The sequence below is a fragment of the Microbulbifer rhizosphaerae genome (genome assembly GCF_014191725.1).
In the GTDB taxonomy this organism is placed as follows: Bacteria; Pseudomonadota; Gammaproteobacteria; order Pseudomonadales; family Cellvibrionaceae; genus Microbulbifer; species Microbulbifer rhizosphaerae.
On the sequence record NZ_JACHWZ010000014.1, the window covers coordinates 1 to 57347 of the forward strand.

53 protein-coding genes (1 of these 53 running past the window's edge) are annotated in these 57347 nt (G+C 63.7%); 29 read left to right on the forward strand and 24 right to left on the reverse strand.

Annotated elements, in window-relative coordinates:
* Window positions 1–276 precede the first annotated feature (276 nt).
* A complete protein-coding gene (gene tyrS / locus FHS09_RS14605) occupies window positions 277–1581 on the reverse strand; it encodes a tyrosine--tRNA ligase (protein ID WP_183461202.1) in 1305 nt (434 codons plus the stop codon).
* A gap of 269 nt (window positions 1582–1850) precedes the next feature.
* On the opposite strand from tyrS, the gene FHS09_RS14610 reads away from it, so the two are divergent.
* Both FHS09_RS14610 and FHS09_RS14615 read left to right on the forward strand, forming a co-directional pair.
* Entirely contained in the window at window positions 1851–3218 is a 1368-nt protein-coding gene (locus FHS09_RS14610) for a peptidoglycan DD-metalloendopeptidase family protein (RefSeq protein ID WP_183461204.1), read from the forward strand.
* A 182-nt stretch (window positions 3219–3400) separates the two neighbouring features.
* A complete protein-coding gene (locus FHS09_RS14615) occupies window positions 3401–4510 on the forward strand; it encodes an anhydro-N-acetylmuramic acid kinase (protein ID WP_183461205.1) in 1110 nt (369 codons plus the stop codon).
* Window positions 4511–4730: 220 nt separating this feature from the next.
* On the opposite strand, the gene erpA is transcribed toward FHS09_RS14615, so the two are convergent.
* The 4 genes from erpA to argC form a co-directional block, all read right to left on the reverse strand.
* Window positions 4731–5084 carry an iron-sulfur cluster insertion protein ErpA gene (gene erpA, locus FHS09_RS14620; protein ID WP_183461206.1) on the reverse strand — a complete coding sequence of 118 codons (354 nt, stop codon included), beginning with the start codon at window positions 5082–5084 and terminating at the stop codon, window positions 4731–4733.
* A 124-nt stretch (window positions 5085–5208) separates the two neighbouring features.
* Window positions 5209–5619, reverse strand: a complete 411-nt coding sequence (locus FHS09_RS14625) for a bactofilin family protein (RefSeq protein WP_183461207.1) — start codon at window positions 5617–5619, stop codon at window positions 5209–5211.
* 75 nt (window positions 5620–5694) lie between these two features.
* Window positions 5695–6441 carry a DUF6776 family protein gene (locus FHS09_RS14630; RefSeq protein WP_183461208.1) on the reverse strand — a complete coding sequence of 249 codons (747 nt, stop codon included), beginning with the start codon at window positions 6439–6441 and terminating at the stop codon, window positions 5695–5697.
* A 50-nt stretch (window positions 6442–6491) separates the two neighbouring features.
* The gene (gene argC, locus FHS09_RS14635; protein WP_183461209.1) at window positions 6492–7538 is read right to left on the reverse strand and encodes an N-acetyl-gamma-glutamyl-phosphate reductase; all 1047 of its coding nucleotides are present in this window, start codon (window positions 7536–7538) and stop codon (window positions 6492–6494) included.
* Between the two features lie 82 nt (window positions 7539–7620).
* Here argC and FHS09_RS14640 point away from each other — a divergent pair, with 82 nt between their 5' ends.
* The 7 genes from FHS09_RS14640 (at window position 7621) to hemB (ending at window position 15153) form a co-directional block, all read left to right on the forward strand.
* Window positions 7621–9426 (forward strand): chloride channel protein, encoded by a 1806-nt coding sequence (locus FHS09_RS14640; RefSeq protein WP_343057493.1) that lies wholly within the window; start codon window positions 7621–7623, stop codon window positions 9424–9426.
* Between the two features lie 18 nt (window positions 9427–9444).
* On the forward strand, window positions 9445–9867 hold the full coding sequence (gene hemJ / locus FHS09_RS14645; protein ID WP_183461210.1) for a protoporphyrinogen oxidase HemJ: 423 nt from the start codon (window positions 9445–9447) through the stop codon (window positions 9865–9867).
* Window positions 9868–9967: 100 nt separating this feature from the next.
* Window positions 9968–10756, forward strand: coding sequence for a bifunctional hydroxymethylpyrimidine kinase/phosphomethylpyrimidine kinase (thiD, locus tag FHS09_RS14650; RefSeq protein WP_183461212.1), 789 nt, complete (start codon window positions 9968–9970; stop codon window positions 10754–10756).
* A 136-nt stretch (window positions 10757–10892) separates the two neighbouring features.
* Window positions 10893–12179, forward strand: coding sequence for a glutamate-1-semialdehyde 2,1-aminomutase (gene hemL, locus FHS09_RS14655; RefSeq protein WP_183461213.1), 1287 nt, complete (start codon window positions 10893–10895; stop codon window positions 12177–12179).
* A gap of 120 nt (window positions 12180–12299) precedes the next feature.
* Window positions 12300–13472, forward strand: a complete 1173-nt coding sequence (locus tag FHS09_RS14660) for a benzoate/H(+) symporter BenE family transporter (protein ID WP_183461215.1) — start codon at window positions 12300–12302, stop codon at window positions 13470–13472.
* Window positions 13473–14087, forward strand: coding sequence for an FCD domain-containing protein (locus FHS09_RS23275; RefSeq protein ID WP_183461216.1), 615 nt, complete (start codon window positions 13473–13475; stop codon window positions 14085–14087).
* A 55-nt stretch (window positions 14088–14142) separates the two neighbouring features.
* A complete protein-coding gene (gene hemB / locus FHS09_RS14670; protein WP_183461218.1) occupies window positions 14143–15153 on the forward strand; it encodes a porphobilinogen synthase in 1011 nt (336 codons plus the stop codon).
* On the opposite strand, the gene FHS09_RS14675 is transcribed toward hemB, so the two are convergent.
* Together FHS09_RS14675 and mrcB are read right to left on the reverse strand one after the other, a co-directional pair.
* A complete protein-coding gene (locus tag FHS09_RS14675; RefSeq protein ID WP_183461220.1) occupies window positions 15150–15491 on the reverse strand; it encodes a rhomboid family intramembrane serine protease in 342 nt (113 codons plus the stop codon). The genes hemB and FHS09_RS14675 overlap by 4 nt on opposite strands.
* Window positions 15492–15522: 31 nt before the next feature.
* Entirely contained in the window at window positions 15523–18231 is a 2709-nt protein-coding gene (gene mrcB, locus FHS09_RS14680; protein ID WP_183461222.1) for a penicillin-binding protein 1B, read from the reverse strand.
* Between the two features lie 162 nt (window positions 18232–18393).
* Here mrcB and FHS09_RS14685 point away from each other — a divergent pair, with 162 nt between their 5' ends.
* Window positions 18394–19413: an adenosine kinase gene (locus FHS09_RS14685; RefSeq protein ID WP_183461224.1), complete on the forward strand. Its 1020-nt coding sequence runs from the start codon at window positions 18394–18396 to the stop codon at window positions 19411–19413.
* A gap of 106 nt (window positions 19414–19519) precedes the next feature.
* Here the strand turns inward: FHS09_RS14685 and FHS09_RS14690 are convergent, their stop codons facing one another.
* From FHS09_RS14690 to FHS09_RS14705, 4 genes are all read right to left on the reverse strand, one after another.
* The gene (locus tag FHS09_RS14690) at window positions 19520–21283 is read right to left on the reverse strand and encodes an EAL domain-containing protein (RefSeq protein ID WP_183461226.1); all 1764 of its coding nucleotides are present in this window, start codon (window positions 21281–21283) and stop codon (window positions 19520–19522) included.
* A 146-nt stretch (window positions 21284–21429) separates the two neighbouring features.
* Window positions 21430–22002 (reverse strand): YajG family lipoprotein, encoded by a 573-nt coding sequence (locus tag FHS09_RS14695; protein ID WP_183461228.1) that lies wholly within the window; start codon window positions 22000–22002, stop codon window positions 21430–21432.
* Window positions 22003–22022: 20 nt separating this feature from the next.
* Window positions 22023–22493 carry a copper chaperone PCu(A)C gene (locus tag FHS09_RS14700; protein ID WP_343057494.1) on the reverse strand — a complete coding sequence of 157 codons (471 nt, stop codon included), beginning with the start codon at window positions 22491–22493 and terminating at the stop codon, window positions 22023–22025.
* A complete protein-coding gene (locus FHS09_RS14705) occupies window positions 22490–23227 on the reverse strand; it encodes an N-acetylglucosaminyltransferase (RefSeq protein WP_183461231.1) in 738 nt (245 codons plus the stop codon). Before FHS09_RS14705 ends, FHS09_RS14700 begins: the two co-directional genes overlap by 4 nt.
* Before the next feature lie 135 nt (window positions 23228–23362).
* Here FHS09_RS14705 and FHS09_RS14710 point away from each other — a divergent pair, with 135 nt between their 5' ends.
* From FHS09_RS14710 to coq7, 11 genes are all read left to right on the forward strand, one after another.
* On the forward strand, window positions 23363–25153 hold the full coding sequence (locus tag FHS09_RS14710) for a protein-disulfide reductase DsbD family protein (RefSeq protein WP_183461233.1): 1791 nt from the start codon (window positions 23363–23365) through the stop codon (window positions 25151–25153).
* Window positions 25154–25442: 289 nt separating this feature from the next.
* Window positions 25443–25886, forward strand: a complete 444-nt coding sequence (gene aroQ, locus FHS09_RS14715) for a type II 3-dehydroquinate dehydratase (RefSeq protein WP_183461234.1) — start codon at window positions 25443–25445, stop codon at window positions 25884–25886.
* Between the two features lie 34 nt (window positions 25887–25920).
* The gene (gene accB, locus FHS09_RS14720; RefSeq protein ID WP_183461236.1) at window positions 25921–26370 is read left to right on the forward strand and encodes an acetyl-CoA carboxylase biotin carboxyl carrier protein; all 450 of its coding nucleotides are present in this window, start codon (window positions 25921–25923) and stop codon (window positions 26368–26370) included.
* A 15-nt stretch (window positions 26371–26385) separates the two neighbouring features.
* Entirely contained in the window at window positions 26386–27726 is a 1341-nt protein-coding gene (gene accC / locus FHS09_RS14725; protein WP_183461238.1) for an acetyl-CoA carboxylase biotin carboxylase subunit, read from the forward strand.
* 301 nt (window positions 27727–28027) lie between these two features.
* Complete coding sequence (gene prmA / locus FHS09_RS14730) at window positions 28028–28909, forward strand: 50S ribosomal protein L11 methyltransferase (protein WP_183461240.1); 882 nt, start codon at window positions 28028–28030, stop codon at window positions 28907–28909.
* 87 nt (window positions 28910–28996) lie between these two features.
* A complete protein-coding gene (locus tag FHS09_RS14735) occupies window positions 28997–30136 on the forward strand; it encodes a DUF3426 domain-containing protein (protein ID WP_183461241.1) in 1140 nt (379 codons plus the stop codon).
* A gap of 246 nt (window positions 30137–30382) precedes the next feature.
* Entirely contained in the window at window positions 30383–31381 is a 999-nt protein-coding gene (dusB, locus tag FHS09_RS14740) for a tRNA dihydrouridine synthase DusB (protein WP_281383155.1), read from the forward strand.
* Window positions 31378–31686, forward strand: coding sequence for a DNA-binding transcriptional regulator Fis (gene fis / locus FHS09_RS14745; protein ID WP_183461245.1), 309 nt, complete (start codon window positions 31378–31380; stop codon window positions 31684–31686). Before dusB ends, fis begins: the two co-directional genes overlap by 4 nt.
* Window positions 31687–31818: 132 nt before the next feature.
* Window positions 31819–33423: a bifunctional phosphoribosylaminoimidazolecarboxamide formyltransferase/IMP cyclohydrolase gene (purH, locus tag FHS09_RS14750; protein ID WP_183461247.1), complete on the forward strand. Its 1605-nt coding sequence runs from the start codon at window positions 31819–31821 to the stop codon at window positions 33421–33423.
* 197 nt (window positions 33424–33620) lie between these two features.
* Window positions 33621–34922 (forward strand): phosphoribosylamine--glycine ligase, encoded by a 1302-nt coding sequence (gene purD, locus FHS09_RS14755; protein WP_183461249.1) that lies wholly within the window; start codon window positions 33621–33623, stop codon window positions 34920–34922.
* A 129-nt stretch (window positions 34923–35051) separates the two neighbouring features.
* A complete protein-coding gene (coq7, locus tag FHS09_RS14760; protein ID WP_183461251.1) occupies window positions 35052–35696 on the forward strand; it encodes a 2-polyprenyl-3-methyl-6-methoxy-1,4-benzoquinone monooxygenase in 645 nt (214 codons plus the stop codon).
* 39 nt (window positions 35697–35735) lie between these two features.
* Here the strand turns inward: coq7 and FHS09_RS14765 are convergent, their stop codons facing one another.
* Window positions 35736–36146, reverse strand: coding sequence for an OsmC family protein (locus FHS09_RS14765; protein WP_183461253.1), 411 nt, complete (start codon window positions 36144–36146; stop codon window positions 35736–35738).
* A gap of 292 nt (window positions 36147–36438) precedes the next feature.
* On the opposite strand from FHS09_RS14765, the gene crp reads away from it, so the two are divergent.
* Window positions 36439–37074 carry a cAMP-activated global transcriptional regulator CRP gene (crp, locus tag FHS09_RS14770; RefSeq protein WP_183461255.1) on the forward strand — a complete coding sequence of 212 codons (636 nt, stop codon included), beginning with the start codon at window positions 36439–36441 and terminating at the stop codon, window positions 37072–37074.
* A 57-nt stretch (window positions 37075–37131) separates the two neighbouring features.
* Here crp and trpC read toward each other — a convergent pair whose 3' ends face one another.
* The 8 genes from trpC to FHS09_RS14810 form a co-directional block, all read right to left on the reverse strand.
* Window positions 37132–37926 (reverse strand): indole-3-glycerol phosphate synthase TrpC, encoded by a 795-nt coding sequence (trpC, locus tag FHS09_RS14775; RefSeq protein ID WP_183461258.1) that lies wholly within the window; start codon window positions 37924–37926, stop codon window positions 37132–37134.
* 37 nt (window positions 37927–37963) lie between these two features.
* Window positions 37964–39013 carry an anthranilate phosphoribosyltransferase gene (gene trpD, locus FHS09_RS14780; protein WP_183461260.1) on the reverse strand — a complete coding sequence of 350 codons (1050 nt, stop codon included), beginning with the start codon at window positions 39011–39013 and terminating at the stop codon, window positions 37964–37966.
* Between the two features lie 185 nt (window positions 39014–39198).
* Window positions 39199–39777, reverse strand: a complete 579-nt coding sequence (locus FHS09_RS14785; protein ID WP_183461262.1) for an anthranilate synthase component II — start codon at window positions 39775–39777, stop codon at window positions 39199–39201.
* Complete coding sequence (locus FHS09_RS14790) at window positions 39774–40622, reverse strand: ion transporter (protein ID WP_183461264.1); 849 nt, start codon at window positions 40620–40622, stop codon at window positions 39774–39776. The genes FHS09_RS14785 and FHS09_RS14790 overlap by 4 nt, the downstream gene beginning before the upstream one ends.
* On the reverse strand, window positions 40609–42120 hold the full coding sequence (gene trpE / locus FHS09_RS14795; RefSeq protein WP_183461266.1) for an anthranilate synthase component I: 1512 nt from the start codon (window positions 42118–42120) through the stop codon (window positions 40609–40611). The genes FHS09_RS14790 and trpE overlap by 14 nt, the downstream gene beginning before the upstream one ends.
* A gap of 781 nt (window positions 42121–42901) precedes the next feature.
* On the reverse strand, window positions 42902–43567 hold the full coding sequence (gene rpe, locus FHS09_RS14800; RefSeq protein WP_183461268.1) for a ribulose-phosphate 3-epimerase: 666 nt from the start codon (window positions 43565–43567) through the stop codon (window positions 42902–42904).
* Window positions 43568–43588: 21 nt separating this feature from the next.
* Complete coding sequence (murU, locus tag FHS09_RS14805; protein ID WP_246395056.1) at window positions 43589–44320, reverse strand: N-acetylmuramate alpha-1-phosphate uridylyltransferase MurU; 732 nt, start codon at window positions 44318–44320, stop codon at window positions 43589–43591.
* Window positions 44317–45414: an aminoglycoside phosphotransferase family protein gene (locus FHS09_RS14810; protein ID WP_183461270.1), complete on the reverse strand. Its 1098-nt coding sequence runs from the start codon at window positions 45412–45414 to the stop codon at window positions 44317–44319. The genes murU and FHS09_RS14810 overlap by 4 nt, the downstream gene beginning before the upstream one ends.
* Window positions 45415–45620: 206 nt before the next feature.
* Between FHS09_RS14810 and FHS09_RS14815 the strand changes: the two genes are divergently transcribed.
* The 6 genes from FHS09_RS14815 to FHS09_RS14840 all read left to right on the forward strand — a co-directional run bounded on the left by FHS09_RS14815 (window position 45621) and on the right by FHS09_RS14840 (window position 53681).
* Window positions 45621–48203, forward strand: a complete 2583-nt coding sequence (locus FHS09_RS14815; protein WP_183461272.1) for an LPS-assembly protein LptD — start codon at window positions 45621–45623, stop codon at window positions 48201–48203.
* The gene (locus FHS09_RS14820) at window positions 48203–49546 is read left to right on the forward strand and encodes a peptidylprolyl isomerase (RefSeq protein ID WP_183461274.1); all 1344 of its coding nucleotides are present in this window, start codon (window positions 48203–48205) and stop codon (window positions 49544–49546) included. The genes FHS09_RS14815 and FHS09_RS14820 overlap by 1 nt, the downstream gene beginning before the upstream one ends.
* An 87-nt stretch (window positions 49547–49633) precedes the next feature.
* On the forward strand, window positions 49634–50620 hold the full coding sequence (pdxA, locus tag FHS09_RS14825) for a 4-hydroxythreonine-4-phosphate dehydrogenase PdxA (protein ID WP_183461276.1): 987 nt from the start codon (window positions 49634–49636) through the stop codon (window positions 50618–50620).
* A gap of 15 nt (window positions 50621–50635) precedes the next feature.
* A complete protein-coding gene (gene rsmA / locus FHS09_RS14830; RefSeq protein WP_183461278.1) occupies window positions 50636–51457 on the forward strand; it encodes a 16S rRNA (adenine(1518)-N(6)/adenine(1519)-N(6))-dimethyltransferase RsmA in 822 nt (273 codons plus the stop codon).
* 2 nt (window positions 51458–51459) lie between these two features.
* Window positions 51460–52272 carry a symmetrical bis(5'-nucleosyl)-tetraphosphatase gene (locus FHS09_RS14835; protein ID WP_183461280.1) on the forward strand — a complete coding sequence of 271 codons (813 nt, stop codon included), beginning with the start codon at window positions 51460–51462 and terminating at the stop codon, window positions 52270–52272.
* A gap of 284 nt (window positions 52273–52556) precedes the next feature.
* Window positions 52557–53681, forward strand: a complete 1125-nt coding sequence (locus FHS09_RS14840) for a CapA family protein (protein ID WP_183461282.1) — start codon at window positions 52557–52559, stop codon at window positions 53679–53681.
* Between the two features lies 1 nt (window position 53682).
* Here the strand turns inward: FHS09_RS14840 and FHS09_RS14845 are convergent, their stop codons facing one another.
* Entirely contained in the window at window positions 53683–54441 is a 759-nt protein-coding gene (locus tag FHS09_RS14845; RefSeq protein WP_183461284.1) for an anti-sigma factor family protein, read from the reverse strand.
* On the reverse strand, window positions 54438–54953 hold the full coding sequence (locus FHS09_RS14850) for a sigma-70 family RNA polymerase sigma factor (RefSeq protein WP_183461286.1): 516 nt from the start codon (window positions 54951–54953) through the stop codon (window positions 54438–54440). The genes FHS09_RS14845 and FHS09_RS14850 overlap by 4 nt, the downstream gene beginning before the upstream one ends.
* A gap of 196 nt (window positions 54954–55149) precedes the next feature.
* On the opposite strand from FHS09_RS14850, the gene FHS09_RS14855 reads away from it, so the two are divergent.
* Window positions 55150–55551, forward strand: coding sequence for a DUF4168 domain-containing protein (locus FHS09_RS14855; protein ID WP_183461288.1), 402 nt, complete (start codon window positions 55150–55152; stop codon window positions 55549–55551).
* Here FHS09_RS14855 and FHS09_RS14860 read toward each other — a convergent pair.
* Both FHS09_RS14860 and galE read right to left on the reverse strand, forming a co-directional pair.
* Window positions 55545–56969, reverse strand: a complete 1425-nt coding sequence (locus tag FHS09_RS14860) for a nucleotide sugar dehydrogenase (protein WP_183461290.1) — start codon at window positions 56967–56969, stop codon at window positions 55545–55547. The genes FHS09_RS14855 and FHS09_RS14860 overlap by 7 nt on opposite strands.
* A 263-nt stretch (window positions 56970–57232) precedes the next feature.
* Window positions 57233–57347: the end of a UDP-glucose 4-epimerase GalE gene (gene galE, locus FHS09_RS14865; RefSeq protein ID WP_183461292.1), read on the reverse strand. It continues 914 nt past the right edge of the window; the window shows 115 of its 1029 coding nt (coding positions 915–1029); the start codon falls outside the window, past its right edge; the stop codon is at window positions 57233–57235.

The following is a 57347-nucleotide window of genomic DNA, read 5'->3' on the forward strand; positions in this document are numbered from 1 at the left end:
CTTGAGGGAAGTCGAACTCGGTAACTGACCCGCTTCGCTTTCCCTGGACTGCCGTCTCCGGCAACCCCTGAGGTGGCGCGCATTATAGCCGCCTCCCTCTCCTTGGCAAGCGCTTTTTGAAACAATTTTCTTAAGAAAATCAATCACTTGGCGCTTGCTCCGCGCCGCTTACTCAGCGGCGAGGGCGCGAACTATACGGGCTCGGATGGGGCCGTGCAAGGTTTTTCCCGCAAACAGTGGAAAATAATTCCAGGACGCGGGGATTGCCCTGCGAAATCAGCCCGCGAGCTCAAACAGGTGGTACTTCTTCTTGCCCAGGCGCACGAGAAAGAAGCGGTCGGCCAACGCCCTGGCCGGCGCGAACACCGACTGCGGCTCGGCGTTGCTCTCCAACCCCACTGTCTCACCATTTACCAGGACCGCTTTGCGGCCCAGCGCGTCTTTCACCGGCTTGCCGGACGGGGCCATTCCCGCCTCCACCAGCAGATTGATCAGGCTCTGCCCGCCGAACCCCGCCGGCAGGCTGGAACTGGGCAGGCCGTCCAGGCGCAGTTGTTCCAGATCACCCGCCGACAGCTCGGCAATTTCCCCGGAAAAGAGCGCCCGGGAAATCCGCTCCGCGGCCGCCAGCCCCTCCTCACCGTGTACCAGGCGGGTCACTTCCCGGGCCAGGATACTCTGGGCTTCGGGCCTGCCGGCACGCTCGCGGTCAACGCCCTCTATGGCCTCGATTTCGTCCACGCTGAGGAAGGTGAAGTACCGCAGGAACTTGTATACGTCCGCATCGGCAGTGTTCAGCCAGAACTGATAGAAGGCGTAGGGGGAAGTGCGGCTGGCATCGAGCCAGATGGTGCCACTCTCGGTTTTGCCGAACTTGCTGCCGTCAGCCTTGGTCACCAGCGGCAGGGTCATGCCGTACACCTTGCCGCGGTGCTGGCGCCGGGTCAGGTCCACGCCACCGGTGATATTGCCCCACTGGTCCGAACCGCCAATCTGCAGAGTGCAGTTGTGGCGCCGGTACAACTCGGAGAAGTCCATGGACTGCAGCAGGATATAGGCGAATTCGGTGAAGGAAATACCCTCGCCCTCGCGCTGGAGCCGTTGTTTGACGGATTCCTTGTTCACCATATTGTTGACGGAGAAATGTTTTCCTACATCGCGCAGGAAGTCGAGCACGCTGAGATCTTTGGTCCAGTCCAGGTTGTTGACCACCAGTGCGCTGTTTTCTCCACGGTCGAAATCGATGAACTGCGACACCTGGCGCTTAAGCTTCTCCACCCAGCCGGTGACCACTTCCGGGCTGTTGAGGCTGCGCTCCTGCGCTTTGAAGGATGGGTCGCCAATCAGGCCGGTTGCGCCGCCAACCAGGGCGATCGGTTTGTGTCCTGCCGCCTGAAACCTCTTCAACGTGAGAAGTGGTACTAAACTACCAATATGCAGGGAATCCGCAGTGGGGTCGAAACCGCAATAGAGGGTGCGGCACTCCGCCAAATGCTGTGTCAGCTCGCCGTCACCGGTGGCCTGATTGATCAGCCCGCGGCGGTCCAAGTCTTTAAGCAGTGTCGTGTCGACCCCGGCCATCGTTTCCCCTTTCAAGTGCGAATCTGTTAATCAATGCCGCCGAACGGCGGCGAAACGGGCTGCAACATTACCGGATATTGCGCCAAATACAAGCGCCCGCACCACTGCCCAGGGAACAGAGCAGAGGAACTCAAACATGGACGGACAGGTCAATTATCCCGTGAACGGCGACAGAATTTTTGTTATAAAGCCGCCTCAGTGTTCGTTTTTTAGGCATTGGACGCCGCGAGCCCGGATAACAATCACAAATAGCGCCACCTGTTAAGACCATGCAGAACCATCGCAAATCGCCGCCGCGTCTGTTCGGCGCCCTACGCCAGCACTTTCCGCGCACCCACGCCCTGGCTGCCGGCGCCGCCAGCTTTGCCCTGGCGCTGACCCTGTTTGTCTCCACCCCGGAAGTGGAGGCGAAGAGGCACTCCCTGCCGGTAACCCTGTCCTCCATCGACAGCGATGCCGCCAGAGCAGATTTCGTCGACAACGGGCCCGCCGGCCGGGAACTGCGCAGCCAGAACCTGAAAGTGCAGAACGGCGACACCCTGTCCGACCTCTTCCAGCGCGCCGGCGTCAGCAGCGCGGAGATGTACCAGTTGCTGGCCAGCAGCGACGAGGCCCGCCAGTTGGCCAAACTGGCCCCCGGGGAAGAGCTGACTTTCCGCATGGACAGCGAAGGCGCACTGCAGAGTCTGGAGCTGTACCGCGACCGGCTCAACCGGATCGAGTTCAAGCGCGGCGAATCCGACGACTTCCAGTACACCCTGCACCAGCGCCAGGCGGACAGCTACACCGCCTACCGCCAGGGGGAGATCGAGAGCTCCCTGTTCGTGGCCGGCAGCGACGCAGGCCTGAGCCACAACCTGATCATGGCCATGGCGGACGTGTTCAGCTCCGATATCGACTTCGCCCTGGACATCCGCAAAGGCGACCATTTCAGCGTGATTTTCGATGAAGAGTTCCTGGACGGGGAAAAGATCGGCGACGGCCCCATCCAGGCGGTGACCTTCACCAACCAGGGCAAGGCCTTCAGCGCCGTGCGCTACACCGACGTCAACGGCGACACCAACTACTACACACCGGACGGCAAGAGCATGCGCAAGGCGTTTATCCGCACCCCGGTGGATATCGGCCGCATCAGCTCCCACTACAACCCCCGCCGCCTGCATCCCATCTTCAAGACCCGGCGCCCGCACAACGGCACCGACTACGCGGCGCCCACCGGCACCCCGGTGTACGCCGCCGGCGACGGCCGCGTGACCCGGGCCGGCTACAGCAAGTCCAACGGCAACTATGTGTTTATCCAGCACGGCGAGCGCTACGTGACCCGCTACCTGCACCTGAGCAAGCGCCTGGTAAAACGCGGACAGCGCGTGAAACAGCGCCAGGTGATCGGCAAGGTCGGCTCCACCGGCTACGCCACCGGCCCGCACCTGCATTACGAATTCCTGGTCGACGGCCGCCACCGCAATCCCGCCACCATCGTGCGCAAACTGCCCAAGGCCAAATCAATCCCCTCCGCGGAAATGGCCCGCTTCAAGACCCAGACCCAGCCGCTGCTGGCGCAGCTGGAGCGCTTTAAGCAGCCGGCCCTGGCCCAGCACCGCGAAGAAGAGGACAGCGACAAGCAAAGCGTTAACTAGTGCCCCGTCTCGTACTAGGGCCTGTTAACGCAGCTCGCAGGGAGCGGCCATTCCATTTTCAACCCGGGTCATCTCGTTGACTTGCTTGACGTAGAATAACTACGCTGGCGTAAATGCGCCTCGCATCTGGCCGGCCAGTGGGCCCGCTTTTCATTATTTAGCACGAGACAGGACGCTCCCAGATGCCCGATCTATATATCGGCCTGATGTCCGGCACCAGTGTCGACTCCATCGACGCGGTACTGGTCGACTTCGGCAGCGGTGACACCCTCAATCCACAGATCATCACCGCCCTCGGCCATCCTATTGACCCACCGCTTCGGGAAGCTATTCTCGCTCTCTGCGCCCCCGGCCCCTCCGAGTTGGACCGCGCTGGTCAACTGGATCGACAGATCGGCCAGGCGTTTGCCGATGCCACCAACACCCTGCTGGCGCGAGCCGGCGTCGAAGCCGGCGATATCACCGCCATTGGCAGCCACGGACAGACGGTGCGCCACCGCCCGCCGGGTACGGTTACCGCGCCCTTCAGTCTGCAGCTGGGCGATCCCAACACCATTGCCGCCCTCACCGGAATCACGACGGTGGCGGACTTCCGCCGCCGCGACATGGCCCTAGGGGGACACGGCGCGCCGCTGATGCCGGCCTTCCACCGCGCCGCCTTCGCCACCGACCGCAACCGCGCGGTAGTCAATATCGGCGGCATGGCCAATATCACCGAACTGGCCGCGGATGGAGCCGTCTACGGCTACGACACCGGTCCCGGCAACGTCCTGCTCGACTACTGGATATCCCTGCACCAAGGACAGCCGTTCGACCGCGACGGCGCCTGGGCCGCCAGTGGTCGGGTGCAGACGGAGCTGCTCAACCGGTTGATGGCAGACCCCTATTTCTCCGCCAAGCCCCCCAAGAGCACCGGCCGTGAAATTTTCAACGCCAGTTGGCTTGAGCAGGCCGGCGCCGGGTTGGAGTTGGCGCCGGCAGACGTACAGGCCACGCTGGCGGAGGTGACCGCGGCCAGTATTGCCGAGGCGGTGCACCAGTTCGCCGATGGCGGTGAGCTGCTGGTGTGTGGCGGCGGGGCCAGAAACAAGGATCTGCTGGCGCGTCTGCGCCGGCACCTGCCCACCTGGTCCATCGCCTGCACCGGCAGCTACGGCATAGACGCCGACTGGCTGGAAGCGGTGGGTTTCGCCTGGCTGGCGCGACAGACGCTGCGCGGGCTGCCAGGCAACTGCCCGAGTGTGACCGGCGCGCGAGAAGAGACGGTGCTAGGGGGGGTTTATCCGGCTTGATTGACGGGGCTCAAGGCGGGGCTCGAAAAGAACATTGGAGTTAAATGCGAAGGCCCTGATGCCGGTGGCTTTTTGCGGGACCTTATGAGGCAGGGATGCCGATTAGAGCTTACAAGGATGTATTCACAGCGTGTCCCGCAAAAAGCCACCGGTAGCAGGGCCGCTACAGGCCCAGCTACAGAACCCACCTACGGCCGCTCCTACAGGGAGTGCGGGGAATTTAGATGGAGAAAGAGGAACCGCAGCCGCAGGTGGAGGAGGCGTTGGGGTTCTGCACCACAAAGCGGGAACCGGACAGCCCCTCCTCATAGTCGACGCTGGCGCCCACCAGGTAGGGATAGCTCATGGCGTCCACCAGCACCTGGATGCCGTCTTTCTCGACCACGGCGTCATCCTCGGCTACCAGTTCGTCGAAGGTAAATCCGTACTGGAAACCGGAGCAGCCACCGCCGGTCACGAAAACCCGCAATTTGAGTTCCGGGTTGCCCTCGTCTTCCAGCAGGCTTTTGACCTTGGCTACCGCCTGGTCGGTCACCACAACCGGCTCGGGAGAAAAGGAAACAGCTTCTGACATAGGTTTCTCTCGACACCAATAAGAGGTCGCACCGAACAAAAAGTATACAGTGCGAATTGGAGGCCATTATCCTTAAATCCCAGCAATACAGTCAAGTATTGCCGGGGTGCGCTGGTAAACGAGCTTAGTCTACATCCACTATCGTTTCTTCCGAATATTCCAGCATGCGCGGCTCGCCGGCAGAATCCATCTCTACATTGGAGACCAGGGAACCGTTCACCTGGGCGCCCTTGACCATCTCGATCAGCTTGTAGTGCACATTGCCCTCCACCATCGCCTTGGAGGATAGCTCCAGGTGACGCGTGGCGTGTACATCGCCCTTCACGTTGCCGTTGATCACCACGTGGGGCACGCGGATCTCACCCTCGACGATACCGCCCTCGACGATCTGCAGGCGCGCATCGCTGTCGCTGTGCGCGTTGACATTGCCTCGCACCTTGCCCTCGATCACCAGATTGCCGCGGAAGTGCAGGTCGCCCGCCACCTCGGTGTGCCGCGCGATCAGGGTTGTGTTGTTACCACCGGAGCTCGCCATAACTGCCTTCTCTTTTTTTCTCAACATAAGTCAAATGAAACCTCTCATTTCACGGAGTCTGGTTTACTCCGCTATCTATGTTTTCTGCACCAGCCAGCCGTAGCGCCGCTCGATGTTGAAGCCTTTGCGCGCGCTGGATTTGAGCGTCAACTCCACCCCTTCCGGTTCAAAGTCCGGGGGCAGATGCAGCTCTCCCTCGATATTCTGGAAATACTTGAAACGCAGTGGTATCGACTCACTGTCCACCTGTTGCGACAACGTGCTCAGCGGATAGCGTTTGGGCTGCCCCGCCTCGGTACCGACAACAGTGAAAGTGGCGCTGCCGGTCACCACATTGTGGCGGGCCGCCGACTGCTGTACCAGCAGCTTGTATTGGTAGCGGCGCGCATCGCCGGTCTGGGAAATACTGAAGCGGCCGATGGAGACACCCTCGCTGCCGTCGGCGGGGGCCATGATGCCGCGGTAGAAAGAGATTTCCTGGCGCAGTTCGGCGATGAGGCTTTCCTTCTCCACCAACTCCGCGCGCACTTTCTCATTGGCCTGCTCGCCAATGGCCACCGACTGCTCCGCGGTCGCCACGCGCATGCGAAGCTCCTCGTTCTCTCTGCGCAACTTGTCCAGATGGCTCTCGGCCGCCTCGTGCGCCTGGGTTTTCCGGTCCAGACCGAGCCGCATCTTGTGCTGGCCGGCGAAGTAGGCGGCAGCCGATGTAGCGAGCACCAGCAGCGCCACCCCCAACACGGAAAAGACTCCGAAAAAGGGCCGGTGAGGCACCACCTTCATGCGGTACTGCTTGCTGCCTTTGACTTTTTTCCGCGCCATTGGAATCCGCTGTGTTGTTATCGTTTATCGCCCGTCGGAGTCTGCCGATTCTAAGGCAGCAACGCCGGGCTCTCCAGCCCCAGCGCCTCATTCAGGCCAAACATGATGTTCATATTCTGCATCGCCTGCGCCGAAGCGCCCTTGGCCAGGTTGTCGATCACCGAGAGCACCACCAGGGTATCCCGCCCCTGGGGCCGATGAAGGGAAATCCGGCACATGTTGCTGCCGCGCACACTGCGGGTCTGGGGATGACTGCCGGCGGGCATCACATCCACAAAGGGCTCGTCGGCATAGCGCTGCTCGAACAGCTGTTGCAGCTCTTCCAACTCCCGGCCGCCCCGCAGGGTGGAGTAGAGGGTTGCGTGAATGCCGCGAATCATGGGCAGCAGGTGCGGCACGAAGGTCACCCGCGCCTCCGCACTGCCAGCCGGTTGCGCCCGGCGCAGCCCCTGTTCGATCTCCGGCAGGTGGCGGTGGCCACCAGCGGAGTAAGCGCGAAAGTTGTCGCTGGTCTCCGCCAGCAGCAGCTCGGTCTTGCCCTGGCGACCGGCGCCGCTGGCGCCACTGGCGGCGTTGGCGATCAGCTGTTGCGGGTCCACCGCATCCGACTCCAACAGGGGAATCCAGCCCAGTTGTATCGCAGTGGGATAACAGCCCGGACAGGCCACCAGTTGGGCGCCGGCGATCGCGTCGCGGTTGACCTCGGGCAGGCCGTACACCGCCATCTCCACCAGTTCCGGCGCGCCGTGGGGCTGGTTGTACCATTGCTCCCATGCGGGGACATCCGTGATACGGAAATCCGCGGACAGGTCGATCACGCGCACACCGCGCTTCATCAGCTCCGGCACCTGGGCCTGGGCGACACCGTGGGGAGTGGCGAAAAATACCAGGTCACAGCGGGACAACTGGTCGATATCCGGCTCACAAAAGGCCAGTTCGCAATGGCCGCGGAGGCTGGGAAACAGCTCCGCCACCGGAGTGCCCGCCAGGGCGCGGGATGTGATAGCGGTCAACTCCACCTGCGGGTGCCCGGCCAACAGGCGCAGCAGCTCCACTCCCGTGTAGCCGGTACCGCCCACAATTGCTACCTTGATCACCTTGTCCAAAACTCCTTTGCTGAAGCTATCTGTATAATGGTTCGGCACTCTACCACAAGCTTCTATCCGATAAGGATGTGCGGTGTCACAGCGCCCCCGGATTTCCGTCAAAAACAAACCGCCGAACTGGCCGCTCGGGGAGCGCGGCCTGGAAAAACTCCGCCTGGAACTCTCCTCCCAGGATGCACTGGCGCCTCTGCTGGCGATGGCGCTGCTCATCGGTTTCTGCGCCGGCGCGGTCACCATCGGCTTTCGCTACCTCAGCGAATGGCCCGCGGAATGGTTTTTGACAGCGCCGGGACATTTTGAATCCCTGCCGCCGCACTGGTGTTTCGCACTGCCGCTGATCGGCGCTCTGGTGTTGGCGGGCATATACCGCCTGCTCGAGCCAAACCGCCGCTACGTGGGCGTGGTTCACGTGCTCGACCGGCTGCACAACCACCAGGGGCAGATGCCCGGCATCAACGCCCTGCTACAGTTTTTCGCCGGTGCCGTCGCGCTCCTCAGCGGCCACTCCGTGGGGCGCGAAGGGCCAGCGGTACATCTGGGTGCCACCAGCGGCAGTTGGGTGTCCGGCAGGTTGAAGCTGCCCAACAATTCCGTACGCAGCCTACTGGGCTGCGGCGTGGCCGCCGCCATTGCAGCCTCCTTCAACACGCCGCTGGCGGGCGTAGTGTTTGCGATGGAGGTGGTGATGATGGAGTACTCGGTAGCCGGCTTCCTGCCGGTGATACTGGCGGCGGTGGCCGGTAGCGCTGTGACGCGGATCACCTTCGGCAGCCAGCCGGCGTTCAATGTACCCGCAATCCAGCTCAGTTCCCTGGCGGAGCTTCCACTGCTGTTCCTGTGCGCCCTGTCGATCGGCCTGCTGGCGGGGCTGTTTATCCGCGCCCAGCGTCGGCTGGCGCCGCTGCAACGCAAGTCGCCTCTGCTGCGTTTCCTCGCCGCCGGCCTGGTCACCGGCACACTGGCCATCTGGGTGCCGGAGATTCTCGGCACCGGCTACGACACCCTGGAAATGGCAATGCTGGGCAAGCTGGGGCTCGGCGCGCTGATCGCAATCGTGGCGGCAAAGCTGGTGGCCACCGCCCTGGCCAGCGGCCTGGGCATTCCCGGCGGGGTGATCGGCCCCAGCCTGTTTCTCGGCGCCTGCATGGGCGGAATCGCCGGCGGCCTCACCAACTTCCTTTTAGGCGACGCCACCGCCAGCCCCGGCTTCTACGCCATGGTGGGCATGGCGGCGATGATGGCCGCGCTGCTCAATGCCCCCCTTGCGGCACTGCTGGCGATTCTCGAACTCACCTACAACCCCAATGTGCTCTTCCCCGGGATGATGATGATCGTGGTGGCCTGCGTGGTAAGCCGGCACCTCCTGGGCACAGAGGGGATCTTCCAGGAAACCCTGCGCGCGCTGGGCAAAAGCGGCACCCCCAGTTGGCGCCAGCAGATGCTTAGCCGGGTGGGAGTGGCCAGCGTCATGGACCGGCACTTCGCGGTGACGCCCCGGGAGATCGTCGAGGAGGACGCAGTGCGCCTGATCGAGCAGCATCCCCAGTGGATTGTGATCGATCTCCCCGGGGAGCCGACGCAACTGCTGCGCGCGGCGGACCTGGCCAGCTTCATGCAGCGGCTGGCGGAGGCGCGGGAACAAGGCAGGGAGCAGAAAACCATCGGCGAGAAACCGCCGGTGGACCTGCTCAAGCTCCCCGGCGAGCGTTTGCAACTGGCACCGCTCAACTGGCGCGCCACCCTGCTGGAAGCCCAGCAGCACCTGGAATCCAGCGGCGCCGATGCCCTCTACGTCGACCGCGGCCGCGGCGGAACACTGGACAGAGATGTCGCCGGCATTATCCTGCCGCAGCATATCGACAACTTTTACCGCAAATAACCTTTTAGGATCCGAATAATGCTCTGGGTCAAAGCCTTCCACCTGGTCGCCGTCGTCTGCTGGTTCGCCGCGCTCTTCTACCTGCCGCGCCTGTTCGTGTACCACAAGGACGCCACCGATGCGGTCAGCCGCGACCGCTTTTGCATTATGGAGCGCAGGCTCTACCGCGGCATCGCCACACCGTCGATGATCGCCACCCTGGCGCTGGGCATCTGGCTGCTGAGCTTCAACTGGGACTACTACAAGAGCGCCGGCTGGCTGCACGCCAAGCTGGTGTTCGTGCTGCTGCTGATCGGTTACCACCACGCCTGCGGCGTCTATGTGCGCCGGTTTGCCGCCGGCACCGTCACCCGCAGCGGGCGCTACTTCCGGGTCTTCAACGAGCTGCCGGTGATCGCACTGGTGGCCATCGCAATACTGGCGATAGTGAAACCCTTCTAGCTAGGCGGATACCGTTTTATCCGCCGGCTGCGACGAGTGCGGGCGGCCAGGGCCGCCGGGCTGCTAGAATTATCCAACCAGCAGCTACCCGCGAAGCGACATGGACACATCCCAACCCATCGTCCTGACAGTAACCCACCACGACCCCAGCGGCAGTGCCGGACTCACCGCAGATACAGAGACCGCAGTGAGCCTCGGCTGCCACATCACCTCGGTGGTCTCCGCGATCAGTGTGGGGGATACCCGGGAATTACTGGGCGTCGCGCCAGTGGACGACAGTCTGCTGGTGGAACAGGCCCGTGCGATCCTGGAGGATATGCCGATTGCAGCGATCAAGATCGGCTACCTCGGCTCAGTGGAAAACGTGCGCGCGCTGCACAGCGTGCTGCGGGATTACCCCCAGATCCCCGTGATAATCGACCCGGACGCCACCCTGGCGGACAAGGAGAGCCTGCTGGCGCCGCCGCTGTGGGAGGCCGCCAGCTCCCTGCTGCTGCCCTACGCCACCATGGTCTGCCCCAACCGCCGCGAAGCCCGCGCCATGGCGGTGGAGGCGGATGTGTTCGACGCCATGGCCCAGGAACTGCTGGAGAGCGGCTGTCGCTACCTGCTGCTCACCGGCGTGCCCGCCTGCGACAAACAGCTGGAAAACCGCCTCTACGACGAGCGCGGCCTGGTGCGCCAGTTCCACTGGAAGCAACTGCCCCCCGCCGCCTATGGCTCCTGCGGCACCCTGGCCACCGCCATCGCCTGTCATATCGCCCACGGCCTCACAGTGATCGAAGCCGTCAGCCGCAGCCAGCAGTTCACCTGGAACGCCATCGCCGACAGCCGCCGGCTGGGCATGGGGCGGCCGATACCGAATCGGTTGTTCTGGACCAAGCGCTAACTTCCATTTCCCTGTAGCAGGCGCTGTGGCGGCTCTGCTACCGAGCCCAGACCGAGCCCCGGATTGTGGAGGCGCTCCAGGCCCGCGATAATAGCCCACCAAAACCCAAACCTCCCCCAATACCCTAAAGAGCCCTATGAGCAAATCCGAGCAACTCTTTTCCCAAGCCCAACAATTCATCCCCGGCGGCGTCAACTCGCCAGTGCGCGCCTTCCGCGCGGTGGGCGGTACGCCGCTCTTTATCGAGCGCGCCGAGGGTGCCTACCTCTTCGACGCAGACGGTGTGCGCTATATCGACTATGTGCAGTCCTGGGGTCCCATGGTGCTGGGCCACGCGCACCCGCGGGTAATCGAGGCGGTGATTGAGCGGGCACGCTCCGGACTCAGCTTCGGCGCGCCCACGGAACTGGAAACCCAACTGGCAGAAGAACTCTGCCGCCTGTGGCCCGGGCTGGACCTGGTGCGCTTCGTCAACTCCGGCACCGAGGCCACCATGAGCGCCATTCGCCTGGCGCGGGGCTTTACCGGGCGCGACAAGATCGTCAAATTCGAGGGCTGCTACCACGGCCACTCCGATTCGCTGCTGGTGAAGGCCGGCTCCGGCGCACTGACCATGGGCGTGCCCTCCTCCCCCGGCGTGCCTGCGGCGCTCGCCGACCACACCATCACCCTGAGCTACAATGACGCGGACGCAGTGCGCGACTGCTTCGCAAAGATGGGCAATGAAATCGCCTGTGTGATCGTCGAACCGGTGGCCGGCAATATGAACTGCGTGCCGCCGCTGCCAGGCTTCCTGGAAACCCTGCGCGAGGTCTGCGACCGCAGCGGCGCGCTGCTGATTATCGACGAGGTAATGACCGGATTCCGGGTGAGCCTCACCGGCGCCCAGGGCTACTACGGCGTGCGCGCGGACCTCACCACCCTGGGCAAGGTGATCGGCGGCGGCATGCCGGTGGGGGCCTTTGGCGGCCGGCGCGAGGTGATGGAACAGATCGCTCCACTGGGCCCCGTCTACCAAGCCGGCACTCTGTCCGGCAATCCAGTGGCCATGGCCGCGGGGTTGGAAACCCTGAAACTGATCCAGGAGCCCGGCCTCTACGGGCGGCTCGCGGAAAAAACCGACCGCCTGGTGGAGGGGGTACTGGACGCGGCGAAAGAAGCAGGCATTCCGCTGACTGCCAACAAAGTCGGCAGCATGTTCGGTTTCTTCTTTACCGAAGAGGCGCAGGTGAGCAACTACCAGCAGGTGATGGCCTGCGACAACCAACGCTTCAACCGCTTCTTCCACGGCATGTTGGAACAGGGCGTCTATCTTGCACCCGCCTCTTACGAGGCGGGTTTTATGTCCGCGGCGCACAGCGACGAGGATATCGACCGCACCATCGCCGCCGCACAAAAGGTGTTTGCCGAACTGGCCGACTGATCCTGCGGCGGACTCTGACTGTGTAGGATGGGCAAAGCGTAGCTACGTTCCATCGCAAGGGTTGTATTCGGGTCCGTTGTGGCTATGATAAATGTATACATTTTTAATTGAGTATACATTTTGTCCCACTCCCTCCGTTCCGATATCGGCCTGTCCGCGATCAGCGCCGGCTTCGTCGCCGTGCTGGTGGGATTCGCCAGCTCCGTGGCCATCGTCTTCCAGGCCGCCCAGGCAGCGGGGGCGACTGAAGAGATGATGGTGTCCTGGATCGGTGCCCTGGGCCTGGGTATGGGGCTCACCTGCATCGCCTTCTCCTGGTATTACAAGGCGCCGGTGATTACCGCCTGGTCCACGCCCGGCGCCGCCCTGCTCGCCACCAGCCTGGTGGGCATCCCCATGGCGGAGGCGGTCGGCGCCTTTCTGTTCAGCGCTCTGCTCACCCTGCTGCTGGGACTGTCCGGCAGCTTCGAAAAGCTGATGAGCAAAGTCCCCATGCCCATTGCCAGCGCCATGCTCGCGGGAATCCTGGTGCAGTTCGGCCTGTCGGTGTTCACCTCAATGCAGACCCAGCCGGCGCTGGTGGGCATTATGCTGGCCTGCTACCTGGCCGGCCGGCGCTGGCTCCCCCGCTACGCGATTATCCTGGTGCTGGCAGCGGGCTTCGGGGCCAGTTGGCTGCTGGGCCTGATCCACTTCGAACAGCTGCACTGGACGCTCGGCAAGCCGGTGTGGGTATCCCCCGAGTTCCGCTGGTCCACCCTCATCGGTGTCGGCCTGCCACTGTTTATTGTCACCATGACCTCGCAGAATATCCCCGGCGTCGCCACCCTGCAGGCCAGCGGCTACGGCGACGTGCCCATCTCGCCGGTGATCAGCGGCACCGGCCTGACCTCGCTGCTGCTGACCCCTTTCGGCGGCTTCGCGTTCAATCTCGCTGCCATCACCGCCGCCATCTGCACCGGACCGGAGGCCCACCCGGACCCGGCCAAACGCTACACCGCCGGCATCGCCGCCGGGGTTTTCTACCTGCTGGCCGGACTCTGCGGCGCCAGCGTGGTGGCGTTATTCAGTGCCTTTCCCGAGGCTTTGGTGGCCAGCCTCGCCGGCCTGGCGCTGATCGGCACCATCGGCGCTAGCCTGTCGGTTGCCACCGGGGACGAGCACAGCCGGGAAGCCGCACTGATCACGTTTTTGATCACCGCCTCCGGGATATCCTTCTGGGGCATAGGCGCCGCCTTCTGGGGCCTGGCGGGCGGCATGCTGGCCTATCGGCTGTTCGAAAGAGGCAGATAAGTGAGTCTTTACCAACAGCTCAAGGCGGATCTGCAGAGCGGGCGCTTCCCTCCCGGCACTGTGCTCAAACAGACGGAGCTGGCCGAGCAGTACGGCGTCAGCCGCATCCCGGTGCGGGATGCGATCCAGCGCCTGAAAAACGAGGGCTGGCTCACCGACCACGGCAAGCGCGGCGTCGCCGTACCCCGCTTCGATCCGCTTGAGGTGGAGGACATCTACCTGATGCGCATGCGCCTTGAACCACTTCTACAGACCCTGGCGGCACCGAAGCTCAACGCCGAAATCCTGGGCAGGGCCAGGGATATCCTGGACGGTATGGAAGAGGAGAAAACGCTCCCCGCCTCGGAAATAGGCGCGCTCAACTGGCAGTTCCACACCTGCCTCTACCGCGCCGCCGGCCGCCCCACCCTGTTCGCCACCGTGGAGCAGTTGCACCGCCAGTGCGAGCGCTATATCGGCTACCAGTCCCGCAGTCTCGACTACCAGCACACCAGCCAGCGGGAGCATTACGCACTGCTGGAAGCGCTGCAGCGGGGCGATACGGAGGAAGCGGCGGAAATACTCGAACAGCATATCGCCGCCGCGGGGCGGGCGCTGGTAAAGCATCTGAGCTGAGTGGCGGCCTGTTTGTTATGATTGCCGCCTCGTCCCAGCCGGAGTGATTTTCCCTATGAGTATCAGCCTTCACCGCGGCGCCTACCCCAACACCCGCCTGCGCCGCCTGCGCGCGCAGGATTTCTCCCGCCGCCTGGTGCGAGAAAACCGCCTGAGCGTCGACGACTTGATCCTGCCCCTGTTCGTGATCGAAGGCCGCAATGAAACCCAGCGGGTGGCCTCCATGCCCGGAGTGGAACGCCTCACCGTGGACCTGCTGGCGAAAAAAGCCCGCCAACTGGTAAAGCTGGGCATTCCCGCGGTGGCCCTGTTCCCGGTGGTGGACGCCGCGCACAAGTCCGACGACGCCCGCGCCGCCTACGACAGCGACGGCCTGGCCCAGCGCGCGGTGCGCGCACTCAAGGACGCCGCGCCGGAACTGGGCGTGATTACCGACGTGGCCCTGGACCCCTTTACCAGCCACGGCCAGGACGGGCTGATGGATGACAGCGGCTACATCGTCAACGACGACACCGTGGAAGTGCTGGTGCAGCAGGCCCTGTCCCACGCCGCCGCCGGCGCCGACGTGGTAGCGCCCTCGGACATGATGGACGGGCGCATCGGCGCCATCCGCAGCGCGCTGGAGCGGGAGGGCTGTGTAAACACTTTGATCATGTCCTATGCGGCCAAGTACGCCTCCGCCTACTACGGGCCTTTCAGGGATGCGGTGGGCTCCGCGGCAAACCTGAAAGGCGGCAGCAAGTCCAGCTACCAGATGGACCCGGGCAACAGCGACGAGGCGCTGCACGAGTGCGCCCTGGACATTCAGGAGGGCGCGGACATGATCATGGTCAAACCGGGCATGCCCTACCTGGACGTGGTGCGGCGGGTAAAGGACGAACTGCGCGTACCCACCTTCGCCTATCAGGTGAGCGGCGAATACGCCATGCACTGCGCCGCTTTCGAAAACGGCTGGCTGGCGCGGGAGGCAGTGGTTATGGAATCCCTGTTGGCGTTCAAACGCGCCGGGGCGGACGGGATGCTGACTTATTTCGCCGAAGAGGCGGCGCGGTTACTGCAGGATTAAAGCTGCAGCCGTTTCCAGACACCCGGATCGAACACTGCCACAAAGACCAGCCCCACCAGCGCCAACCCGTAGAGCAGCGCGAATGCGGGCGTGCCTATCTGCCGCTCCAGCGGCGGGCCGAACACCCACAGGCACCACATGTTTACCGCCAGGTGCAGCAGGTTGGCGTGCACGAAACCCGCCAGGACGAGCGAACCCAGTTGCTCGCCGCGCCAGACCCGATAGGGTTGAAAGGCGCAGCGGGCCAGCAGGCCCGGCAAAAGGTAGAGCGCGATCAGGCTGAAGGTGGAGGTAGCCACCAGCAGCGCGCCGGTGGCGGAAGACAGAAATTCGCTCACCGCTACCCCCGCTCGGCTGGCCCCGGCGCAATCAGGGCCACTGTTCCTCTTCCTCCGGCGGCCAGGGCTCGTCCTCTTCCACCGGCGGCCAAGGCTCGGCCTCTTCCACCGGGGCGCCCGGCTGCTGGCTGTGGCGCAATTCCTCTTCGCGGCGCAGGCGCTCCTCAAGGATACGCCGCTCCTCTTCCGCGCGGCGCTCCTCTTCCAGGTGGAGCTCCTCCTGCCGCAGGCGCTCCTCCTCCAGGCGCTCTAGCTGCTCCTCCTCAGTGCCCGGCATATCCAGGGGTTCCTCCTCCTCCGGCCACTGCATTTCGTCGTCGCCGCGCAGCTGTTCCCGCAACTGGCGCTCGCGCTCTTCACGAAGCTGCTGCTCCCGCGGATCTATTCCCCAGCCGGGTGTCATTTCTTCCCGAGGTGCTGCCTCCCCCTCCTCATGGCCGAACAGGTCGCGGAACCAGCGCCAGCGGTCGCGGCCGACACATTCGGGAGCTGGCTCCAACTGGGTCTCATAGGAAAAGGGCAGCTCGATACCCCCCTGGCAGTAGCGCGGGTCCATGTACTGCCCCCGGGCATTCACCGACTTGAACTCCACCCCCCGCGGCGGCTCGATACGGCCGTGGCGGTGGGGCAACTGGCGCATAATCTCCGTCCAGATGGTGAGCGCACCGGTGGCACCGGTGAGGCTGGTGCGCTCGTTGTCGTCGCGGCCGAGCCAGACCACCGCGGTGACGCCGGGGGAGAAGCCCGCGAACCAGCTGTCGCGGTAGTCGTTGGTGGTGCCGGTCTTGCCGGCGAAGGGGACACTGCTCGGCAACCGCCGGTAGGCGCTCTTGCCGGTGCCCTCGCGCATCACCTGTTCGAGACCGTAGCGCAGCAGGTAGGCGGGCACCGGGTCCACGCCGCGGTTGGTGCGGCGGCGGAAATGCTGCACCTGTTCACCTTCGGCATCGGACACCGCCAGCAGGGTGCGGGGCTCCACGTGTTCACCGCCGTTGGCGATGGTCTGGTACATGCCCGCGACTTCGAACGGAGTCAGTTCCACTGCGCCCAAAAACAGCGAGGGCACCCGCGGCAGGTTCGCCTGCACCCCCAGGCGACGGATGGTCTGGCGCACGTTTTCCAACCCCAGGTCCAGGCCCAGGCGCGCGGTGGCCTGGTTATAGGAGTTTGCAAGCGCCACGTAGAGAGGCACCTGCCCGTGACTGCGGTTGCTGAAGTTGGCCGGCATCCACACCTTGCCGTTGTCGCCCTCGACACGTATGGGCGCGTCCTCGATCAGGGTGGCCAGGTTGTAGCGGTGCGGGCGTTCCAGGGCGGTGAGGTACACCGCCGGCTTGATCAGAGACCCCACCTGGCGCCGGGCCTCCAGAGCGCGGTTGAAGCCCGGGTAGTTGGGGCGGCGGTCGCCCACCATGGCCAGCACGTCGCCACTGTAGCTGTCCAGCAGCACGGTGGCAGCCTGCAGGGAGTCCGCCTGGATACCGCGATCTTTCTCCAGCCTCTCAGCTCCCCCGCTCACTGCATCCTCGGCCAGCTTCTGCACCGAGGGCGCGAGGGTGGTATAGACCCTCAGGCCGGCGGTGCGCAGTTCCTCGTAGGAGTAGTAGGGGCGCATCTCTTCCAGCAGGCGTTCGGTAAACGCGGGATAGGGATTCTGCGCAGAGGCGCCGGCGGTTGCCACTCCCAGGGGTTCGGCGGTGTAGGTCTTGTGTTCCCCGGCGGAGATCAGCCCCTCCTCCAACATCACGTCCAGCACGGTGTTGCGCCGTTCCAGGGCCCGCTCCGGATTGCGCCAGGGGTTATAGTAGGAAGCGCCCTTGGCCAAGCCTACCAACAGGGCTATCTCGTGCGGCTCCAGGGTGTCCAGCGGCTTCTGGAAATAGAACTCGGAGGCCAACCCGAAACCGTAGATGGCGCGGCTGCCCTGCTGGCCCAGCCACACTTCGTTGACGTACTCCTGCAGTATGTAGGGCTTGTCGTAATGCAGTTCGATCAGTATTGCCATCAGCGCTTCATTGAACTTGCGCCAGAGGCTGGGATCGTGGTCGAAGAAGATATTCTTCACCAGCTGCTGGGTGATGGTGCTGCCGCCCTGAACTACCCTGCCGGCCTTTACGTTGGCCACCATGGCGCGGGCTATACCCCGCGGCGAGACACCGAAGTGATGTACGAAATCCTTGTCCTCCACCGCGATCAGGGTGGCCCCGAGCAGCGGCGGGATATCCGCGAAGCGCACCGGGGTGCGGTCGTCGCCGCCCCCCAGCAGGGTGCCGATGGGCGCCGCATCCAGGCGGAACTGTTTCAGCCGCTCTCCGTTTTCCCCGCGCAGGTTGCTGAGCTCGTCATTGCGCAGGCGGAAGCTGACCTGGGCCGCCGGCTCTCGCTCATCCGCATGCACGAAATCCCGCCGCCATACCCGGTAGTCCATGCCTTCGCGGGACCACTGGCCGGGTTCGCTCAGCTGGTCCTTTTCCCGGTAGTTGAGCGCCTCGAACTCTGTCACCAGTTCGTCCGGGCGCATCACCATGCCCTCTTTCAATATCAGCGGGCGCGCGAACACCCGCGCGGGCAGCTGATACTGGCGGCTATCCAGCCGCTCGCGCAGCTGGACGTCGAGGAACACCATATAGCCCGCGAGCACCAGCGCGCCCACCAGCCCCAGGAGGCCCAGGCGGACCATCCAGCGGCGAAATCTTCCGGGTTTGGACGCTTTGCTGCGCCGGCGCTTTGTGGATGCCATATATTAAGGAAATACCAGACTTATCAAATGAACTATAGATAGGAGGCTTGCCGATTGGTTCACCGGCGCCTTTTATAAGGCTTGAGAGCAAACTGTCAATTGTTGCACTCGACCGGCGGGCCGCCATAATGCGCCTTTTGAAAGAAAATCCCAGGGGAAAGCATGCATCAGTACGATCTCTACGGCATCGGCGCCGCCTTGCTCGACACGGAAATCGAAGTCTCGGACCGCGACCTGGAGACTCTGGGGGTCGAAAAGGGGGTGATGTCTCTGGTGGACGACACCCGCCAACGCCAGTTGGTGGACGACCTTACCGACCACCTGGTGGCCGCCAGCCGCGCCTGCGGAGGCTCCGGCGCCAATACCGTGATCGCCGCCAGCTACTTCGGCCTGCGCACCTTCTATTCCTGCAAGGTGGCGTCGGACGACAACGGCGACTTCTACCTGGCCAACCTGGATGCCGCCGGGGTGGGTTATCCGCGGGTACTGGAAAGTGCCGATGGCGGTACCACTGGCAAGTGCCTGGTGTTGATCACGCCGGACGCCGAGCGCAGTATGAACACCTTCCTGGGCATCAGTGAGCGGCTGTCGGTGGCCGAAGTGGACAGCACTGCCCTGGCCGCTTCCCGCTGGGCCTATATCGAGGGCTACCTGGTGTCCTCCGACACCGGCCGCGCCGCCGCCATCGCCCTGCGCGAGCAGGCGGAGGCCGCGGGGGTCAAAACCGCCCTCAGCCTCTCGGACCCGGCGATGGTGCACCTGTTCCGCGACGGCCTGGGGACGATGATCGGCGGCGGTGTCGACCTGCTGTTCTGCAACCGAGATGAGGCCCTGGGCTTCACCGGTACCGACTCGGTGGAGAGCGCCGCGCTGGCCCTGCGCGAGCACTGCCGCAGTTTCGCCATCACCCTGGGCGCCGAGGGTGCCCTGCTGTGGGACGGCGGGCAGCAGTACCGGGTGTCGTCTCCGAAAGTACATGCGGTGGACACCAATGGCGCCGGGGATATGTTTGCAGGGGCTTTTCTCTATGGTCTTAACCGGGACATGCCCTTCGCCGAGGCGGGCGAACTGGCCTGCCGCGCGGCGGCCCGGGTGGTGAGCCAGTATGGGCCGCGCCTGCGGCCGGAACAGCACGGGGAGCTGCTGAATGCGGAATGCGGAATGCGGAATGCGGAATATTGAATCGTATCGCGGAGAGACACTCCGCATTCCGCATGGACTTGCGCCATCCCCGGCGCTCGCCCTCGGGCACCTTCGGTGTCCAAACCTGCTCCCGGCAGGTTAGTCATCATTCCGCATTGTTACCGTATATTTCCGGCAGGGAGGAGGCCGCGGCGATGCCGAAGCCCTGGGCGTAGTCCACCCCCATCAAGCGCAGCTTCTCCAGCAATTCAGGCGTCTCCGCGTATTCGGCGATGGTGCTGATCCCCATCCGCTTGGCCAGGTGGTCGACGGTGCTGACAATAGCGCTGTCGATCTCATCCTCGAGCATGTTGCGCACGAAGCTACCGTCTATTTTCAGGAAATCCACCGGCAGCTGGCGCAGGTAGGCCAGGGAGGAGACGCCGCGGCCGAAGTCGTCCAGGGCAAAGCTGCAACCGGCGGCGCGCAGTTTGTGGATAAAGATCAGCGCCCGCTCCAGGTTGTCGATGGCGCTGGTCTCGGTGATCTCGAACTGCACCCGCGAGGGCGCCACACCGGCCTCGGTGAGTTCCTGCAGCACATAGTCCGCAAAAGTCTCGTCCCCCAGGCTGATGCCGGAAATATTGATCGCGTAACTGAAGCCGCCCTCTCCCAGGCGCTGCTCAAGGGCCATATAGGCGAAGACCTTGCGGATCACCCAGCGGTCCACCTCCTCGATCAGGCCGTAGCGCTCCGCCGCCGGCAGGAACATTCCCGGGGAGATGATATCGCCGTTGCGACCGCGCATACGCACCAGTATTTCGTAGTGGTGGATACGTTGCCCCCCCTGCAGTGCCACCACCGGCTGGCGGTAGAGCAGCATGCGATCCTCCCGCAGCGCGGCGTTGATCTCCGCCACCCAGGTGGTCTGGCGGCGCTTCTCCAGCACCTTGCGGGAGTCGCTGAACAGCTTGACCCGGTTGCGCCCCTGGTCGCGCGCGGCGCAGCAGGCGTCGTTGGCGGAGGCCAGCAGCTGGCTCGCAGCGGGCGCGTGGCAGTCCGCGGTCACTGCACCGATGGAAAACGCCACGCGGCTGTCGTTGCCCTCCCAGCGGAAGGCGAAGCCGTTTACCGCATCGAGCAGACGCAGCACGACACGGCGCGCCTCCTCCACAGTGCAGTCGCGCAGCAGGACGGCGAATTCGTCGCTGCCCACGCGGGCGAAGAGGTCGCCGCCGGACAGGCAGCGACGCAGCAACTGGGCCAGCTGCACCAACAGCTGGTCGCCGGCGCTGTAGCCCAGGGTATCGTTGACCACCTTGAACTGGTAGACATCCAGGTAAAGCAGCACATGGTGCTGGCGCTTGTCGACACACAGGGACAGTACCCGCTGCAGCTCGCTCTCGAAAAACTGCCGGTTGGGCAGCCGGGTGAGGGGGTCGTGGCTTGTCTGCCAGCTGAGGCGGGAGGAGATGCGCCGCGCGGCAGTGGTGTGGCGCAGTATCAGCACGAAGCTCTTCAGCGCCGCGGCCTCGCGCACCGCGATAACCTGCACGTTCACCTCTACCGGTTCGGCGCCGTCGTCGATACGCAGGATACAGGCGCGGAATTCGCGCACACTGGGCAGATCGGCGGGATCGGTGGCGGGCAGCAGCGGCGGCAGCGGCGCGCCGTTCCTATCGGTGAGCTGCAGGCTGTCATTGAGCAACTGGCCCGGCAGCAATCCCACCAGGTCGCCGGTCATCTCACTCACCAGCGGGTTGCTGTAGATCACCCGGCCCCGCGCATCGGTCACTATCACACCGTCGGCGATCTCGCCCAGGGCCACCTCCGCCGCCTGCAGGCTGAGTTGCCCGCCGGGCAGAAGCTCGTCCTCAACCTGGGTCAGCAGGCCGAGGTACTCGACGGATTTCGGATCAAATTCAGTCAAAGGTACAAGTCCACGCCTTATTCTTGTGTCTTGTGTCGGACGAGGGGGAACAGAGATAGAAGCCGGCGGCTCTGCCCGACCGGCGATACCGCAGCTCTGCCAACTCCGTCACACAACATAAAACACAGCCTTCGCTGGGCACGGGCTCAGAGATGCTGGCGCAGGAAGCTCTTCAGCTTCTCGTCGGCGAAAGCCCGCTGCAGGGTAGTGCTGAGCAGGCCGTTGACCCGTGCTTCCACTTCCGCGCGGTCGGGCTTGACCAGGCTCCGGTCCACGCCGCTGGTACTGTAATTGCCATAATAGGTGGCGCCGCCGATGGTCACCTGCAACTGCACTTCGGCGGAGGTGTTTACCTTGCTGGTATAGAGCTTGTTCGGGCTGTCGTAGCTGAGCCCGGTCAGGTTGGCCACTACATGGACATCCGCCGCTCCGCTTTCCACCGGGCGGAAAGACCAGGCCGCAAAGCCCTCGCTCAGGGCGTTCGCCATGGCGGTTTCCACGTCGTTGGCCAGGGTGACGTTGGAACTATCCGCATAGACACCGCCCAGGGAGCCGAGGCCACCGCCGGGCAGCTTGTTGGCACCGCGCACATTGATCGTGTGGCCGGCGCCGATGGTGTCCGGCGCCACTTCCACTTGGGGCTGCAAGCGGATCTGCAGCGGACTGTGGGCACAGGCGGCGAGAGCAATGGCTCCCAGGAACAACAGCAATTTTTTCATGACTTCCTCCAGAGTGAAAATTATCCGTGGTGGTGGCGATGGGAGTCGGCAGTGGGCCGCAGCTTGCGCACCGACACCGAAATCTCGATCACCTGGCCGTCGGCAAAACGGAGCCGCAGCGGCAACTGGTCGCCGGCGCGCAGCCGCACCCCGTGCAGCATCAAGTGCACGCCCCCAGGCGCCATGCGCAGGCTGCCGCCCGCGGGCACTTCCAGCAGTTCCAGAGGGCGCATTCGGCTGACGCCGCCCTCCTCGACGGTGGTGTGCAGGTCGGCGGAGGCCTGGGCCCGGCCCGGCAGTTCCACCGCGAGCAGGCGTCGCGTCGCCGTACTGTGATTGTGCAGCGCCAGGTAAGCCGCACTCATTTCCACACCGGGCGGCGTCTCGCGGGCATAGCCCTCGACCTGCAGCGGAGCCTTCCGTCCCTCCTCTGCGCAGGAGACGGCGGCCAGCAACAGGGTAGCCAGCAGGAGCGCGGCGGTCCGGTTCACTGCCCCCCCTCCCGCGCCGGCTGTGTCAGCAGCAGTTGGGGCGAAGCACCCAGTTTGATATCCCCTCGCACCCGGTACCCGGGCACCGCCTCGCGCAGCTGCTGGTAGACCCAGCGGCCCTCGGCGTCGTTGCGGGCGACGATAATCACCCGCAGCTCCTCGCGGCGAATGCGCAGCGCAGTATTGCGCAGCAGTTCAACTATCGCGTCGGAGCGGGCCGCCAGTTGCGCCGCGGGCAGGGGCACTGACTCCCCCTCAGGCAGGTTTACACTGGCGCGACTGCGCTCGCGGGCCAGTTGTGCGCGTACTTCCGCAGTCAACGGGTTGCCCGGGGCCAGCTCTTCAGCGCGGTTCAGGAAACTGTTCACCTCACCGAAGGCGCGCCGGCGCAGGGCATCGCGGGCGCTCGCCACCAGTTCCAGCACGATGCTCTGGATGCCGCTGGCGGCGCGGGTGTTGCCCGGGTCCAGTTGCCGCACTCTCAGGTAGTGATCGAAGGCGCTGGCTCCTGCGGGCTCGGTGAGGAACCCCTTCCGCTCCGCCTCCTCGGCGCGCTGCAGGAAGTAATTCACCGCCCGCTGGCGGATCTCCTCCGGCGACGGCCCCCGCGGCTCCACCGGCTGAGGTTGCGGCGCCGGCTGGGGTTGCGGCGGGGCACTGCCGCCGCAACCGGCCAGCCACAACAGGCACGCCAGCACAAGACCACCGCTGCGGAAGATATTCGCCGACGACAAGACCTTGCCCCTCCACTGTTGTTATGTTGCTCGCTATACTGCCGGCACGGCGGCCTTCAGCGGGCCAGAATGAACCCCAGCCGGGCCCGGGCAGTCGAACCTGTACGCACCCGACTATAATGAATTTTTATTCCCATGGCTGTGAAGACCGGCAGTTTCCACAAAAATTTCCTCGGCGCACTGGCTGTACTGATTTTTTTTCTCGGCAGCGGCGCGACCGCGCAACCGCAGCCCCCTTTCTCCGGCCAGTCGCCGGGGGCCTCGCAGGACGCCGAGTTCCTGCCGGTGGACGAGGCCTACCAACAGGACTTCCTGTTTTCGGGGCAGGGAACCAGCGCCATCTTCCAAATAGCCCCCGGCTACTATCTTTACCGCGACAAACTGGCCCTGTACCGGATCGACGGCAATCAAAAGACGCCCCTGCCGCTGACCCTGCCGGAGGGCGAAGTTATCTGGGACGATTACTTCGAGAAGGAAACCGAAGTCTACCGGATACAGTTGGAAGTGCCGCTGGCGCTACCGCGGACAGACAACCCGCTACAGTTGGAAGTGCACTACCAGGGCTGTGCCGACGCCGGTCTCTGCTATCCACCCCAGGTGCGCCATTTCTCCCTCGACCCCGCCACCGGCACCGCCGAACCGGTATCCGCCCCGGGGATCGGGGGCGGTGCCAGCCCGCCCCCGACAACCGGGAGCAGTTCCAGCCTGGCCCTCCCGATAGCGTTGCTGTTGGCGTTTGCCGGCGGCCTGCTGCTGAACCTGATGCCCTGCGTCTTTCCGGTGCTCTCCATCAAACTGCTGGCGATCGCCCAACTGCCCGGTGGGCGGCAGCGGCACGGCTGGTCCTACAGCGCCGGGGTGGTATTGAGCTTCGTGCTGATCGCGGCATTGATGCTGGCCCTGCGGGCCGGCGGCCAGGCGGTGGGCTGGGGCTTCCAGTTGCAGTCCCCGGCGCTGATCGCGGCACTGGCATACCTGTTTTTCGCCATGGGCCTCGGTCTGTCCGGGGTGGCGGAATTGGGCGGGCGGCTGATGGGGCTGGGCAGCAGCCTAGGCACCGCCAAGGGCCTGGGTGGCTCCTTCGCCAGCGGTGTGCTGGCCACGGTGGTGGCGAGCCCCTGCACCGCTCCGCTGATGGGCTCGGCGCTCGGTTTCGCGGTAACCCAGCCCGCCGCGGTGGCGCTGTCGGTGTTCGCCGCCCTGGGCGCGGGGATGGCGGCGCCCTTCCTGCTGCTCACCTATATCCCGGCGCTGACGGACCGGCTGCCGCGCCCCGGCCCCTGGATGGACAAACTGAAACAGCTGCTGGCCTTCCCCATGTATCTCACCGCGGTGTGGCTGCTCTGGGTACTGGGCCGGCAGACCGGCAGCGACGGCGTGGCCCTGGTACTGGCGGGGGGTGTGGGCATCGCCTTCGCCCTGTGGCTGTGGCCGCGCCCGGACTGGCACTGGGGCAGGGGCGCGGTGGCGATAACCGCACTGGCTGCCGCAGTCCTGCTGCTGCCGCGGCTACCCGACGGCGGCGGGACTCCCAAGACCGCCGGCTACTGGCAGGCCTACTCCCCGGAGCGGCTGGAGAGCGCCCGCGCCGAGGGCCGCCCGGTGCTCGCCAATATGACCGCGGCCTGGTGCATCACCTGCCTGGCCAACGACAAGATGGTGCTGGCCAGCGATACCATCTCCGGTGCGGTGCAGGAACTGGGCGTGGTCGCGCTCAAGGGCGACTGGACCAACCAGGACCCGCAGATCAGCGAGCTGCTGGCCCGCTACGGGCGCACCAGCGTGCCCCTCTACCTCCTCTACCCCGCCGGTGGTGGCGAGGCCAAGATACTGCCCCAGGTACTCACCCGCGATGGGCTGCTGGCGGAACTCCGTGCGGCCGCGGGAGCAGCAGGTAACGGAAAACAGGAAACCGTGTCGAGATAAACGCGATGCGTCCCCCTGCCGCCCGAACGCTTCCCAAAACAGCCTTTGTAGCCAACTTCCCGGGCAATCGGGCCACCCCTCCAGCGGTTTTGCGGGGATTTTCAAGGAAACTTCGCCGAACTGCGGCTAACTTCAATAAACTGTGCGCCAGGCATGGACAGAGGGTCACTTTTGCGGCACACTCGCCGCGGCACTCGGGATTTCTCACTGGAAATCCGAGTTTATCGGCAAGATAGCCAATTTTCGTTTGATTTTTGTCACCTTTCGCGCTTTTTCTGCAGGGCAACCTATGGCAAATCTCCTTCTGTTGCACGGCCCCAACCTTAACCTGCTCGGCACCCGCGAGCCGCAGATCTACGGTGCCACCACCCTGGCACAGATCGACAGTGATGCCCTCGCCCAGTGCGCCGCCGCCGGCCACCAGTTGGAAACCCTGCAGAGCAACAGTGAAGCGGAACTGATCGGGCGAATCCAGGCAGCCGCCGGGAAAGTGGACTTTATCGTGATCAATCCCGCCGCCTTCACCCACACCAGCGTGGCACTGCGCGACGCACTGGCGGCGGTGGGCATCCCCTTTGTCGAGGTGCATCTGTCCAACCCCCACGCGCGTGAGGAATTCCGCCGCCACTCCTATTTTTCCGACCTGGCCCGGGGGGTGGTGTGCGGCTTCGGCGCGCTCAGCTACACCCTGGCAATCCAGGCGGCCATACAACACATTGAACAACCCCAATAACTAACGGTATTCAACCAGAACTGCGAGAGAAACTATGGATATCCGCAAGATAAAAAAACTGATTGAGCTGCTCGAGGAATCGGATATCGGCGAGCTGGAGATCAAGGAAGGCGAGGAATCCGTGCGCATCAGCCGCGGCTCCGCCCACCTGGCGGCCCCGGCAGCGTTCGCGCCGGTAGCGCCACCCCCCGCGGCTGCTCCCGCACCGGCACCCGCGGCGGCGGAACCGGAAAGCGTGCCCGCACTGAGCGGCCACCAGGTCAAATCCCCCATGGTGGGCACCTTCTACGCCGCCTCCAGTCCCGGCGCCGAGCCGTTCGTCAAGGAGGGTCAGCAGGTCAAGGTCGGCGACGTGATCTGTATCGTCGAGGCGATGAAAATGATGAATCAGATAGAGGCAGACAAGGCCGGTACCATCGAGGCCGTTCTGGTGGAGGACGGCCAGCCGGTGGAGTTCGACCAGCCGCTCGTGACCATCGTCTGAGCGGGGTGAAACAGCATGTTTGACAAAGTACTGATCGCCAACCGAGGCGAAATCGCGCTGCGCATACTGCGCGCCTGCAAGGAGATGGGCATCTCCACCGTGGCGGTGCACTCCCAGGTGGACCGCGACCTGAAGCATGTGCGTCTGGCGGACGAGGCGGTGTGCATCGGCCCCAACCCCTCGCCGCAGAGCTACCTAAACATCCCCGCGATAGTCTCCGCGATGGAGATCACCGACGCGGTGGCAGTGCACCCGGGCTACGGCTTCCTGGCAGAGAACGCCAACTTCGCCGAACAGGTGCAGAAGAGCGGCTTCACCTTTATCGGCCCGGACCCGGACGTGATCCGCCTGATGGGCGACAAGGTCTCCGCCATCGCCGCGATGAAAAAGGCCGGCGTACCCACGGTGCCTGGCTCCGACGGCCCGCTCCCCGCCAACGGCGAGCGCTGCCTGGAGATAGCCCGCAACATCGGCTACCCGGTGATCATCAAGGCCGCCGCCGGCGGCGGCGGGCGCGGCATGCGGGTGGTGCACACTGAAGCGGCACTGCTGAACGCCATCTCGGTAACCAGATCGGAGGCCGGAGCGGCCTTCGGCGACAGTACCGTATACATGGAGAAATTCCTGCAGAACCCACGCCATGTGGAAATCCAGGTGATGTCCGACGGCCAGGGCAACGCCATACACCTGGGCGATCGCGATTGCTCGCTGCAGCGGCGACACCAGAAAGTGCTGGAGGAGGCCCCCGCGCCGGGCATTCCCGACGAAGTGCGCGCGCAGGTGCAGCAGGCCTGTGTGCAGGCCTGTATCGACATCGGTTACCGCGGCGCCGGCACCTTCGAATTCCTCTACGAGAACGAGCGCTTCTTCTTTATCGAGATGAACACCCGCATCCAGGTGGAGCACCCGGTGACCGAGATGGTCACCGGCGTGGACCTGATCAAAGAGCAGATCCGCGTGTGCGCAGGCGAGAAGCTGTCGTTGCGGCAGGAGGATATCCAGATCCGCGGCCACGCCTTCGAGTGCCGGATCAACGCCGAGGACCCTAAGACCTTCTTCCCCTGCCCCGGCAAGGTGAGCAACTTCCACGCCCCCGGCGGCCTGGGCGTGCGGGTGGACTCGCACCTCTACTCCGGCTACACCGTGCCCGCCAACTACGATTCGATGATCGCCAAAGTCATCACCCATGGCGAAGACCGCGAGACGGCGCTGGCGCGCATGCGCGTGGCCCTCTCCGAACTGATCGTCGACGGCATCAAGACCAATATCCCGCTGCAGGAAGACCTGGTGCGCGACAGCGCTTTTGCCGAGGGCGGGGTGAATATTCACTACCTCGAGAAGAAGCTGGGGCTTTAGCCTGGGAACGCGGAGCTCCAGCTCCGCTTGCGGGCCGCAGGCCCGCCCAGAAGCGGAGCTGAAGCTTCGTAAGCAGAGTCCACGGCGGTCCTACTGCCGGGGCAGTTTGCGGGACACGGGCTGGGCGCCCCCCTTAATCCATCCCTGGAGGCTTGTCCGCGAGGTCCCTCTCGCAGACACTCCCGCAAACTGCCCCCGACAGCAGGACCTTCGCATTTGGCTTATGTATTCTTCCTCATCCTGTCGCGGCCATGGGCCGCTCCTACAATTTGTTCATTGATTACTGGTACCTGACACCCCAATGCCCTGGCTACAACTCCGCATAGACACCAGCCGCGAACAGGCGGAAAAAATCGAGGACGCGCTGCTGTTTGCCGGCGCTGCCTCCGTCACCCTGCAGGACAACGCCGACCAGCCGATTCTTGAGCCCGGTCTGGGGGAGACTCCGCTGTGGGACAACACTCGCATCACTGGCCTGTTCGACGCCGCCGTGGACACCGCGGTCACCGAGGCCAAAGCCGCCTCCTTCCTCTGCGAACCACTGCCCAATGCCCGCTGGGAGCAGTTGGAAGACAAGGACTGGGAGCGGGAGTGGATGAGCCACTACAAGCCCATCCAATGCGCCGACAACCTGTGGATCTGCCCCAGCTGGTGCGAACCGCCACAGACGGAGGCGGTCAACCTGCTGCTGGACCCGGGCCTCGCTTTCGGCACCGGCACCCACCCCACCACCTTCCTGTGCCTGCAGTGGCTGGCCGCGGAGCCGCTGGCGGGGAGGGCTGCAATCGATTTCGGCTGCGGTTCCGGCATCCTCGGCATCGCCGCGCTGCTGCTGGGAGCGGAGCGCGCCATGGGCACCGACATCGATCCCCAGGCGCTGCTCGCCAGCCGCGACAACGCCGAGCGCAACGGCATAGATCCGGGGCGCTTCCCGGTCTACCTGCCGGACCAGCTGCCGCGGGAACCGGCGGATATCCTGCTGGCCAACATTCTCGCCGGCCCCCTGGTGGAGCTGGCGCCACAACTGGTGGAACTGACCAGGACCGGCGGTCGCCTGTGTCTGTCCGGCGTGCTCGCCACCCAGGCGGAAGCGGTGAAAGCCGCCTATCGCCAGTGGGTGGACTTCGACGAAGATGGGCAGCGGGAGGAATGGGTGCGTCTCAGCGGCACCCGTGTTCGCTAGCACCCACTCACCCCTGGAAGCCCGCCCTTGCCCAAGGTATCGATGGCCGCCTAAACTTGGCGGCCGAACAAAAACTGCCGAAACCGAATGTCGCAACTGGTTACCCGCTGCCCCCACTGCAGCACCTCTTTCCATGTCAACGAACAGCAGCTGCGCGCCGCCCGCGGCGCTGTGCGCTGTGGTTCCTGCCTGCAGGTTTTCCGCGCCGACGAGAATATCGTCTTCACCGAGAGTGACCCCGGCACGGGCCGGGACCTGGAGGCACTGCTGGAAGACGACGACTTCCTGATTCACGACGATATCGACCTGGATGACGAGGTGGAGCCGCCCACCGTACCCGCGACCGGGCCGGAGCCCGAAGCGAAACGGGAGGAAAAGCGGGACAGCCCCTTGATCGACGAGGCCTTCGGCGACAGCCAGTGGCAGGAACTGGAATCCGGCGCGGAGCCCGACGTCGATGAAGATGAAGATGAAGACGATCACAGCGACCCGACAGCTGGCCTGACCGACGATCCCTGGGCCGACGAATCTCCCGAGCGACCGCAGAGGCGCGAACCCACATTCTCCGCCCGCTGGGATGAAGACCTCCCCACAGACGAGCCTTTCCGGCGCCCACAGCGGACCGGGCAGCACGCGAAAACCGCTCGCAGCAGCGAAATCCCGGACTTCTCCGTGACTCCCGAGCGCGAGCGGCTGATCTCCGGCATTGAACCAGCGCCCCTCGAAGTCAGTTGGAGGCCGGCTCGCGACCGCCGCCTTCCCAATTGGGTCTGGACGCTGCTGGCCCTGTTGCTGTGTGCCGCCCTCGCCGCCCAACTGGCCTATTTTCGTTTCGACAGCCTGAGCAGGCAGGAGCCCTGGCGCGGCCTCTACGCCGCAGCCTGCCCTCTCCTCGGTTGCCAGTTGCCGGCGCTGGTGGACCCGCGCGCAATCCGCACCTCCAACTTGGTGGTGCGCAGCCACTCCCAAACCCAGGGCGCACTGGTGGTGGACGCGGTACTGCTCAACACGGCGTCCTTCGCGCAGCCCTTCCCCGGCCTGCTGCTCTCCTTCACCGACCTCAAGAACAGGCCGGTGGCCAGCCGCCGCTTCACTCCCCGGGAATACCTGCAGGGAGAACTGGCCGGGCGCAAACAGATGCCGCCGGGAAGCCCGGTACATATCGCCATCGAGATCGTCGACCCGGGCAGCGAGGCGGTGAACTACGAGTTGCACATCGCCCCCTGAGCTTCTTCACTGACCAAAAAACGGCGTCTAAAACAGCAAAAACTGCGCAAACCTCAAGCTAAACGTGTAGTTTGCGACCAATTTGCGCGCTTTTTCGCTTTTCCAACACCTGGGCAGCGGCTATCATAGGCGGCTCTTTGTTCCGGGGCCGAAGGTCCCGTTTATTGGAGCGGAAGGTCCGATATAGGGCTGGGGTTCCTTAATTAGGGGCTGAAGGCTCCCTTTGACACCCGAGTGGAGCAAGGTTTGCCCAGCGATATCGCCATAGGCCCCTACGTTATCGGCGCGCCGGTAATCCTGGCACCCATGGCCGGGGTGACCGACCGCCCCTTCCGGCAGCTGTGCCGGCGCCTGGGGGCCGGGCTGGTGGTGTCGGAGATGGTCACGGCGGATACGCGCCTGTGGAACAGCCGCAAATCCCGCTTGCGCCTGGACCATCGCGGCGAAGCGGCACAAGTGTCGGTGCAGATCGCCGGCGGCGACCCGCAGATGATGGCTGAGGCAGCGCGGCAGAACGTGCGGCGCGGCGCCCAGATCATCGACATCAATATGGGCTGCCCGGCCAAGAAGGTGTGCAAAAAAGCGGCGGGATCGGCCCTGCTGCGGGATGAAAAACTGGTGGCGGACATTCTGGAAGCCGTGGTCCGGTCCGTCTCAGTACCAGTGACCCTGAAGATCCGCACCGGCTGGTGCACCGATTCGCGCAACGGCGTCACCGTGGCCAGAATGGCCGAGGATATCGGCATCTCGGCCCTGGCGGTACACGGGCGCACCCGCGCCTGCGGCTACCACGGTCAGGCCGAATTCGATACCATTGCCGAGATTGTATCCAAGGTTGGAATTCCGGTTTTCGCCAATGGCGACATCACCGGTGCGGAGCGGGCCCGCGAGGTGCTCGACTACACCGGTGCCGCTGCAGTCATGATTGGCCGTGCAGCACAGGGACGGCCATGGATATTTCGGGAGATAGCCCACTACCTCGCCACCGGCGAGCGGCTGCCCGAGCCCTCACTGGAAGAAGTCAGGGATATTTTGCTCGCCCACCTGGGCGAATTGCACCGTTTCTACGGTGAAGTGATGGGGGTCCGTATCGCTCGCAAGCATGTGGGCTGGTACCTGAAGACACTCGCGGGGAGCGAGTCCTTCCGCAAGACCTTTTTCCAACTGGAAAGCGCAGAAGCACAACATGCCAGCGTTCAAACCTGGTTTGAACGCCGAATAACGAGAGGGGCACAAGCGGCATGAATAACGAAGCACTTATTCCGGATACCGGCAGCGATGAGGTATCCAGCGGGGGGCAGACACAGCTGGCGGAGCCGCAGCAACAGTCTCTGCGCGACGCTGTGGAGCAGGCGATGGAGAACTATTTTCGCCACCTGGACGGGCAGATGGTCACCGACGTCTACGACATGGTGCTGTCCGAGATAGAGGCGCCGATGCTGGAAGTGGTGATGAAGTACACCCGCCACAACCAGACCCGCGCCGCCCAACTGCTGGGCCTGAACCGCGGCACCCTGCGCAAGAAACTGAAGCGCTACGGGTTGCTCTAGTTCGGGAAACAAAAAACAGAGAACAGACGACAGAGGCCGCGCGGAGCGCGGCCTTTCATTTTAGGGGCGCATCCGCCGCGGGCCCCGAACCTAGCCAAATACCACCCAACTCCAAATCCGAACGGAACTCCAATGAGCGATCAAAAATCCATTCGCCGCGCGCTGGTCAGCGTGTCGGACAAGACCGGAATCGTCGACTTTGCCCGCCAACTGGCCGATATGGGCGTGGAAATCCTCTCCACCGGCGGCACCTTCCGCCAACTGCAGGAAGCCGGTATCCCGGTCACCGAGGTCTCCGATTACACCGGTTTTCCCGAGATGATGGACGGCCGGGTCAAAACCCTGCACCCCAAAGTCCACGGCGGCATCCTCGGCCGTCGCGGCACCGACGATGCGGTCATGGACGAGCACGACATCCGGCCTATCGATATGGTGGTGGTCAACCTCTATCCCTTCGCACAGACGGTCGCGAAACCCGACTGCACCCTCGCGGATGCCATCGAGAATATCGATATCGGCGGCCCCACCATGGTGCGCGCGGCGGCCAAGAACCACAAAGACGTGGCGATCGTGGTCAATGCCGGCGACTACGACAGCATCATCTCCGAGATGCGCTCCAACAACGGCGCCCTGAGCCAGGCCAGCCGCTTCGACCTGGCGGTGAAAGCCTTCGAACATACCGCCGGTTACGACGGCGCTATCGCCAATTACCTGGGTACCGTCACGGGAGCGACCGAAGACAGCGGCAGGCAGACCTTCCCCCGCACCTTCAACAGCCAGTTCATCAAAAAACTGGACCTGCGCTACGGCGAAAACCCGCACCAGCGCTCCGCCTTCTATGCGGAGACCGACCCGGTCGAGGCCTGCATCGCCACCGCCGAACAGCTGCAGGGCAAGGAGCTCTCCTACAACAATATCGCCGACACCGACGCCGCGCTGGAGTGCGTGAAATCGTTCAACGAGCCGGCCTGCGTGATCGTCAAGCACGCCAACCCCTGCGGCGTGTCCATCGCTGCCAATATCGGCGAAGCCTACGAACTGGCCTACGCCACCGACAGTGAATCGGCATTTGGCGGCATTATCGCCTTCAACCGCGAGTTGGACGGTGCCACCGCGAAAGCCATCGTCGAACGTCAGTTCGTCGAAGTGATCATCGCACCTTCAGTCAGCAAAGAGGCCAGGGCCGCGGTGGCGGAGAAGAAGAATGTGCGTCTGCTGGCGTGCGGCCAGTGGGGGAGCGCCTGCGGCCAACTTGGAGAGCAGCGGGTACCCGCGCTGGACTACAAGCGGGTCAACGGCGGCCTGCTGGTGCAGGACCGCGACGATGGTTTCGTCGCCGAGTCCGACCTCAGGATAGTCAGCAAACGCCGGCCCAGCGAAGAGGAGATCCGCGACCTGCTGTTCACCTGGAAGGTCGCCAAGTGCGTCAAGTCCAACGCCATCGTCTACGGTAAGGACGGCCGCACCATCGGCGTAGGCGCCGGCCAGATGAGCCGGGTCAACTCCGCGCGCATCGCCGCAATTAAAGCGGAGCATGCGGGACTGGAGGTGAAGGGCTCAGTGATGGCTTCCGACGCCTTCTTCCCCTTCCGCGACGGTATCGACAACGCCGCCGCCGCGGGCATCCGCGCGGTGATCCAGCCCGGTGGCTCCATGCGCGACGAGGAGGTGATCGCCGCCGCGGACGAGCACGATATGGCGATGGTGTTTACCGGGATGCGGCACTTCCGCCACTAGACACCCGGGACAAATCGGCAGGATTGCCGGTTTGGACAGCTTTTAGCTGGCTGCAGGCCGAGCGCCAGGGATGGCGCGAGTCACCGCGGAGCTCCAGCTCCGCTTGCGGGCCACAGGCTCGCCCTTCGGGGCCCGACTACCGGTAACACCTCTCTGCTAAACTAGCCCACCAATCGAAAGGCACGGGGAACAAAAGGATGAATATACTGATAATCGGCGCCGGCGGCCGCGAGCACGCCCTGGCCTGGAAAGCGGCGCAAAACCCCGCCGTCGACACCGTCTTCGTAGCGCCCGGCAACGCCGGCACTGCGCGCGAGCCCAAGCTGCAGAACGTCGCCATCGGCGTGGACAACTTTTCCGCGCTGGCCGAATTCGCCGAGGACAAGGGCGTGGAGCTGACCATCGTCGGCCCCGAGGCACCTTTGGTGGACGGTATCGTCGACTTCTTCAACGGCCGCGGCCTGGCCATCTTCGGCCCGGGCAAAGACGCCGCGCAGCTGGAGGGCTCCAAGGCCTTCACCAAGGACTTCCTGGAACGCCACCAGATCCCAACCGCCGCCTATCGCAACTTTACCGAGATAGAGCCGGCCATCGAGTACATCCGCGAGCAGGGCGCCCCCATCGTGGTCAAGGCGGACGGCCTGGCCGCGGGCAAGGGGGTGATCGTTGCCGAAACCGAGAAGCAGGCGGAACTGGCAGTGCGCGAGATGCTCTCCGGCAACGCCTTCGGCGAGGCTGGCTGCCGGGTGGTGATCGAGGAGTTCCTCACCGGTGAGGAAGCCAGTTTTATCGTGATGGTGGACGGCGAGCACATACTGCCCATGGCCACCAGCCAGGACCACAAGCGGGTGGGCGACCGCGACACCGGCCCCAACACCGGCGGCATGGGCGCCTACTCCCCCGCGCCGGTGGTGACCGACACCGTGCACCAGCGCATCATGAAAGAGGTTATCGAACCCACGGTCCGGGGCCTCGCCGAGGAGGACATGCCCTACACCGGTTTCCTCTACGCCGGGCTGATGATCGACGCGGACGACACCCCCAAGGTGATCGAGTACAACTGCCGCTTCGGCGACCCTGAGACGCAGCCCATCATGATGCGCCTCAAATCCGACCTGGTGGAGCTCTGCCAGGCGGCACTGGACAAACGCCTGGATCAAGTTACCGCCGAGTGGGACCCGCGCCCGGCCCTGGGCGTGGTGCTGGCGGCCGGCGGTTATCCCGGCAGCTACCGCAGGGGCGATGCCATCAGCGGCCTGGAACGGGCCGACGGCGAGAACGCCAAGGTCTTCCACGCCGGCACCGCCCTGGACGGCGAGCGGGTGGTCACCAGCGGTGGCCGTGTGCTCTGCGCCACCGCCCTAGGGGATACCGTGGCCGAGGCTCAGGCCAACGCCTACGCCGCTGCCCGCGCCATCTACTGGGACGGGGTCTTCTACCGCAAGGATATCGGCTATCGTGCAATAGCGCGGGAAGAGGCCGTGGCCAGCGAGCAGTAAATCTCCCTTCTCCCTGTAGGAGCGGCCGCTGGCCGCGATCAGTTTTAACTACGAAGCCAGATCGATCGCGGCCAGGGACCGCTCCCGGCCGGACCGCTCCTACGAAGTACGACACTGGAATGGCAAAAAATGAGTGAACGCAAACTGACCGGCCTCGATCGCCTGCTGCTACAGGCGGACCGCGCCCTGCGCACCCTGAGCCCCGGTGCCCCGGCCCACGGGCGCACGTCGCCGGCCAGAACCGAGGAGGAGGCAGAACTGACGGAGGCGGAGCGCAAGCATGCCGCCGGGCTGATGCGGGTGAACCACAGCGGCGAAGTCTGCGCCCAGGCGCTGTATCAGGGCCAAGCGCTGACTGCCAGACTGCCGGAAGTGCGCGGCGAGATGGAGCGGGCCGCAGACGAGGAGATTGACCACTTGGCCTGGTGCGAACTGCGGCTCCGCGAGCTGGACAGCCGGCCCAGCCTGCTGAATCCCCTCTGGTACGGCCTGTCCTTCGGGCTCGGCGCCGCCGCCGGCAAGGTGAGCGACCGGGTCAGCCTGGGCTTTGTCGCCGCCACCGAGGAACGGGTGTGCGACCACCTGCAGAGTCACCTGAGCCGCCTGCCGGAGGGGGACCGAAAGAGCCGCGCGGTGGTGGAACAGATGCTAGTCGATGAGGAAAAACACGGGCACACGGCCCTGGCCGCCGGCGGTGCCCGCTTCCCGGCACCGGTCAAAGGGCTGATGTCGCTGGTGTCGAAGGTGATGACTTCGGCCAGCTACAGGGTTTAAAATGCGGAATGATGGATGCGGAATAAAGCCGCCCATTCATCATTCCGCATTCTCGACCCGGTAGCTGTGCACTATCTCCACGCCAGCGTTCCTGAGCATAATCGACGCCGAGCAGTATTTGTCCGCCGACAACTCCACCGCCCGCGCCACCTGGGTTTCCTTCAGGTTCCTGCCGCGCACCACGAACTCCATTTCGATACGGGTAAAGGGCGACGGGGTCGCATCGGGGCGCTCGCCCACCAGTTCGCAATGACAGGACTGAATATCCTGGCGGGCTTTCTGCAGTATGGAGACCACGTCGTAGGAGGCGCAACCGCCTACCCCCAGCAGTATCATCTCCATGGGACGTATGCCGTTGTTCTTGCGCCCGCCCTCCATCACCACCGAATTGCCGCTGCCGGCCTCGCCGACAAAAGTCACGTCATCCACCCAGGTCACTCTGGCCTGCATCGCTGTACTCCTTCAAATTTCCGCGGCCGCAGAGCTTAGGGCCTGTCAACACCAGTTTCAATGGCCAGCCAATGAATATAGCGTTGACAGGCCCTTGCACGTCACACTCCCGGTGTCGATGATTTCCGGTATAGTGGGAGAGGTGCCGGTTGCCAGCATCCGGCACAGCCGCTATAAGGGCAGTTGGCAAAGGGAAGGTGCCGCAGATCACACTGCGGGAGTTTCCCGGCCGGGCCCCCTGTCAGGAGCAGGTTTTTAGCGCCATAATCCGAAAAAAATAAGGAGTAGATCCGTGACGGTTGCTACCGAAGAGAACATCGCTATCGGCAATATCGAAGACTTCCTTGCCCACTGCCACCGGCGACGCTACCCCGCCAAGAGCACAATCATCTACGCGGGCGACCGCTGCGAATCACTTTACTTTATTATGCGCGGCTCGGTGACCGTGCTAATCGAGGACGACGAGGGCCGCGAGATGATCGTGGCCTACCTGAACGACGGCGACTTCTTTGGCGAGATGGGTCTGTTCGATCAGGACACCCGCAGCGCCTGGGTACGCACCAAGACCGAGTGCGAGGTGGCGGAAATCTCCTACAGCAAGTTCCAGGAGCTCAGCCGCCAGCATCCGGAATTCCTTTTCGCACTGGCCACCCAGATGGCCGTGCGCCTGCGCAACACCACCCGCAAGGTGGGCGATCTGGCCTTCCTGGACGTGACCGGACGCGTGGCGCGCACCCTGCTCGACCTGTGCAACGAGCCGGATGCCATGACCCATCCGGAGGGCATGCAGATCAAGATCACCCGCCAGGAGATCGGCCGTATCGTGGGCTGCTCGCGGGAGATGGTCGGGCGGGTACTGAAAACCCTGGAGGAGCAGGGGCTGGTGTCGGTGAAGGGCAAGACGATGGTGGTCTACGGTACCAGATGACAGAAAACAGAGGTCAGAATTTGGCGATTCTGACCTCTGATCTCTGGCTTCTGTCCACTAGTTAAACATCTCCATCAACTTACGCCCCGGCTCCGCCTCGCGCATAAACGCCTCCCCCACCAGAAACACATTCACATCGTGCCCGCGCATGGCCGCCACGTCGTCGGTGGTGTGGATGCCGCTCTCGGTCACCACGATACGGTCGTCCGGAATCAGGTCCAGCAGTTTGAAGGTAGTTTCCAACTGCACGTCGAAGGTGTGCAGGTTGCGGTTGTTGATGCCGATCAGACGATTGGGCAGCGCCAGAGCGCGCTCCAGCTCCGCGCGGTTGTGTACCTCCACCAGCACGTCCAGCCCCAGTTCCCGGGCCAGTTCGTTGAGATCTCGCATCTGCCCGTCTTCCAGGCAAGCGGCGATCAGCAGTATGCAGTCGGCGCCGATGGCCCGGGCCTCATATACCTGATAGGGGTCCACGGTAAAGTCCTTGCGCAGCACCGGCAGACGTACCGCCCCCCTCGCCTGCTGCAGGTAGGCGTCCGAGCCCTGGAAGAAATCCACATCGGTGAGCACCGACAGGCAGGCGGCTCCACCCTTCTCGTAGCTGGTGGCGATCTCCGCGGGAATAAAATCCGCGCGGATCACCCCCTTACTGGGAGAGGCCTTTTTTATCTCCGCGATCACCGCCGCCTCGCCCGCCTTCAGTTTGTTCTCGATCGCGGTGACAAAACCCCGGGCCGGGGGCTGATCAAGCGCCCGAACCTGTATCTCCTCCAGCGGGCACTGCTGTTTGCGTTGCGCCACCTCCGCCCATTTGCGCTCGACAATGGTCTTTAAAATCGTGGGCGTACTCAAGGCTGTATCTCCTTTGCGCTCATGGCTGTATATGCGTTCATGGCTGTATTTCTTCCGGCCGGAAGGCGCCGGTAAAGGCCGCCAGGTCCGCAATCTTCTCTCCCGCCAGGCCGCTGTGGATAGCGTCCTGCGCCATGGCAACGCCCTGTTCCGGGCTGTCCGCCACACCGCTCACATAGATCGCCAGGCCGGCGTTGAGGGCGATAATATCCGCAGCTTTCTGCGCTACCTCGCTCTCGCATTTGCCCAGCGCCTCTCCGATCAGCGCCAGGGATTCCCCAGCACCGGAAACGCAGAGGCCCTCCAGGCTGCGGCGCACCATACCGAAATCTTCCGGGCGAATCACCCGCTCGTGCAGTTCGCCGTCTTTCAGCTCCACCCCATAGGTATCCGCCGCCAGGCTGGCTTCGTCCAGGCCGTCCTCGCTGTGAAGCACCAGCACGTGTTCGGACCCCAGGGTCTGCAGCACCTCCGCGAGCATCCGGCAATAGGACTTGTCGTAGACGCCGATCACCTGGCGCTTGACGCCCGCCGGGTTGGTCAGCGGGCCGAGCAGGTTGAAGATGGTGCGCATGCCCAGCGCCTTGCGCGCCGGGCCCACATGGCGCACGGCACTGTGGTAGCTGGGGGCAAACATAAAGCCGACGCCGATGGTCTCGACGCAACGGGCCACCTGTTCCGGGGTCAGTTCGAGAAAAATGCCCGCGCGCTCGAGCAGGTCTGCGGCGCCGCTGCTGGAGGACACAGAGCGGTTGCCGTGCTTGGCCACCCGCGCGCCGGCGGCGGCGGCGACAAAGCTGGCGGCACTGGAGACGTTGAAAAGGTTGGCGCCGTCGCCGCCGGTGCCGACGATATCGACGGCATTGGTCAGATCCAGTTCCACCTTCTTCGCCAGCTCGCGCATCACCTCCACGGCGCCGGCGATCTCGTCGACGGTTTCGCCGCGGATGCGCAGTGCCACCAACAGCGCACCTATCTGTGCATCCTCCGCCTCGCCGCGCATGATCTGGCCCATGGCCTCGCGCATTTCCGCGCGGGTGAGGTGTTCGCCGTCCACCAGTTTGGCGATGGCCTGTTGAATATTCATTATCTTTCTCCCCAAGACTCGAATAAGACTGGAAGCGGGACGCGAAGGCCCTCATGCTGGGGGCTGTTTGCGGGACCTTCTGCGGCCATGGATGGCCGCGGAGAGCGTACAGGGACGTATTCACAGCGTGTCCCGCAAACAGCCCCCGGCATCAGGGCCGCCACGATGTATCCCACGGTCACCCGTCAGGATTCCAGAAAATTCCTCAGCATATCGTGACCGTGCTGGGTGAGGATGGATTCCGGGTGGAACTGCACCCCCTCCACCGCCAGTTCCCGGTGGCGCAGGCCCATGATCTCATCGATTTCGCCGTCTTCGGTTTCCGTCCAGGCGGTGATCTCCAGGCACTCCGGCAGGCTGCCCTTTTCCACCACCAGCGAGTGGTAGCGGGTGGCCTCGAACGGATTGGACAGCCCGTGGAATACCCCCAGGTTGTTGTGCACGATTTGCGAGGTCTTGCCGTGCATTACCTGGCCCGCGCGCACCACCCGACCGCCGAACACCTGGCCGATGCTCTGGTGGCCGAGACAGATACCCAGGATCGGGACCTGCCCGGCAAAGCGGCGAACGGTGTCCATGGAGATACCCGCCTCATTGGGCGTACAGGGACCGGGGGAGATCACGATTTTCTCCGGAGCCATGTCATCGATATCCGCCACAGAAATTTCGTCGTTGCGTACAACCACCACCTCTGCGCCCAATTCGGCCAGGTACTGCACCACGTTCCAGGTGAAGGAGTCGTAGTTGTCGATCATCAGAATCATTGTGCGGCTCCTCTCTCGGATTTTTCCATACGCCTTTGCAGGCGCGCCAACGCCTCTTGCGTCGCGCGCAGCTCGCGCAGGATTTCGGTCTGGCTGGGGGGCAGCTGCAGTTCATCCAGGCGGCGCAGCTTGGCCTCCTCCAGGTTGTTGAGCACCACGCCGATAAACAGGTTGATCATCACAAAGGCACCCATCACCACGAAGCTGATGAAGTAGACCCAGGCCCAGGGCATGCTCTCCATGGCGGTATACATGATGTCGGTCCAGTCCTCGAAAGTGACGATGCGGAACAGGCTCAGCAACGCGATGGGCAGGCTGCGCCAGTGGGTGGGATCGATCTCATGGAACAAAAAATACCCGGCCACTGCGTAGATATAGAAAATAATGCTCATCAGCAGCGCAATGTGGAACATACTCGGCAGGCTTTTCAGCAGGGTATCCACCAGCAGGCGCAGTTCCGGGAAGGCGGACACCAAGCGCAACACGCGCAGCACTCGAACCAGACGCGCCAGTGTGGCCAGCGGCCCCGCGGCGGGGATCAGGCTGAGAGCGACGACAGTGAAATCGAAGCAGTTCCAGCCGCTGGCGAAGTAGCGCCAGGGGCGGCTGCCGTGGGCGGCCATCTTTATCGCCGCCTCGGCGATAAAAGCGGCGAGAATCAGCCGGTTGACGCCGTGCAGCAAGCCGCCGAAGCGCTCGGTCACCCATGGAAAAGTCTCCAGGCCCACGGCCACGCCGTTGAGCAGGATCAGGCCGATTATGAATTGATTGAACAGGGGCGCCGCCACCAGGCGTCCGCACTGTTCAGCCAGAGACGGGCTCTGCGCAATCCTAACTTCGTTCATTGCTGGCAATCTTCTCTGCGTCACTGCTACTGGACAACGCTATTGCCGCGGCGCGGAACAGCGCGCGGGCCTTGTTCATGGTTTCGTCCCACTCGGCCTGCGGGTCCGAGTCCGCCACCAGGCCGGCGCCGGCCTGGATAAACAACTGACCATCCTTGATGACTGCAGTTCTGATCGCGATGGCGGTATCCATATTGCCGTTCCACGCCAGGTAGCCCACGGCGCCGCCGTAGATACCGCGCTTTTCCGGCTCCAGTTCATCAATGATCTCCATCGCGCGGATCTTCGGTGCCCCCGAGAGAGTACCCGCGGGCAGCGCCGCGCGCAGGGCGTCGATGGCGGTGAGTCCGGATTTCAGCCTGCCGGTCACATTGGAGGTGATGTGCATGACGTGGGAATAGCGCTCCACTACCATCTTCTCAGTAACCTGCACACTGCCGGTCTCCACCACCCGGCCCACATCGTTGCGGCCCAGATCGATCAGCATCAGGTGTTCCGCCAGTTCCTTGGGGTCTGCCAGCAGCTCCCGCTCCAGCGCCGCGTCCTCCTCTTCGCTGGTACCTCGGCGGCGGGTGCCGGCCAGCGGCCGCACCGTCATATCCCCCTCCTCCAGGTGCACCAGGATCTCCGGGCTGGAGCCCACCACCTGATGGTCGCCCAGGTCGAGGAAGTACATGTAGGGGGAGGGATTGAGGCTGCGCAGGGCGCGGTAAAGGTTGAGAGGCGGAGCGTCGAAGGGCACCGACAACCGCTGGGACGGCACCACCTGCATCACGTCACCGGCGAGTATGTATTCCTTCACCCGCTCCACGCCCCGCTTAAAGGCGGCTTCGCCGAAATGGGACTTGAAGGCGGACTCGTCGATGGCATTGCCGTCCAGGTCCAGGGGCACGGTATTCGGCAGCGGCTGTGCCAGTCTGCCCACCAGCTCGTCCAGACGCCGCTGGGCGCGGCCATAGGAGTCCTCTTTCGTTGGGTCCCCATGTACGATAAAGATCACCGCGCCGGCCAGGTTGTCGAACACCACCAGTTCGTCGCTGACCATCAGCAGGATATCCGGGTTGCCCAGCGTGTCCGGTGGCGCACTGTGGGCCAGGCGGGATTCGATATAGCGCACGCAGTCGTAACCGAAATAGCCCACCAGGCCGCCGTTGAAGCGCGGCAGGCCCGGGAGTTCCGGTACCCGGTAGCGGCGTTGGAACTCCTCGACGAAAGCCAGCGGATCGGCGGATTCGCACTGCTCCATCACGTCGCCGTCACGCTCCACGGTGACTGCATTCCCGCGAACACGGAGAAGGGTGCGCGCGGGCAGCCCGATAATGGAGTAGCGGCCCCACTTCTCGCCCCCTTGCACCGATTCCAGCAGGTAGCTGTAGCGGCCGCTGGCCAGTTTCAGGTAGGTGGAGAGTGGCGTTTCGATATCCGCCAGCACGCGGCGCACCAGCGGTATGCGGTTGTATCCCGCGGACGCAAGTTGGGCGTATTCACTTGGGGTCATGGTGACTCCGGCTAGGTTTTGAAACTGAGAGTTTCAGGGAATTCGGTTGGTGGGCGACAATACCCCGATAAAGGAGACTTGCCCACGGAGTGGCCGGACGGTATCGGGTACCGGCTCTGGCCTCATCAGCGGATCAGTGGCGCCATCGCCAGCTGGTGTTGTGGGGGGCCCAGTTGTTGCAGGCGTTGTGAGTCACGGGTATTCCCTCGTTGCAGGCGGCCAAGTTTACAAATCCATTGGCAAGGGGGCAACTCCCCTTGCGCCGGGAAAATGACTGAATTAGATGCAATGGTCCCGATGCCGGCGCTCTTTGTGGGTTGTCCGCGAGAGGGCTCCGTGCTCCATCGAAGCACTTCAACGACAAATTAGTCCGGAACAAACAAATTTGCACAACCGAAGGCTGCCCGCGAAGCGGGTGGGCGCAGGGATGGGCCTCGCGGCCGCTGCCATCGCGCGCCCTGAAAAGGAACAAAGTAATCGTTGCCGCGGCGGGCAACGAAGGACCGGCCGCCCCGCCGCTCTATCCGGCTGGCTATAAGGAATCGGCTCGAGCATCCTCATGCTCCTGGGTCAGCCCGAAGGAAACAAAGCCGGAAACAGATACATCGGCGATGCATCCGCTGCGACACTGTTCACGAGAGCGCCGCCGGATAAGTGGCATTTGCATGGAATTGAGAGTGGAGCGGAATCAGGTCGCGGTCCTGCAGACGCCGATCAACGAGCGGACATCTGCCTGAAGGACCGAAGTGGAAGAGGGAGTCACTTAGAGGAAGAATTCATGTTACTTCGCCAGTTCCCGGCGCATTGCGGAAATGACTTCCGCGTAATCTTTCGCACTGAAGATGGCCGAACCGGCGACAAAGGTGTCGGCACCGGCAGCGGCGATTTCAGCGATATTGCCGCAGGTCACGCCTCCATCGATCTCCAGGCGGATATCCAGGCCTGAATCGTCGATCAGGGTGCGGGCTTCGCGCAGCTTGTCCAGGGTAGCGGGAATGAACTTCTGCCCGCCGAAACCCGGATTGACCGACATCAGCAGAATCATGTCCAGCTTGTCCATCACGTATTTGGCCGCGTCCAGGCCGGTGGCCGGATTGAACACCAGACCCGCCTTACAGCCGAGGCTGCGGATCAGCTGCAGGGACCTGTCCACGTGGCGCGAGGCCTCCGGGTGAAAGGTGATGGTGGTGGCGCCGGCGTCGGCGAACATGCGAATCATTTCGTCCACCGGCTCCACCATCAGGTGCACGTCGATGGGGGCCTCGACGCCGTGCTTGCGCAGCGCACTGCACACCATGGGCCCTATGGTCAGGTTGGGCACATAGTGGTTGTCCATTACGTCGAAATGCACCCAGTCGGCGCCGGCGGCCAACACCGCGTCCACTTCCTCACCCAGGCGGGCGAAGTCGGCGGAGAGAATGGAGGGGGCGATCTTGTAGTCCGGCATATGGCTTCCTGTTATCGATGATTATTCACTGTGTCCGGTTGGGCGCTCGTCCAGCCTTTGCAGGCGTTCGTCCAGTCGCCGCAGGCGCTCGGGGGTGCCCACGTCGCACCAGTCTCCCTCATACAGCTCAGCCTGCAGCCTGTCTTCGTTGTGGGTGAACACTTCCCCCAGGCCGAAGCGGGTGCGCAATCGGGGGTATTCGCTCAGGATCTGCGGGCGTAGCCAACTGATGCCGGAGAAGGTATAGCGGGGTTTGGCGGTGCCGGAGAGCAGGCCATTTTCGGTGCCCCCCTCGATACCAAAGTCCCCCTCCGGGTTGTGCGGCGGGTTGGGTACCATCAGCAGACGCCCCGGACAGCCCTCGGGCAGCGGCCGCACGAGCCAGCGGGAGAAGTCGAAATCGCACCAGACATCGCCGTTGACCACCAGGAAGGGGGTGTCATCCAGCAGCGGTAGCGCCTTGAGGATGCCGCCGGCTGTTTCCAGGGGCTCTGTCTCCACGGAGTAGCGGATATCCAGGCCCCAGCGGGCGCCCTCCCCCAGTTGGTCGCGGATTTTCTCCCCCAGGTGGCTCAGGTTGATGACCACCCGGCGTACGCCGGCATTCGCCAGCCGCTCCAGGGTGTATTCGATCAGTGGCCGGCCCGCGACCGGCAGCAGTGGCTTGGGGACCTGCTCGGTCAGTGGGCGCATGCGCTTGCCGAAACCGGCAGCCAGCACCATGGCGGCAGGTATTTTGTCTGTATTGCTCATTCTGGCACTCTCTGCTCCGCCACCTCACCGGCTCGCGTGCGCCGCTCACCGGCGCTGCGGTAGTCCCGGTACCAGTCCTGGCGTTCGGCCAGCGGCAGCAGTTCGCTGCGAAACCAGTCGGCGAAGGGTTTCAATTCCGGATAGCGCCCGGCCACCTCCAGGGCGTAACGGATCACCAGCGGCAGGTCCGGCAGGTAACCCCGCTTGCCGTCGCGCAGGTAGAGGCGCGGAAATAGCCCCAGCACCTTGATATGTCGCTGCAGGCCCATCCAGTCGAACCAGCGCAGGAAAGTCTGCGGCGGCACCGGTTCCAGTATGCCCGCGGACTCGGCGGTGTCGGCGTAGCAAAGCGCCCAGTGTTCCACCCGCTCCCGCGGCCAGCGCACGTAGCAGTCGCGCAGCAGAGAGGCCAGGTCATAGGTGACCGGGCCCCAGACCGCGTCCTGGAAATCCACCACCCCGGGGCGCTCGCCATCGCGCACCATCAGGTTGCGGCTGTGATAGTCCCGATGCACCAGCACCTGGGGCTGCTCGGTGGCAGAGTCCAGCAGCAAGTTGAAGGTGTCTTCGAGAAGCCGGCTCTCCTCTTCAGTGAGGGAGTGGCCCAGCAGTTTGCCGGCCAGCCACTCCGGCAGGATGCGCATTTCCGCCAGCAGCAACTCCCGGTTGTAGGGCGGGAAAAGGTCGCCCTCCGGCGGGATCTGCTGCAGGCACAGCAGCTCACTCAGTACCTCCGCGTAAAGCCCCTCTACGGAATCCTCGTTCAGCAGGCCCAAAAGCTGCCGGTCGCCCAGGTCCTCCAGCAGCATATAGCCGCGCTCCACATCCGCCGCCACCACCATTGGGGTATGGATGCCGTGGTGGCGCAGGTAGTCGGCCACGGCGACGAAGCGCCCGGGATTGGTGCGTGCCGGCGGTGAATCCACCGCGATCAGGCTGGGCGCGTTGAGGGTGCGAAAATAGCGGCGAAAGCCCGCATCCCCGGCCAGGGTCTGCAGTGCCACGGATTCGCCCGTCCGCAGCGCGCGGCCGGCCCACAGGCACAACTCCTCGCGCCGCCTGTCTGTCCCGTCTGTCAGTGGACGCTCACTCATGCGCCGATACTACTCCAGTGGTTACCGGCCGCATTGTAACGGCGCCGGCGCCGCCGTCCAGCCGCGGCCGCTTATTTCCCTCAACCGGGCGCCGGGAACCCGCAATCAGTGTTAACGGTCTCTGCATTCAAGTAGAATCGACCGCTGATTTTTGCGCGGCACACAACGCGTACGGAACTCTAAAGATAGCCGGAACATATCACCTGATGCTGGAAGCTTCCCGGTGGCGTCGTCTCACACTGGCGATTGCACAAATTTCACGCCCGCGCTCGCTCGCCATCGGTCTGATAGCCGCACAACCGCTGTGGGGGCAGGCCGCGGAAGCCGAGCCGCCCGCAGCGGGCGACTACAACCCCTACCTCTATCTCGACTGGCTGCCCCGCTGGCAGCTGACGCCGGAGCAGCGTGCGGCCATGCCGGCGGTCTGCTCCGGCGCCTTCGTGGCGCCGCCCCGCGACTACCCCGACGCGAACCTGCTACCGGACGAGGCACCACTGCGCGCCACTGCGGACGAATCCGAGTGGCTCGACGACGGTACCGCACGGCTGCGCGGCAACGTGCATATCACCCAGGGCTACCGCCAGCTGTTCGCCGACCGGGTGGATGTGAACCGCAACGAGAACACCGCCTACCTGAGCGGCGCCATCGAGATGCGCGAGCCCAACCTGCTTGTGCGCGGTGTGGCGGCGGAGGTGCACACCGACAGCGAGGCAGCGGCGATCGAGGACGCCACCTACGTGATCCACGACGACTTCGTTCACGGCGCCGCCCGCCACGCCGCCCGCGAGGCCAGCGGCGAGTTGACCCTGACCGAGGGCAGCTATACCCGCTGCGAGCCCGGCGAGGAAATCTGGCGCGTCAGCGGCGGCGAGATCACCATCGACAATGTGGAGCGCCAGGGGGTTGCGCGAGACGTGCGCCTGGAGATTCTCGACGTACCGGTATTTTACTTCCCCTACCTGCGCTTTCCGGTGGGCGACGCGCGGCTGTCCGGGCTGCTGTTCCCGAGCATCAGCAACAGCGACGAGAACGGCTGGGATATCGCCGTTCCCTACTACTGGAACATCGCCCCGCAGATGGACGCCACCATAGTGCCCCGCTATATCGAGCACCGGGGCACTGGGGCGGAACTGGAAGTGCGCCACCTGAGCACACTGTTCAACACCGAACTGCGCATGGCGGGTCTGCCGGACGATAACGGCGGCGACGATGAGGACAAGCGCAAACTGATCCGGGAAGGCTTCCCGGAGGACCTGGTCAACCCCTCCAAGGGGGAGGACCGCTGGCTGGTCAACGTCGAGCAGCAGGGCGGCAGCGGCGGTCCCTGGCGCACCAATATCAACTACACCAGGGTGAGCGACCCGGACTACTTCCGCGACCTGGACACTGCCAACCTGAGCGTCTCCGCCGAAAGGCAGGTCAAACAGACGGTGCAGGGCAGCCTTATCAGCGAGCACTGGCAGGCGACCCTGCGCGGGCAGGATTACCAGTTGCTGGAAAAGGACAGGTTCGATACCTACAGCCAACTGCCGCGCCTGGACGTGGACGGTAACTATCAGTGGGGCGACTGGCTGCTGGCGATGGACCATGAGGTCGTCAGTTGGGACCACGTGGACACCCAGACAGTCACCCGTATCCTGGACACGAGCGACCCTAACAGCGTCCGCGACATCACCCGAAACTTCGTCACCGCCGAGCGATTTCGCGTGGACTACGAACTGGACTGGGACAAGCAGTGGCTGTGGGGCTATTTCAAGCCGGGATTGGCGGCCCGCTACCTCTCCTACCGCCTGGACGACCAGTTCCTCAATCCGGAGAGCAGCGCCAGCCCGGAGACCTCCGCCGGCCAGTTCACCCTAGATACCGGTCTCTTCTTCGAGCGCGACGGCAACGCCTTCGGCCGCGATTATGTGCAGACCCTGGAGCCGCGCCTGTTCGTCCTGGCCAGCTCCACCGCGGACCAGAGCGATTTCTTCAACGTCAGCCAGAGCCCCTCTGATGGCGGCAACAACCTGTTGTTCGACACCTCGCTGTTTACCTTCAGCTATGACCAACTATTCCGCGACAGCCGCTTTACCGGCAACGACCGCATCGACGATGCCGACCGGGTAGCCTTCGGCCTGACCAGCCGGCTGATCGATCCCACGAGCGGCCGCGACCTGCTCACCGCCAGCGCCGGGCAGATCTTCTATTCGAACGATACGCGCATCGATCGCGCTGAGATAATAGAGGATGCGGCACCGCGCTCGGAATTCGCCGCGCGCCTGGAGAGCCGCCCCATCCAGTACCTGCGCATCGGCAGCGAACTGATCTACGACGACACAGAGGGTGATCTCAATCGCGGCAACTTCAGCCTGCGCTACCTGGACGACGACTTCCGCCTGTTCAGCCTGGGCTATCGCTACCTCCGCCGCGAAAAGCGGTTCGACAAAAACAGCGGCCAGCTGCTCCGGGGGCCCATCGAACAGGCGGACGTCTCCGCGGTCGTGCCAATCAACACCAATACCTCCATACTGGCGCGGGCCAACTACGATATAACCTTTGATCGGGAACTGGAGTACCTGGCCGGTATCGAATACGACAGCTGCTGCTATCGCGCCCGCCTGGTGTGGCGGCGCACCCTGGACAACGATCTGGCGGATGTAGTCACCCCGGAAGAACTGGAATACGACGAAGGGATCTATCTTGAAGTACAACTGAAGGGCCTCGCCGGCCTGGGCACCACGGTCACTCGTATGCTCAGCCAGGGCATTCCCAACTTTGACCAGAGAGAAGTACTGAAACAGTGATGAGAATAACGAGTAAGTTTATGGCCGCACGAGCCCTGCTGGCACTGATGGCCACCTTCGCGCTGACCACCGGCACCGCCCACGGCCAGGTGCAGGCACTCGACCGCGTGGTCGCGGTGGTGGACGACGATGTAGTGATGGCCAGCGAGCTGCAACAGCGCCTCAGCACCATCGTCGCACAGATCCAGGCGCAACAGGTACAGGCGCCGCCGATGGCGATCCTGCGCCGCCAGGTGCTGGAGCAGTTGATCGTCGAGCGGCTGATGCTGCAGATGGCCAACCGCGCCGGGGTCACCGTGTCCGAAGCGGAGTTGGACCAGGCGATCGCCCGGGTGCAACAGAATATGGGCGCGAGCCCGGAAGAGTTTCGCAAAAGCCTGGAGGCGGACGGCCTGTCCATGAAATCCTTCCGCCAGCAGATCCGCCAGGAGCTGCTGATCCGCCGGGTGGAACAGGGCAGCGTCAACCGCCGCATCCAGATCACCGACCAGGACATCGACAACTTCCTGCGCTCCAAAGAGGGCGAGTTCTGGAAATCCCCCCAGTACGAACTGGGCCACATCCTGATCCCGGTCAACTCCAGCGCGCCCGCCAACGAAGTGACCGAGGCCCGCGAAAAAGCCGAACAACTGGCCCGGCAGGCCACCGAAGGCGCCGATTTCCGCCGCCTGGCGATCGCCAACTCCGCTGGCCAGAATGCTCTCTCCGGCGGCGACCTGGGCTGGCGCAAAACCGTGGAACTGCCCACCCTGTTCGCCGACGCACTGGACGGGCTGGAAGTGGGTGATGTCACCAAACCTTTCCGCAGCGATGCCGGTTTCCACCTGCTGAAGATCCACGCCCAGCGCGGCTCCACCGAGCAAGTGGTGGAGCAGACCAAGGTGAGCCATATCCTGATCAAGACCTCCGCCATCGTCAGCGACGACGACGCCTACAACAAGCTGGTCGAACTGCGCCAGAAGATTCTCGACGGCGCGGACTTCGGCAAGCTGGCGCGGGAGAATTCGGAAGATATCGGCACCATGCTCCAGGGCGGCGACCTGGGCTGGTCCATGCCCGGGCAGTTTGTGCCGGAGTTCACCCAGGCCATGGACAATACCCCGGTGGGCGAAGTGAGCATGCCGTTCCGCAGCCAGTTTGGCTGGCATATCCTGCGCGTGGACGGCCGCCGCAAACAGGATATGACGGATCAATACATCCGCAACCAGGCCGCCAACCTGCTGCGCAACCGCCGCTACGAGGAAGAGGCGCAGAACTGGCGCCGCGAGATCCGCGACCAGGCCTTCGTGGATATCAAGCTGCCGGATATGCAGGAAGAGTCCGAGGACTCCGGACAGCAGTAACCCACCGGACCGCGGAGCTATTGATCTCGGAGCTCCGCACACCGGCCCCGGGCCCGGCCCATGGCCGCGACCAAAGCTGACACAGGCATGATACCCAGAATCGCCCTCACCCCCGGTGAACCCGCAGGCATAGGCCCGGAGCTGGCCGTCAAACTCGCCGGCTCCGGCAGCCATGCGCAGATCGTCGCCGTCGCCAACCCGCAACTGCTTGAGCAGGCTGCCGCCCAACTGCGCCTGCCGCTTCAGCTGCTCCCCTTTGATCCGCAGGCGCCCGCCGCCGGCACACCGGCCGGGAGCCTTTATATCCAACCGGTGCCAATACCCCGGCCGGCGCGGCCAGGCCGGCTGGACACCGCCAATGCCACCTATGTGCTGGAAACCCTGCGCACCGCCGCCGAGGGCTGCCTCTCCCAGCGCTTCGACGCCCTGGTAACCGGTCCGGTACACAAAGGGGTGATCAACGATGCCGGCATCCCGTTCAGCGGCCACACGGAATTTTTTGCCGGACTCGCCGGCGTCGAGAGGGTGGTGATGATGCTGGCCGCCGACGACCTGCGCGTGGCGCTGGCCACTACCCACCTGCCGCTGCGGGACGTCAGCGCGGCGATCAGCGGCGAGTCACTGGAACAGGTACTCACCATCCTGCATCGCGGGCTGCGCGACCAGTTCCGTATCGAGCTGCCGCGTATCGGTGTCTGCGGACTCAACCCCCACGCCGGCGAGGGCGGCCACCTGGGGCGCGAGGAAATCGATATCATCTCGCCGGCGCTGGACAAGCTGCGCGCCCTGGGCATGCAACTGACCGGTCCCCTGCCCGCGGATACCCTGTTCACCCCACCGCAGCTCGCCCGCTGCGATGCTGTCCTGGCCATGTACCACGACCAGGGACTGCCGGTGTTAAAATTCAAAGGGTTTGGACACGCGGTAAATATCACCCTGGGGTTGCCATTTATCCGCACCTCCGTGGACCACGGCACCGCACTGGATATCACCGGCCTGGGCACAGCCGACTGCGGCAGCCTGCAGGCCGCACTGGCCCAGGCGATCCAACTGGCCGAACTGCGCCACCTTTAAATCACAGACTTCTCTATGGACAACTTTTTCCAACACAAAGCGCGCAAGCGCTTCGGCCAGAATTTCCTGGTGGACGAAAATATTATCGAGCGCATCGTCCGCGCCATCGCCCCCAAAGAGAGCGATAACCTGGTGGAAATCGGCCCCGGCCAGGGCGCGATTACCCGGCTGCTGCTCCAGCGCTGCCCTTCGCTTACCGCGGTGGAACTGGACCGGGACCTGATCCCAATGCTGAAGTTCAAGTTTCGCGACTACCCGGAATTCAACATCATTGAGCAGGATGCGCTCAAATTCGATTTCGGCGAATTCGCCGGCGACCGTCCTCTGCGCATCGTCGGCAACCTGCCCTACAATATCTCCACACCGCTGCTGTTTCACCTGCTCAGTTTCCGGGGTGCGGTGCAGGACATGCACTTTATGCTGCAAAAGGAAGTGGTGGATAGACTCAGTGCCACCCCCGGCAGTAAATCCTACGGTCGCCTCAGCGTGATGGTGCAATACCACTGCCGCGTACAGGGGCTCTTTCCGGTGCCGCCGCAATCCTTCCGCCCGGCACCGAAGGTGGAATCCGCAATCGTGCGCCTGGTGCCCCACGCCGCGGCCCCCCACCCTGCAAAAGACGAGCAACTGCTGGAGCGCATCGTCAACGTGGTTTTCCAGCAGCGCCGCAAAACCCTGCGCAATGCGCTGAAACCCCTGTATTCTGAACTGGACCCGGCACAGCTGCCGGTGGATGCGGGACGCCGGCCCGAAACTCTGAGCGTACAGGAATTTGTACAATTGACGGATTACTGCGAGACATTGGGAAATAGCGTCCTACAGGACACTAAGGACTGATCTTGGCCACCTACGCCATCGGCGATATCCAGGGCTGCCTGGAGTCGCTGCAGCAACTGTTGAAAAAAATCCACTTTCGCGCGGACCGCGACAAACTGTGGCTCGCCGGCGATATGGTGCACCGCGGCCCGGACAGCCTGGGCACCCTGCGCTTTCTCTACGAGCATCGCAGCCAAATCACCGCGGTACTCGGCAATCACGACCTGCACCTGCTCGCCCTGGCCCATGGCGCCAAGCGCCTGACCGACAAGGAGCACGACCTAAAAAAAATACTGCTCGCGAACGATGCCGACAAACTGCTCGGCTGGCTGCAGGGCCTGCCGCTGGCGGTGCATAAAAAGGGCTACACCATGGTGCACGCGGGTATTCCGCCTATCTGGAGTGTCAGCAAAGCCCTGGAACTGTCGCGGGAAGTACACCGGGCCCTCGCCGACGACGCCATGACCAAAGCTTATTTTTATGGCATGTACGGTAATGAACCCCACTGCTGGAGTGAGCACCTGATCGGTATCGAGCGGCTGCGCTCCATCACCAACTACTTCACCCGTATGCGCTTCTGCAAGGCCGATGGGACCCTCGACCTGGTCACCAAGCGCGGTCCCCAGGCGGCCCACGGCGAATTCAAACCCTGGTTCAGCTTCCCCGAGCGTAAGACCCGAAAGGATAAAATTATCTTCGGCCACTGGGCCGCCCTCGAAGGCCGCGCCGATACCCAAAATGTCTATGCGCTGGATACCGGCTGTGTCTGGGGCGGCTATCTCACCGCCATGCGCCTGGGCAGCGAGGAATTTTTCTGCAGCGACTGTACCCTGTAGTAGCGGCCGTTGGCCGCGGGTGCTTTTAGTTCGTAATCAGGGAGCGGGCGGCCCTGCTGCCGGTGGCCTTTTGCGGGACACGGGCAGGGCGCCCCCCTTAAATACATCCCTGTACGCTCGTAATCGGCATCTGACCGCCATGGATGGCGGAAATGCAGATTTTGCAGGAGCAAAAATCTGCCATGCCTCATACGGTCCCGCAAAAGGCCACCGGCAGCAGGGCCTTCTCATGACGGCCATCCCCTGAATCGCGAACAACGGTTCCTATTACAAGGTACAAGGCCATGAGCGAAGAGACGGTGCGTCTGATCCTGGCCGGCGATGTGATGACCGGCCGCGGTGTGGACCAGATACTGCCGCACCCTTCCCCAGCGCAGATCTACGAGCCCTATATGCGCTCGGCGCAGGGCTATGTAGCGCTCGCCGAACAGCACAGCGGCCCAATCCCCCAACCGGCGGAACCCGCCTACCTGTGGGGCGATGCACTGGCGGCAATGGACGCCCGCACCCCTGATTTCAGAATCATCAACCTGGAAACCGCAGTCACTCGCAGCGAGGATTACTGGCCGGGCAAGGGTATCAACTACCGCATGCACCCGGACAATATCTCCTGCCTGGAGGCTGCGCGCATCGATGCCTGCAGCCTGGCCAACAACCACGTGCTGGATTGGGGTTATGAGGGACTGGCAGAGACACTTGCGACATTGCGCAACGCGGATATAGAAACCGCCGGCGCGGGAGAAAATTCAATTGCGGCGGGCGCCCCCGCGGTACTCGCCCACAACAGCGGCAGGGTGCTGTTATTCGCCTTTGGGCACCCCAGCAGTGGCGTCCCCGAGGAGTGGAGGGTGCGGGCGGACAAACCCGGCGTCAATGTCCTGGAGAACCTGTCGGAGAAGAGCGCACAACAGTTGGCCGACAAGGTGGACAGCTATCGCCGCCCGGGAGATCTCACGGTGATGTCCATACACTGGGGCGGCAACTGGGGCTACCGAATTGCGCAGGCCCAGCGCGACTTTGCCCACGCACTGATCGACCACACGGGAGTGGACCTGGTTTTCGGGCACTCCTCCCACCATCCCCAGGGCATCGAGATCCACCGCGAACGCGCGGTGCTCTACGGTTGCGGAGACCTGATCAACGACTACGAAGGCATCGGCGGCCACGAGGAATACCGGCCACAACTGCGCCTGCTTTACTGCGTCGACCTGGACCGGGACAGCGGCGCGCTGCGGCGCCTGGAGCTGATTCCGTTTGAAATGTATCGCTTTCGGCTTCGGCGGGTTTCGGCGGAGCAGCGGGAGTGGCTGCACCGCACCCTGAAACGCGAATGCCACCGACTGGGCTCAGATCTGGTACAGGCGAAGAAGAGCTACTCCCTGCTGTTGGATCGGTCAGAGGAAAAATAAATTACATTCTGCTGACCCCGGCGGGCAAAATTTCCTCCTGCATCGGTTGCAGCGCCGGATCGGCAGCGGGAGCCTCGGGTAGCGCGCTGGCACTGGAAGTGACAGCCGCCGGCACAGTCAGTTGCCGGCGCAGGAGAACGGCGATGGCGATCAGCCGCGCGTCGTTTTCCGGCCCGGTCAGCGCGTAGTGCCGGCCGCCATCCAACCACTCCACTGTCGCAATGCCGCCTTGCGGAACAGTATTGACGGCATTGCCGTGCATGTCGGTTTCATAGAATGTCAGGCTGGTGCCATCTGCGGCGGTAAAATGATATTCCAATGTTTTGCCATTCAGGGAAAAACCTTCATCGACTTGCGGTTGCAATTCCAGGCCGGCGTAAGTGGCGGCGACTTCGCCTCCCGCCTGCACTCCCGCTGCTCCCACTCCTGCGGTTTCGGGCAGTTGTCCGCTGCCATCCCGCCAAAGCCAGGGCACGCTGCTTGCCAGCACCAGCAACGCGGCTGCCACGCCGATATAGAATGGAAATCGCCTCTCGCCCGGAGGGGCAAAAGATTCCGCCGCCTGCTCGCGGGCGGAAGTGAAAGTACGGTAAAGCTCTGCCTCCTGTTTCCAGTAGGCGTGTACGCGATCTGCATCCTCCGGATTCGCGCGCAGGTGAGCGGCCACACGGGCACTGTGCGCCCGCGACAGCTGTCCGTCGGCGAAGGCACTCAGATCCTCCCGGGTCACACTGCGCTGCTTTTCTCGACGTATCATCATTTGACCCTCCTGAGGTGGGCATCTTCCGCTCTATCCTCCCCCCGTTCACAATGCCGGCGCAGGGTTTCCCGCGCCCGCGACAGCCGCGAGCGCAAAGTCCCGATATTGATGCCCAGGATTTGCGCTGCCTCCTTGTAACTGGGCCCCTCGAGCACTATCAACATCAGCGCGGCGCGCTGCTCCGGTGGCAGGATATCGATTGCCGCCACCGCATCACAATACTGTACATGGGACTCCTGGCGCGGATCGACCGTCAGCGCAGCTCCCGCATCGGGGGCTGTGGATTCGCGCCTCACTCGCGCGGATACGCGCTGATTGAGGTAAATATTGTAGAGCAGCCGAAACAGCCAGGAGCGTATAGCTCCACTGGTACGCCAGAGATGTCCCTTGCGCAGCGCCCTCTCCAGGCAGTCCTGCAAGAGGTCTTCCGCTTCCGTGATATCGCCACACAGGCTGCGCGCATAACGGCGCAGATGGGGAATCTGATCGCAGACTTTTTGTTCAAAACTCATGATTGACCCGTTATGCGCGTTATTTTCACTCAATTTAAATAACAGCGATGGGGACAAGAAAGTTCCACCGACAGGCGGAGTTTTATTGAATGAACGAACCGGCGACCGCTATGGAACCTACCGGCATCGGGTGCTGTTTGTATGAGTGGTGGCACAGCCATTCGCCATCATGCAAACAAAGTCAGGAGCAATATCGATGATTAACAGGACAGTCACCCTCAGCAGCGCCCTCGCCACTCTTCTGTTACTGCCGGCAAGTCTGACCGCCCAAACTGACAGTGGCGCAAGCAACCAGGCACAGCCCTATTCCCCGGGAGCTACCGCCCAGGCTTCGGACAGCGCAGCCAGCTTTAGCGACACCGAACTGCAGTCATTCGCTGAAGCGCGCGATAAGGTGGATGAAGTACGGATGCAGCTCGCGACTAAACTGAGCAGCCTGCAGGATCCCGAGGAAGTGCAGCGGGTGCAGAAGGAGGCGGATATGCAGATGATCGCCGCAGTAGAGAACGCCGGGCTGACACGGGAACGCTACAACGAAATTTCACGCGCCGCACTGAGCGATCCGGCCCTGGCCGAGAAAATCAGTCAGATTCAGTAATTTTTTTTCGCTCGCTCTGCGGCCGGAAACGGCCGCTTTTTTTTACCAGCGGAAAGTGAACCCTCGCTCCGGAGCAATTCACGCCTCGCGAGGGACTCGCCGCGACCGATACCGTGATAGGAAAACCCCTGGTCGCGCATATAGTCCGGCTGGAACAGGTTGCGGCCATCGACAATCAACGGCCGCCGCAGGCACTGTTTGAGTTCGGCGAAATCCGGCGCCCAGAAGCAGCGCCACTCAGTGCAGATGGCCAGCGCATCGGCTCCGTCCGCGGCTTCCTCCGCACTGTCGCAGAGAACCAACGACTCCCTTTCCCCATAGATACGCCGGCACTGCGCCATGGCCACCGGGTCGTAAGCGCGCACTCTCGCGCCCGCACGCCACAACTGTTCCATCAGTTCCCGCGAGGGCGCTTCGCGCATATCGTCGGTCTCCGGCTTGAACGCCAGCCCCCAGATTGCAATGGTTCTACCGCGCAGATCGCCGCCGAACAGCTCCGCCAGCTTGTGGAACATCGTGCGCTTCTGCCGCTGGTTGACGTTTTCCACTTCAGCCAGCAGCCCCGCCCGGTAGCCACCGTTGCGCGCGGCGGCGGCCAGGGCGCGCACATCCTTGGGAAAACAGGAGCCGCCGTATCCGCAGCCGGGGTAGATAAAATGGTGGCCGATACGTGGGTCCGAACCTATGCCCTGGCGCACCTCCTCGATATCCGCCCCCATGTGCTCGGCGATATTGGCAATCTCGTTGATAAAGCTGATGCGGGTGGCGAGCAGGGCGTTGGCCGCATACTTGGTGAGTTCAGCGGAGCGCACCGACATAAACATCAGCCGGTCGCGATTGCGGTTGAAGGGCGCATAGAGAGTGCGAAACTGCCGTTGTGCCTGCGGGCTGTCACTGCCCACTACGATGCGGTCCGGCTTGTTGAAATCCTTAAGCGCCGCCCCCTCCTTGAGGAATTCCGGATTGGAGGCCACCTCCACGGGGAAGTTCGCTCCACGCTTGTCCAGTTCTTCGCGAATCACCGCCGCCACCCGGTCGCAACTGCCCACCGGCACGGTGGATTTCACCGCGACGGTCACCGAATGCCGCAGCTGACGCCCCAGGGTGCGGGCCACCGCCAGCACGTGGCGCACATCGGCACTGCCGTCCTCGTCCGGCGGCGTACCCACGGCAATCATCACCAGTTCGGCTTTTTCCAATGCAATGGCGCTGTCGGTGGTGAACTGTAGTCGCCCGGTCTGCGTACCCTCGCGCAGCAGCTCGGGCAGACCCGGCTCGAAGATGGGACAGCGGCCGTTGCGCAGGTCGTCGATACGGGTCGCATCGATGTCGACACAGGTCACCCGATTGCCCACCTGCGCCAGGCAGGCACTGGTGACCAGGCCCACATAGCCCACGCCAAAGATAATTACGTTCACACTAGCCCCCTCGAAATGTCTTTCGAGGATCATTCTTGTGGCAGTTTGTGACGCTCATATTAACCCTGTATTACAGGGTTAATATGACTGGCACAGGGAGGTGTCAGCGCGGGCGCAGACCGCGGAAGCCGAGTGCGGATAAATTCGTCGGGAGCGAATTTAGGCAGTCTCTGACTGCCCCGAAGGGTTAGTCCCAGGGAGAGGACTAACACATGTGCCGCACTCGGCGTATTCAGATTAATTCAGGACGAATTAATCTGAACTTAAGAGTCAACGTAACCATTAGGGTTTTGTGACTGCCAGCGCCAGGTGTCCTCCACCATGCGCGCCAGATCGTATTCGGCTTTCCAGCCCAGTTCGCGCTCCGCCAGCGCCGGA

Excerpts from the sequence above, each read along its gene's own strand:
- tyrS (WP_183461202.1), bottom strand. The coding sequence starts at position 1,581 with ATGGCCGGGGTCGACACGACACTGCTTAAAGACTTGGACCGCCGCGGG.
- FHS09_RS14610 (WP_183461204.1), top strand. The coding sequence starts at position 1,851 with ATGCAGAACCATCGCAAATCGCCGCCGCGTCTGTTCGGCGCCCTACGC.
- FHS09_RS14615 (WP_183461205.1), top strand. The coding sequence starts at position 3,401 with ATGCCCGATCTATATATCGGCCTGATGTCCGGCACCAGTGTCGACTCC.
- erpA (WP_183461206.1), bottom strand. The coding sequence starts at position 5,084 with ATGTCAGAAGCTGTTTCCTTTTCTCCCGAGCCGGTTGTGGTGACCGAC.
- FHS09_RS14625 (WP_183461207.1), bottom strand. The coding sequence starts at position 5,619 with ATGGCGAGCTCCGGTGGTAACAACACAACCCTGATCGCGCGGCACACC.
- FHS09_RS14630 (WP_183461208.1), bottom strand. The coding sequence starts at position 6,441 with ATGGCGCGGAAAAAAGTCAAAGGCAGCAAGCAGTACCGCATGAAGGTG.
- hemJ (WP_183461210.1), top strand. The coding sequence starts at position 9,445 with ATGCTCTGGGTCAAAGCCTTCCACCTGGTCGCCGTCGTCTGCTGGTTC.
- thiD (WP_183461212.1), top strand. The coding sequence starts at position 9,968 with ATGGACACATCCCAACCCATCGTCCTGACAGTAACCCACCACGACCCC.
- hemL (WP_183461213.1), top strand. The coding sequence starts at position 10,893 with ATGAGCAAATCCGAGCAACTCTTTTCCCAAGCCCAACAATTCATCCCC.
- hemB (WP_183461218.1), top strand. The coding sequence starts at position 14,143 with ATGAGTATCAGCCTTCACCGCGGCGCCTACCCCAACACCCGCCTGCGC.
- mrcB (WP_183461222.1), bottom strand. The coding sequence starts at position 18,231 with ATGGCATCCACAAAGCGCCGGCGCAGCAAAGCGTCCAAACCCGGAAGA.
- FHS09_RS14685 (WP_183461224.1), top strand. The coding sequence starts at position 18,394 with ATGCATCAGTACGATCTCTACGGCATCGGCGCCGCCTTGCTCGACACG.
- FHS09_RS14695 (WP_183461228.1), bottom strand. The coding sequence starts at position 22,002 with ATGAAAAAATTGCTGTTGTTCCTGGGAGCCATTGCTCTCGCCGCCTGT.
- FHS09_RS14710 (WP_183461233.1), top strand. The coding sequence starts at position 23,363 with ATGGCTGTGAAGACCGGCAGTTTCCACAAAAATTTCCTCGGCGCACTG.
- aroQ (WP_183461234.1), top strand. The coding sequence starts at position 25,443 with ATGGCAAATCTCCTTCTGTTGCACGGCCCCAACCTTAACCTGCTCGGC.
- accB (WP_183461236.1), top strand. The coding sequence starts at position 25,921 with ATGGATATCCGCAAGATAAAAAAACTGATTGAGCTGCTCGAGGAATCG.
- accC (WP_183461238.1), top strand. The coding sequence starts at position 26,386 with ATGTTTGACAAAGTACTGATCGCCAACCGAGGCGAAATCGCGCTGCGC.
- prmA (WP_183461240.1), top strand. The coding sequence starts at position 28,028 with ATGCCCTGGCTACAACTCCGCATAGACACCAGCCGCGAACAGGCGGAA.
- FHS09_RS14735 (WP_183461241.1), top strand. The coding sequence starts at position 28,997 with ATGTCGCAACTGGTTACCCGCTGCCCCCACTGCAGCACCTCTTTCCAT.
- fis (WP_183461245.1), top strand. The coding sequence starts at position 31,378 with ATGAATAACGAAGCACTTATTCCGGATACCGGCAGCGATGAGGTATCC.
- purH (WP_183461247.1), top strand. The coding sequence starts at position 31,819 with ATGAGCGATCAAAAATCCATTCGCCGCGCGCTGGTCAGCGTGTCGGAC.
- purD (WP_183461249.1), top strand. The coding sequence starts at position 33,621 with ATGAATATACTGATAATCGGCGCCGGCGGCCGCGAGCACGCCCTGGCC.
- coq7 (WP_183461251.1), top strand. The coding sequence starts at position 35,052 with ATGAGTGAACGCAAACTGACCGGCCTCGATCGCCTGCTGCTACAGGCG.
- FHS09_RS14765 (WP_183461253.1), bottom strand. The coding sequence starts at position 36,146 with ATGCAGGCCAGAGTGACCTGGGTGGATGACGTGACTTTTGTCGGCGAG.
- trpD (WP_183461260.1), bottom strand. The coding sequence starts at position 39,013 with ATGAATATTCAACAGGCCATCGCCAAACTGGTGGACGGCGAACACCTC.
- FHS09_RS14785 (WP_183461262.1), bottom strand. The coding sequence starts at position 39,777 with ATGATTCTGATGATCGACAACTACGACTCCTTCACCTGGAACGTGGTG.
- FHS09_RS14790 (WP_183461264.1), bottom strand. The coding sequence starts at position 40,622 with ATGAACGAAGTTAGGATTGCGCAGAGCCCGTCTCTGGCTGAACAGTGC.
- trpE (WP_183461266.1), bottom strand. The coding sequence starts at position 42,120 with ATGACCCCAAGTGAATACGCCCAACTTGCGTCCGCGGGATACAACCGC.
- rpe (WP_183461268.1), bottom strand. The coding sequence starts at position 43,567 with ATGCCGGACTACAAGATCGCCCCCTCCATTCTCTCCGCCGACTTCGCC.
- murU (WP_246395056.1), bottom strand. The coding sequence starts at position 44,320 with ATGAGCAATACAGACAAAATACCTGCCGCCATGGTGCTGGCTGCCGGT.
- FHS09_RS14810 (WP_183461270.1), bottom strand. The coding sequence starts at position 45,414 with ATGAGTGAGCGTCCACTGACAGACGGGACAGACAGGCGGCGCGAGGAG.
- FHS09_RS14815 (WP_183461272.1), top strand. The coding sequence starts at position 45,621 with ATGCTGGAAGCTTCCCGGTGGCGTCGTCTCACACTGGCGATTGCACAA.
- FHS09_RS14820 (WP_183461274.1), top strand. The coding sequence starts at position 48,203 with ATGAGAATAACGAGTAAGTTTATGGCCGCACGAGCCCTGCTGGCACTG.
- pdxA (WP_183461276.1), top strand. The coding sequence starts at position 49,634 with ATGATACCCAGAATCGCCCTCACCCCCGGTGAACCCGCAGGCATAGGC.
- rsmA (WP_183461278.1), top strand. The coding sequence starts at position 50,636 with ATGGACAACTTTTTCCAACACAAAGCGCGCAAGCGCTTCGGCCAGAAT.
- FHS09_RS14840 (WP_183461282.1), top strand. The coding sequence starts at position 52,557 with ATGAGCGAAGAGACGGTGCGTCTGATCCTGGCCGGCGATGTGATGACC.
- FHS09_RS14845 (WP_183461284.1), bottom strand. The coding sequence starts at position 54,441 with ATGATGATACGTCGAGAAAAGCAGCGCAGTGTGACCCGGGAGGATCTG.
- FHS09_RS14850 (WP_183461286.1), bottom strand. The coding sequence starts at position 54,953 with ATGAGTTTTGAACAAAAAGTCTGCGATCAGATTCCCCATCTGCGCCGT.
- FHS09_RS14855 (WP_183461288.1), top strand. The coding sequence starts at position 55,150 with ATGATTAACAGGACAGTCACCCTCAGCAGCGCCCTCGCCACTCTTCTG.